The sequence below is a fragment of the Nocardioides ferulae genome (genome assembly GCF_003660455.1).
GTDB lineage: Bacteria > Actinomycetota > Actinomycetes > Propionibacteriales > Nocardioidaceae > Nocardioides > Nocardioides ferulae.
This window is the reverse complement of the sequence record NZ_QZVR01000002.1, coordinates 226,254-282,632: the sequence shown is the minus strand read 5'-3', so window position 1 is coordinate 282,632 and position 56,379 is coordinate 226,254. Positions and strand designations below refer to the sequence as shown.

The window sequence follows — 56,379 nt, the reverse complement described above, 5'->3', positions numbered from 1 at the left end:
CAAGCACATCAACAGCATCTTCACGAAGCTGGACCTGCCGCTGGACTCCGACGACCACCGGCGGGTGCGGGCCGTGCTGGCCTGGCTCAGGGTGTAGCGGAGGGCCCGGAGGGTTCCGGCGACTGCCGGTCGCGCAGGCACAGGTAGACCGCGCGCACGCCGACGGCACGCTCGAGCTCGCGCACCACGCTGCCGAAGAACTGCGCTCGGTAGGTCTCGTCGGTGACCGTCGACACGGTGAGGTAGAGCGCCGAGAACGCCGCGAGGAACAGCGAGACCTGGAACAGCGGCACCGACACCTGGGAGAGGTAGGGGAGCGAGCGGATGTCGTCCTCGGGGATGCCGGTCCAGCCCGACTGCAGCTCGGTGTCCATCACCAGCCCGCCGAAGACCAGGAAGAACACCAGCACGGAGAGCACCAGCAGCAGCACCTGGACGGCCTGGACGATCACCAGCACCAGCACCAGGTTCCAGCGCTCGAAGCCCCGCACCTCCGCGTAGGAGGCCGGGTCGGCGCCGGGGTCGTCGACCAGGTCGCGACACACCTGCTCCAGCGGGGTGCCGGCGCAGGCCCGCAGCAGGAAGTCGTCGTCGACCGCGTCGTCGGTGCGGTCGACCTCCTCGGGGAGCCGGACGAGCAGGAACGCGCCGGCCATCAGCCCGAAGAGCAGCGCGACCAGCCACAACGTGCCGGGGCTCAGGTCGGCGGCCATCTGCCAGGCCTCCCCGTTGATGAACAGGAACGTGACGAACAGCAGCAGCAGCGGCAGCGCCCGGGTCATCATCGGCAGCAGGGTGCGCAGGCTGCCGAAGGTGCGGGCCAGCGCCCAGTGCACGATCGGACGCGCGTTGAGCGTGGTGAGGGCGTACCAGAGGCCGGCGAGCACGGCGAGGGTCACCACCGTCGCCGGCGCCACCGTCGCCTGGTCGCCCGACCAGGCCAGCGCCCCACCGGCCGCAGCCGCCACGAGCACGACCACCAGGAGCAGCGGCACGGCCCGGCGCGGACGCAGCCCCTCGCGGGCCCCCCGCCTCTGCTCGGGCACGAAGTAGGAGAGTCCGTGGCGCAGGAACCACGCGTCGGTCGCGGCGACGACCGACGCGACACCCCGGTCGTCGGGGGTCAGGCTCACGTGGGCGTCTCGAGCAGGTCGCGGGCCCGGCGGACGTCGTCGTCCATCTGCTCGACCAGCTTCGGCACGGACTCGAACGCCACCATGCCGCGCAGCCGGTCGACGAACGAGACCTCCACCTCCACCCCGTAGAGGTCCAGGTCGTCCCGGTCGAGCACGTAGCTCTCGACGCGTCGCTCGCGGACGCCGTCGAAGGTGGGGTTGGTGCCGACGCTGATCGCCGCCGGGAACCTCTCGCCGGTGTCCAGCCGCCGCAGCCACCCGGCGTACACACCGTCGGGCGGGACGGCGGTCAGCCCCCCGGTGGGCACGTTCGCGGTCGGGTAGCCGAGCTCGCGACCCCGCTGGTCGCCGCGGACCACGACGCCCCGCACGGAGTAGGGGCGGCCGAGCGCCTCGGCGGCGCCGGCCACGTCACCGGCGGCCAGGCAGGTGCGGACGTAGGTGGAGGACCACACCTGGGGACCGCCGTCGAGGGCGATGCCGTCGACGGTGAAGTCGTCGCGCGCCCCCTCCTCGCGCAGCGTTGCGACGTCACCGGCCGCGCGATGCCCGAACCGGAAGTTGGCGCCGACGACGACGGCCGCCGCGCGGAGCGGATCGACCAGCACCCGCTCGACGAACTCCCGCGGCGTCCACCCGGCGACGTCCCGGTCGAAGGGCAGCGCGAGCACCGCGTCGGCACCGGCCTCGCCGAGCAGCTCGGCGCGCAGCTCGAGCCCGGTGAGCGTGGTCGGGGCGTGCTCGGGCCGCAGCACCGCCATCGGGTGCGGGTCGAACGTCACCGCGACCAGCAGGAGGCCGCGCTGGTCGGCGACCCGGCGGGCCCGCGCCAGCACCTGGCGGTGGCCGAGGTGGACGCCGTCGAAGTTGCCGACGACCACCGCGGTGCGGCCGAGGTCGGCGGGTACGTCGTCGAGCGAACGCCAGATCTGCACGCCGCACACCCTACTGAGCAACCTCACACGAACACGGCGACGGCCCGCGCCTGGCCACCACGCGGCTCGTAGAGAGCGAGGAACTCCCCGGTCGGGGCGAACAGGGCCGTGAGCCCGTCGAGGGGCACCCCGAGGGCCCGGCCGAACCGGACGTCGGCGGCCTGGGTGGGCTCCAGGTCGAGCGTGCGGAAGCCGGCGCGCGCGGCGTCGGCCAGCGGCAGCACCGCGCTGCCGTCGGCGAACGCGTCGGCGAGCTCGTCGAGCGTGTGGGCCACGTCGAGCCGGTAGGGACCGACGGCGGTACGGCGCAGCGCCGTGAGGTGGCCGCCGACGCTCAGGGCCGCTCCGGCGTCGCGGGCGATCGCCCGCACGTAGGTGCCGCTGGAGCAGCGCAGCGAGATGTCGACGTCGAGGTAGTGGTGGCCGTGCTCGACGACCCGACGGACCTCTCCGACGGTCAGCTCGTGCACGGTGACCGGCCGGGGCCTCAGCTCCACCTGCTCGCCGTCGCGCACCCGTTGGTAGGCCCGCTTGCCGTCGACCTTGATCGCCGACACGGCCGTCGGGACCTGCTCGATGTCGCCCACGAAGCCGGCCAGCACCTCACGCACTTGCTCCTCGTCGAGATCGGCGGTCGAGGAGGTGGCCTGCACCTCTCCCTCGGCGTCGTCGGTGGTGGTCGACGCACCGAGCCGGACGGTGGCCTCGTAGGCCTTCTCGGTGAGGGTGAGGTGGCCGAGGAGACGGGTGGCCCGCTCGACGCCCAGCACCAGCACCCCGGTGGCCATCGGGTCGAGGGTGCCGGCGTGGCCGACCTTGCGGGTGCCGGCCAGCCGCCGCACCCGGGAGACCACGTCGTGGGAGGTGATGCCGGCCGGCTTGTCGACGACGACCAGCCCGGAGGCCTCACTCACCGCTGTCGGTGGTGCTCTCGTCCGGCTCGTCCTCGCGCTCGGCGTCGCGTGGCTTCTTGTAGGGGTCGGGCTCGCCGGCGTAGGCCTCGACCCGACGGGCCGCGACCTGTTCGTCGAGCTCACGGGCCCGGGCCAGGACCTCGTCGAGGTGGCGAGCGCTCTCGGGCAGCGCGTCGGCCACGAAGGTGAGCGACGGCGCGTGCCGCATCGCGAGCTGCTTGGCGACCTCGGAGCGCAGCACGCCCTTGGCCGACTCGAGCGCCGCGGCGGTCGCGGCGAGCGCGGCCTCGTCGTCGCCGCTGGTGTCGAGGACCGTGTAGAAGACCGTCGCCTGCTGGGAGTCACCGGAGACGCGGACGTCGGTGACGGTGACGAAGCCCAGCCGGGGGTCCTTGATCCGTCGCTCGAGCATCTCGGCGACGATCACCTGGATCCGGTCGGCGATCTTGCGCACCCGGGGGTTGCTCATGGTTCCTACTCTCACACAGGCTGTCACACAGGCATGGACACCGCTCCCCGGCGCCAACGGCGCCGGGGAGCGGTGGTGGATCGATCAGGCGGGGTTCAGCCCCGGGGGATCTCCCGCATCTCGAAGGCCTCGACGATGTCGCCCTCCTTGATGTCCTGGAAGTTGCGCAGCACCAGACCGCACTCGAAGCCCTCGCGGACCTCGGAGGCGTCGTCCTTCTCGCGCTTCAGCGAGGCCAGGTCGAGGTTGTCGGCCATCACCTTGCCGTCGCGGATCACGCGCACCTTGGCGTTGCGTCGGATGAGGCCCGAGGTGACCATGCAACCGGCGATGTTGCCGATCTTGGACGAGCGGAAGATCGCGCGGATCTCCGCCTGGCCCAGCGTGGACTCCTCGAACTCGGGCTTGAGCATGCCCTTGAGGGCCGCCTCGATCTCCTCGATCGCCTGGTAGATGACCGAGTAGTAGCGGATCTCGACACCCTCCTTGTCGGCCATCTCGGTCGCCTTGCCCTGGGGCCGGACGTTGAAGCCGATGATGATCGCGTCGGAGGCCGCGGCCAGGTCGACGTTGGTCTCGGTGATCGCACCGACGCCGCGGTCGATGACGCGCAGGGTGACCTCGTCGCCGACGTCGATCTGCGACAGCGAGTCCTCGAGCGCCTCCACCGAGCCGGACACGTCGCCCTTGAGGATCAGGTTGAGCTCCTGGCTCTCGCCCTTCTCCATGGAGGCCATGAAGTCCTCGAGCGTGCGGCGCACGCGACGCTTGGCCTGCATGGCCGCCCGCTCGCGCGCCTCGCGCTTCTCGGCGATCTGGCGGGCCATCCGGTCGTCGTCGACGACCAGGAAGTTCTGGCCCGCGCCGGGCACCGCGCTCAGACCGAGGACCATCGCCGGACGCGCCGGGGTGGCCTCGGTGAGCTCGTTGCCGTGCTCGTCGAGCATCGCCCGCACCCGACCGTGGGCCGGACCGGCGACGATCGAGTCGCCGACCCGGAGCGTGCCGCGCTGGACCAGGACCGTGGCGACCGGACCGCGACCGCGGTCCAGGTGCGCCTCGACCACGAGACCCTGGGCGTCCTGGCCGGGGTTGGCCCGCAGGTCCAGGGACGCGTCGGCGGTCAGCACGACCGCCTCGAGCAGCTTGTCGAGGTTGAGCTGCGACTTGGCCGAGACGTCGACAAACATGGCGTCGCCGCCGTACTCCTCGGGGATCAGGCCGTACTCGGTGAGCTGGCCGCGCACCTTGGTCGGGTCGGCCTCGGGCTTGTCGATCTTGTTGACCGCGACCACGATCGGCACGCCGGCGGCCTTGGCGTGGTTGAGCGCCTCGACCGTCTGCGGCATCACGCCGTCGTCGGCCGCCACCACGAGGATCGCGATGTCGGTGGCCTGCGCACCACGGGCACGCATGGCGGTGAACGCCTCGTGACCGGGGGTGTCGATGAGGGTGATCCGCCGCTCGTCGCCGTCGACGTCGGTCATCACCTGGTAGGCGCCGATGTGCTGGGTGATGCCACCGGCCTCCTTCTCCACGACGTTGGCGTGGCGGAGCGCGTCGAGCAGCTTGGTCTTTCCGTGGTCGACGTGGCCCATGACCGTGACGACCGGCGGCCGGACGACCAGGTCGGACTCGTCGCCCTCGTCCTCGCCGAACTCGATGTCGAAGGACTCCAGCAGCTCGCGGTCCTCGTCCTCGGGCGAGACCACCTGCACGACGTAGTTGAGCTCCTCGCCGAGCAGCTCGAGTGTGGCGTCGTTGACCGACTCGGTCGCGGTGACCATCTCACCGAGGCCGAACAGCATCTGCACCAGCTTGGCCGGGTCGACGTTGATCCGCTCGGCGAAGTCGGTGAGCGAGGCACCACGGGGCAACCGGACGGTCTCGCCGTTGCCCTTGCGCACCCTCACATCGCCGACGGTCGGGGCCTCCATGGCCTCGAACTCCTGACGACGGGCCCGCTTGGACTTGCGGCCACGCCGCGAGGGGCCGCCGGGGCGGCCGAAGGCGCCCTGGGTCTGACCACGCTGGCCGGGGCGACCGCCACCGGGGCGACCGCCGCCGCTGGGCCCGAAGCCGCCGGGGCGGCCCGGAGCACCGGCACCGGCGCCACCCGGGCGACCCGGCGCACCGGGACGACCGGCACCGGGGCCGCCGCGACCGGGAGCGCCCGGACGACCGGGACCACCCGCGCGACCGGGGCCGAAGGCCGCAGGGGACTTCGGCATCATCGCCGGGTTGGGACGAGGCATGCCGGGGCGGCCCGGAGCGCCACCGGCCGGGGGGCGCGGCGGGCGCTGATCGCCGGCGCCGGCGCCGGCCGCCGGAGCCGCGGGGCCGCGGTCGGCGGAGGGAGCCGGACGGCGGCCCATGCCCTGGCTGGAGGAGAACGGGTTGTTGCCCGGGCGGGGGGTGCCGCCCGGCTTCCCGACCGGCCGAGGGGCCGGCGGGCGCGGAGCCGGGGACTTCGCGGCGGGGGCGCTGGGCGCCTCCGGGGCGGCCGGAGCCGACGCCGCCGGAGCCTCGGGCTCGGCGGGCGGCTCGGGGGCCTTCGCCGGACCGGGGCGCGGGCCGGGGCGGGCCGGTGCGCTGGGCGCAGCCGGTTCGGCGGCCGCCGGTGCGGGCTCCGGAGCCGACGGAGCGGCCGCCGGGGCAGGAGCCTCGGCCGCGGCCGCGGCGGCCGGCTTGGGAGCGGCCGGCTTGGCCTGGGGCTTGGGGGCCGCCGGGGCCGGAGCCTCGGCAGCAGGAGCGGACGACGAGGCAGCCTTCAGCTGCTCGCCGAACTGCTTCTTGAATCGCATCTCGACGGGGGGTTCGATCGTCGAGCTCGCCGACTTGACGAACTCCCCCATCTCCTTGAGCTTCTCGAGAACGAACTTGCTCTCGACGCCGTACTGCTTGGCGAGCTCGTGAACTCGGGTCTTGGCCACGCTTCTCCTTCTGGCCTCGACCCTGCTCCTCGAGCTCGGGGTGAGACCGTTAGTGGTTGTGCACGCTCATCGGGAAGTACTCATCGAGTGCTCATGAGCTGCTGCTCCAGCTTCTGTCGGTCGGTCACTGTCGGTCGGCGAGCGCTGCCACGTAGTCGGCCACCGGCGCGCTGGGGAGCCCGGCCGGGACCCGGAGGGCCCTGCCGAACGCCTTGCGGCGCACCGCGAACTCATAGCACTCGGGGCTGGGGTGCAGGTGTGCTCCCCGCCCGGGTGCGGTGCCGCGTGGATCGGGCATCACGACCGGGTGGTCGTGGATGTCCGAGCCGACGGTCACCCGTAGCAACTCGCTCTTCGGGGCCCGCTGACGACACCCCACGCACGTGCGGACAGGCTCCGGACGGGCATGAGGCAAGCGTTGCTGGACCACCGTTGAGCAAGTCTAGCCAATGCCCGCTGGTACGCCGAACCGGGGCTTTCGAGGCGCTCGTGCGGTCGCCGCGCGCGGCGCGCCCGTGGTCGCCGCCCTGCGCCCCTCACCGGGTCCACGCGCCGCCCTCGTGCCTCAGGCGTCGCTGCCCGGCTCATCATCGGAACGGATGTCGATGCGCCAGCCGGTGAGCCTGGCCGCCAGCCGCGCATTCTGGCCCTCCTTGCCGATGGCCAGCGAGAGCTGGAAGTCGGGCACCACGACCCGCGCCGACCGAGCCGCCGGGTCGACGACCTCGACCGAGGTGACCCGCGCCGGGGACAGGGCATGCGCGACCAGCTCGGCGGGGTCGTCGGACCAGTCGACGATGTCGATCTTCTCGCCGTGCAGCTCCGACATCACGTTGCGGACCCGCTGCCCCATCGGGCCGATGCAGGCTCCCTTGGGGTTGACCCCCGGCGCGGTGGACCGGACCGCGATCTTGGTGCGGTGGCCCGCCTCCCGCGCGATCGCGGCGATCTCGACGGTGCCGTCGGCGATCTCGGGGACCTCCAGCGCGAACAGCTTCTTGACCAGGTTGGGATGGGACCGGGAGAGCGTGATCTGGGGACCCCGCATGCCCTTGCGGACCGACACCACCAGGCACTTGATGCGGGTGCCGTGCTTGTAGTTCTCGCCGGGCACCCGCTCCCCCGCGGGGAGCAGCGCCTCGAGCTTGCCGAGGTCGACGAGCACGTCGTCGGGGTTGCGGCCCTGCTGGATGATGCCGGAGACGATGTCGCCCTCCCGGCCGGAGAACTCGCCGAAGCGGATGTCGTCCTCGGCGTCGCGCAGCCGCTGCAGCATGATCTGCTTGGCCGTCGTGGCGGCGATCCGGCCGAAGCCCTCCGGGGTGTCGTCGAACTCGCCGACGGCGTTGCCCTCGTCGTCGAGCTCGGTGGCCAGCACGGTGACGTGTCCGCTCTTGCGGTCCAGCTGCACCCGGGCACGCTCCCGGGCGCCCGGGGTCTTGTGGTAGGCGGTGAGCAGCGCCTGCTCGATGGCCTCCACCAGCACGTCGAAGGAGATCTCCTTCTCCCGCTCCAGCATCCGCAGGATGCTCAGGTCGATGTCCATCAGGCGTCACTCTCCCCGGCCTCGGGGCCGGACTTGCGGTTGAACTCGATCTGGACGAGCGCCTTGGCGACGTCGGCGAGGGCGACGGTGCGCCGGGAGCCCTCGACGTCGAGGACCGCGCTGTCGTCGTCGGAGCCGACGATCCGCCCGGTGACGGTGTCGCCGTCGGTCAGGGTGACCTTGACCAGGCGGTCGTGGTTGCGCCGCCAGTGGCGCGGCAGCGTCAGCGGCCGGTCGACGCCGCGGGAGGTCACCTCGAGCGTGTAGGGCTGCTCCCCCATGACGTCGCTGTCGTCGAGCACCCGGTTGATCTCGCGGGTGGCGTCGGCGACGTCGTCGAGGGTCACCCCGCCGTCCTTGTCGACGGCGATCCGCAGGATGCGGCGCTTGCCTGCGGGCGTGGTCTCGACCGCTTCGACGTCCAGACCCAGGGCGGCCAGTGGCTCGGCCAGCTCCTCGGCGATCTGGCGCCGGACGGTCTCCTGGTCGGCTCTGCTCACGAGTAGCGCCTCCGGTGTTCTGTTGTGGCCCCGCAGACGCGGCGGCCGGACCTCGTGGGCCGCGGGTGGCGGCTCGTCGACGAGGATAGCCGCTCGAGGCGGGGCCGAGTCACCCCGCCGTCGCGGCCACGGTCACCTGCCCGAGAGCTGCCCGGCGGTTCGCCGACGGCCGGCTCCCGGTCGGGAACGGATAGGGTCCGGGCGTGCCCGAGGAGCTCCAGGACCCGCAGGTCGCGCCGGTCAGGACGGCGACCCGTCGGGCCCTGCTCGGCGGGTCGGCCACCGTGGCCGCGGCGGGTGTGCTGGGCGGCTGCGACGCCGGCGACCTGACTCCCGGCGCCGACCCGGAGCCGGGCAGCGTCGAAGCCGAGGTGGACGCCGACACGCTGCTGGTGGAGGAGGTCCTCTCCGACGTGAGGTCGCTCGCGGGGTGGGCCGCGGCCGCCGCCCGCCGTCACCCACGGAGCCGGAGGCACTGGGCGCAGCTCGCCGCCATGCACGAGGCGCACGCGGCGGCGCTCACCCCCGACGAGGCCGACCCCGCCGCCCCGCCCGGGACCCCGGCGCCGGGCCGGGTCCCGGCCGCGGCCGCGGCCGCGCTCCGAGCGGGCCGGGCGCGCGAACAGGCCCACCAGGACCGCCTGGTGGCGGCCGCCGCGGCCGCTGGCAGCGGGCGACTGGCCCGGCTGTTCGCCTCGATGGCCGCCGCCACGGCGCAGCGGCTCGCGCTGTGGCCCGCCTCGTCACCCTCCTCCGGCGCCGGGGGGCGGTCGTGACCGCCCGGGCCGCGCTGCAGACCGCACTGGCCGCCGAGCACGCCGCGGTCTACGTGTACGGCGTGCTGGGCGCCCGGACCTCCCGGTCGGCGCAGCCCGAGCTGCACGCAGACCTCACGGCGGCGTACGTCGCCCACCGCGGCGAGCGGGACCGGCTGGTGCGGGCGATCCGCGACCTGGGTGCCGCGCCGGCGGCTGCCGAGCCCGCCTACCAGGTGCCGGAGCCGCTGGACGGCCCGGCGGTGGTGCGCGGCGTCGCCGCGCAGCTGGAGAGCGACTGCTCGTCCACCTGGGGGTGGGTGGTGGCCGGCACCGAGGACGCACTGCGCGCGGAGGCGGTGTCGGCGCTGATCAGAGCAGCGGTCCGCGAACTCGTCTTCCGGGGAACTCCCGAGATGTTCCCCGGAGCTGACGAGCACGCGGACCGCTGAGGCCCTGGACACGGAGCCCTGAGGGTTCCGCCCGATGTGGGGACCGGCGGTGACCCTCGAACACAACTGTGCAACGAACTGCGTACTTCTGCGAGCCGGAACGGCCCTCAGGTCTGTGCAATGCAGAAATCTGCAACGCCGGTCAGGCCCAGCCGCGGACCACCGGCAGCACCTCGGCCAGACGGTGCACCACGGCGTCCGGCTCGCCCTCGGTGTGGCCGCGCTGCTCGTCGGGGATCGTGCTCAGCGGGATGTGGATGGTCCGCATCCCGGCGTTGCTCGCTCCCCAGACGTCGTCGAAGAGCCGGTCCCCGACGTAGACGCACCGTCGCGGATCGGTGGCGCCGACCGCCTCCATCGCCGCGGCGAACGCCCGGGGAGACGGCTTGGTCCAGGGGATCTCGCTGGTGTAGACGTCGCCGTCGATCAGGTGACGGACCCCGTCGCGCTCGAAGAACCCCTCGTGCCAGGCACGCGGCCAGATCGTGTTCGACAGCACCCCGACCCGCACGCCGTCGGCCCGCAGCCGCTCGAGCAGCGGCCCGGCCTCGGGGTCGGTGAGCGTGTGGGGCTCCCAGAAGTCGTAGTAGGCGGTGAGCAGCCCCGGGTCGTGGTCGAGACCCGCCTGCTCGAACAGGTCGGCGACGGTCGCGCTGCGCTGATGGTCGCGGGACCAGCCCCAGACCGTCGCCCCCGCCTCGTGCAACCGGGTGCGCGACACCTCGACGTCGTGGTCGGCGTCGACGACCGCCTGGGCCAGCGCCAGCGACTCCGCGTGGAAGTCGACGTCGTGCCAGCGGGTGAGGGTGCCGCCCCAGTCGAAGATGACCGCCTCGATGCCCGTGCCGGCGCGGTCAGCCACGCAGCACGCCCATCAGGTGGTCCACCACCTCGTCGACCGCGACGTTGTCGCGCTGTCCACTGCGCCGGTCCTTGACCTCGACGACCCCGTCGGCGAGGCCCTTGCCGACCACGACGATCGTCGGCACGCCGATCAGCTCGGCGTCCTTGAACTTCACGCCCGGGCTCACCTTGCCGGTGCGGTCGTCGTAGAGGACCGTGACGCCCTTCTCGTCGAGCTCCCGGGCGATCCGCTCGGCGGCGGCGAAGACCGCCTCCTCCTTGCCGGCCGCCACCAGGTGGACGTCGGCGGGGGCGACCTCGCGAGGCCAGACCAGGCCGAGCTCGTCGTGGGTGTTCTCGGCGATGGCGGCCACCGCGCGGGAGGCGCCGATGCCGTAGGAGCCCATGGTGACCGTGACCAGCTTGCCGCTCTCGTCGAGCACCTGGAGGCCGAGCGCGTCGGCGAACTTGCGGCCGAGCGCGAAGATGTGGCCCATCTCGATGCCACGAGCGGTGTGCAGGGTCCCGTCACCGTTGGGACACGGGTCACCCTCACGGACCTCGGCCGCCTCGATGGTGCCGTCGGGAGTGAAGTCACGGCCCGCGACCAGATCGATCACGTGACTGCCGTCGACGTCGGCCCCGGTGACCCAACGCGTGCCCTCGACGACCCGCGGGTCGACGAGGTAGCGGATGCCGGACTCGTTCTTCTCCCCCAGCACGCCGGGGCCGATGTAGCCCTTGGCGAGGCTCGGGTGCTTCTTGAACTGGGCCTCGTCGAACGCCTCGATCTCGGCCGGGTAGACCTGCGCGTCCAGTCGCTTGAGGTCGACCTCGCGATCGCCCGGGACGCCGATGGCCAGCGGTTCGCGGGTGCCGTCCGGGTGGTGCAGCAGGACGAGGACGTTCTTGAGGGTGTCCGCCGCCGTCCACGGGCGATCGTCACGGGGAAACCGCTCGTTGAGGTGGTCGACCAACGTCTCGATCGTGGGCGTGTCGGGCGTCGCCTCCGCGTGGGCCGGTGGTGCGTCGTCGTACCCCACCGGCGTGGGCGCGGGCACTCGGACGGCCTCGACGTTCGCGGCGTAGTCGCAGGTGGAGCAGCGCACGTAGGTGTCCTCGCCGTTGTCGGCGCGGGCGAGGAACTCCTCGGACATCGAGCCACCCATCGCGCCGGACATCGCGGAGACGATGACGTACTCGAAGCCCAGCCGGTCGAAGATCCGGATGTAGGCGTCGCGGTGCTTGCCGTAGCTGGCCTCGAGACCGGCGTCGTCGACGTCGAAGGAGTAGGAGTCCTTCATCACGAACTCGCGGCCACGCAGCAGACCGGCGCGGGGCCGGGCCTCGTCGCGGTACTTGGTCTGGATCTGGTAGATCGAGAGCGGGAGGTCCTTGTAGGAGGAGTAGAGGTCCTTGACCACGAGGGTGAACATCTCCTCGTGGGTGGGCCCGAGCAGGTAGTCACCGCCCTTGCGGTCCTGGAGACGGAAGATGTTGTCGCCGTACTCGGTCCAGCGGCCGGTCGACTCGTAGGGCTCGCGGGGCAGCAGCGCGGGGAAGCTGAGCTCCTGGGCGCCGATCGAGTCCATCTCCTCGCGGATGATGCTCTCGATGCGGCGCAGCACCTTCAGGCCGAGCGGCAGCCAGGTGTAGATGCCGGGCGCGGCACGACGGATGTAGCCGGCCCGCACCAGCAGCCGGTGGCTGGGCACCTCGGCGTCGGCCGGGTCCTCTCGCAGGGTACGCACGAAGAGGCTCGACATCCGCAGGACCCGGGGCTGACTCATGCGGGTCAGGCTACTGGCCGACCTCCCGAGCCGACGAACCAGTTCCGCCGGATCCGGCAGGCCCGGGCGGCACCGCCGTCGCAACCTTTCTCCGCCGGATCGCATCGAACCAGGTGACGCCGGGACCTGCCCGGCCCGACGCACCAGGAGACACCGTGCGAGCTCGTCCCGTCCGCGCGGCCGCCGCCCCGCTGGCCGCTCTGACCCTCACGCTGGGGCTGCTCGGCCCGGCCGCCGCGGCGACCGCCGTCGAGATCCGCCCCGCCCAGCTCGAGCGCGGCGAGGACATCGCGGTCCCGCACGTCGAGGGCAGCACGATCGTCGACGGCGACCTCCGCATCGACGTCGGCACCCCGTACGTCGGCCTGCTCGGCACCTCCGGGGAGGACTACGTCGTGCTGGCCTCCGGCTCCGAGCAGTGGCGCGGCGCCCGGGCGCTGCGGGTGCGCCCGGACGGCACCACCACGGTGCTGGTCCGGCGTGCTCCGCTCGGCCGGGTGCACCTGTCCGAGGACGGCGCCACGCTGGCGCTCGCCCGCAGGGCCGGGGACGGCGGCAGCCGGCTCCAGGTGTTCGACACGACCAGCGGCGAACGGCGCGCCGAGCGCCGGGTGCGCGGCTACGCCGACGTCCTCGACACCGACGGCGGGCAGGTGCTGGTCAGCTCGTGGCGGCCTCGCAAGACCTACCTGTGGCGGACCGGGCCGGACCGGCTGCGCAGGGTGCTGGGCAAGGCCGCCTACGCCGGCGACCTCGGCCTGGACCGGGTGGCCTGGTTCGGCCGCGACCCCTACTCCGGCGGCTGCTCGATCGTCGCGCAGGTCACCGATCCCGAGCAGCGGGTGTGGCGCTCCTGCCGCGACGCGGTCGAGTCGTGGTCGCCGGACGGCACGCGCATGCTCACCATGCACAAGCTCACCGACGGCGTCGGCCCGTCGGAGGTGTCGCTGCGCGAGGCGGACGGAGCCCGGCTGGCCCGGTTCACCGTCGACGGCTGGTTCAGCAGCCTGGCCTGGGAGGACGGCGAGACCGTGCTGCTGGGAGCCAACGCCCACCGCCGCTTCGCGACCGTGCGCTGCGACGGCGAGACCTGCGAACGTGCCTCGGACCTCGAGCCGGCGCATCCCGCCAGGGTGGGCTGATCGCCTCAGCCCTCTCGGGCCGCGCGGAGGGCCACCCGGATCATCGGCAGCTGGAGCGGCAGCCGGCCGTAGGCGATCGCCTTGAACCGGGTGCTGCGGGTGCGGCTGGCATCGGCGGCCATCTTCACGTTGCCGGGATAGACGGCCAGCAGCAGCGCCGCGCTCGCCCAGCCGGCGGCCCGTCGGGTGCGCGGGGCGGCGAGCCCTGCGGCGCAGGCCAGCTCGGCCACGCCACTGCCGAGGATGACTTCCCGGTGTGCCGGGACCCAGGCCGGCATCAGCGGCTCGAAGACCTGGGGCCGGACCAGGTGGATGGTGCCGCTGGTGGTGAACAGGGCGGCCAGGGCGAGGACGCCGGCGCGTGGTTTCGTCACGGGGTCACGGTAGCCGGGTCAGAACATCACGGTGGAGAACCGGGCGGTCTCCTGGAACCCGACCCGGGCGTAGGCACGGCGGGCGGGCTCGTTCCACTCGTTGACGTAGAGCGAGACCACCGGGGCGATCTCCGCGCGGACCAGGTCGACCACCGCCGCCATGCCGGCGACCGCCAGCCCCTCGCCCCGGCGGTCCGGCGGCACCCACACGCCCTGGATCTGCGCGGCGTACGGCGTGGCACACGCGACCTCGGCCTTGAAGACCAGCCGGCCGGCGTCGAACCGGGCGAACGACCAGCCCCGGTTGAGCAGCTGCAGCACCCGGGCCCGGTAGAGGTCGGCACCGCCCCCCGCCTCGGGCGAGACCCCGACCTCCTCGGTGTACATCGCCACACACGCCGGGTAGAGCTGCGCCAGGTCGTGCCGGGTCGTCCTCCGGACGCGGGGGTCCGGCTCGACCGCCGGAGGCCCGGAGATCTGCAGGTGCGGCTGCTGCCAGCGGATCGCTCGGGGTCGCCCCCACGACGCGGCGACGCCGTTCCAGAACGTGCGGACCGCCTCGTGCGGGCCGACGATGGTCGAGACGGTGCGCCCCCGGGTCAGGGCGCGCTCGGCGAAGGCGCGCGCGTCGTCGACGCTCGCCTCGACCGGGACCAGGTTGGCGCCGACATGGCAGGCCGCGATCAGCTCGCCGTCGGCGAACCGGCCCCAGACCTCTCCCCCGAGCCAGCGCGGCTCGAGGTTGGTGGTGCGCGCCCGGTAGTCGCTGAACACGTTCACGACCGGATCCCGCCTGGCCAGGGCCAGGAAGGCGTCGAGGTCCGGCGCCCCGAGGGGCCGGATGCCGTGACGGGTCGTGAGCACGTGGGGACTCTAACCTCTGGGCCCACACCATGTTCCCCGGCGGACCACCGGGGCCCCGCCCGCGCTACGACACCGTGACGGCGGCCTCGGCGCCGTCGACCGGCTCCATGTCCTCGGCGAGGCGCATGGCCTCCTCGATCAGCGTCTCCACGATCTGCGACTCGGGGACGGTCTTGATGACCTCGCCCTTGACGAAGATCTGCCCCTTGCCGTTGCCGGAGGCGACACCGAGGTCGGCCTCCCGGGCCTCGCCGGGGCCGTTCACGACGCAGCCCATGACGGCCACCCGCAGCGGCACCTCGAGCCCGTCGAGCCCGGCGGTGACCTCCTCGGCCAGCTTGTAGACGTCGACCTGGGCCCGCCCGCAGGAGGGGCAGGAGACGATCTCGAGCTTGCGGGGGCGCAGGTTGAGCGACTGCAGGATCTGGATGCCGACCTTGACCTCCTCGACCGGCGGCGCGGACAGCGAGACTCGGATGGTGTCACCGATGCCGCGGCTGAGCAGCGCGCCGAACGCGGTGGCCGACTTGATCGTGCCCTGGAACGCCGGCCCCGCCTCGGTCACGCCGAGGTGCAGCGGCCAGTCGCCCTCGGCCGCGAGCAGCTCGTAGGCGCGCACCATCACGACCGGGTCGTTGTGCTTGACCGAGATCTTGAAGTCTCGGAAGCCGTGCTCCTCGAAAAGGCTCGCCTCCCACTTGGCCGACTCCACCAGAGCCTCGGGGGTCGCCTTGCCGTGCTTCTCCAGCAGCCGCGGGTCGAGCGAGCCGGCGTTGACGCCGATCCGGATCGAGGTGCCGTGGTCCTGGGCGGCGCGCGCGATCTCCTTGACCTGGTCGTCGAACTTGCGGATGTTGCCCGGGTTGACCCGGACCGCCGCACAGCCCGCCTCGATCGCGGCGAAGACGTACTTGGGCTGGAAGTGGATGTCGGCGATGACCGGGATCTGCGACTTCGAGGCGATCGCCGGCAGCGCCTCGGCGTCGTCCTGGCTGGGGCAGGCGACCCGCACGATGTCGCAGCCGGACGCGGTCAGCTCGGCGATCTGCTGCAGCGTCGCGTTGACGTCGGCGGTCAGCGTCGTGGTCATCGACTGCACCGAGACCGGGTGGTCGCTGCCGACCCCGACCTTGCCGACCTGGATCTGGCGGGTCTGGCGGCGCGGGGCGAGCACCGGCGGCGGGGCCGCGGGCATGCCGAGACTGATGGCGGTCATGCTCCCCAGGTTACTGGCCGGGACAGCGCAGACCCGACTCGGCGCGGGTGACCTGGCTCCCCCGGGCGGGCGGCTCACCCGTAGATGCTGACCGGCACCACGAGGTCGCCGACGATGAGCACGACGCCCATCACCATCATCGCGCTCGCCACGACGTAGGCCACCGGCAGCAGCTTGGCCGCGTCGACGTAGCCGGGGTCGGGACGGCCGCGCAGCCGGGCCAGGCCGCGGCGGACGGCCTCCCACGAGGCGCTGGCGATGTGACCGCCGTCCAGCGGCAGCAGCGGCAGGAAGTTGAACATGCCGATGAAGAAGTTGAACCCCGCGATCAGCGACAGCAGGAACACGGTCTTCTCCACGACCGGGAACGTCTCGTGGGAGACCGTCTCGCCGGCCAGCCGGCCGCCACCCACGATGCTGACCGGGCTGTCCTGGGCGCGCTCCTCGACCCCGACGATCGCCTTCGCCACACCCCAGACCTTGACCGGCAGCGTGCCGAGCGCCTTGACCGTCTCGACCGTCATGTCGCCCATCCGGTCGAGCGTGAACAACGGACCGCCGGTGGTGACCTCGACGTGCGTGGTCGGCGTGACCCCGAGGAAGCCCACCTCGCGCAGCGTCTCGCCGGTCTCGTCGACCGGCCGCGTCTCCACGGTGGTGCTGGTGGTGCCGGTCAGCTGCGCGCCGTCGCGCTCGTAGCCGATGACCGCCTCGCCGTCCTCGTTCTCCCGGATCAACGTGCGCAGCTGCTCCCAGTCGGTGATCGCGGTGCCGTTGAAGCTGAGGATCTCGTCGCCCGGGCGCAGCCCGGCCTGGTACGCCGGCGCGACCGGGTCGCCGGTCTGGCAGTCCGTGCGCTGCTCGGCATAGGGGATCACGCACTTGGACACCGAGTCGATGACCGGTCGCCCGGCGTCCGGCTCCTGGGAGCGCTCGCCGTAGAGGCCGAAGATGCCCCAGAAGATGAAGAACGCGATCGCGATGTTCACCGACGGGCCGCCGGCCATCACCACGATCTTCTTCCACGACGACAGCTTGTAGAAGAGGCGCTCGGAGTCGCCCGGGCCGACCAGCTCCCACTCCGCGGCGCGAGCGTCGGAGATCAGCTGGGTGAACATGCCGGTGTTGGACTTGCGGACCCGCACGACCTGGTTGCCGTGCTCGTCGACGGTGACCTCGTCGGCCAGCTGCTCCGCCCCGGGCGGCAGCATGCCGACGATCTTGACGTAGCCACCGAGCGGGATCGCCTTGACGCCGTACTCGGTCTCACCGACCTGCTTGCTCCACACGGTGGGGCCGAAGCCGATGAAGTACTGGGTGACCTTTCCGCCGAACTTCTTCGCGGGGATCATGTGGCCGAGCTCGTGGAGGCCGATCGAGAGCAGGATCGCGACGACGAAGATCACCACGCCGAGCAGGTAGAACAGGGCGGTCATGCGGTGGGGGTCCCTTGCTGCGGTTCGGTGGTGGTGACCAGGCGCGCAGCCTCTTCGCGCGCCCAGGCGTCGGCGGCCAGCACGTCGTCCACGGTGAGGCCCACCGCGGACTCGGCGCCGTCGCTGCTGTCCTTCGAGGGTACGTCGTGGCTGCGCAGGACCCGGGAAATTGTCGCAACGATCTCGGTGAAGCGCAGTCGGCCCGAGCGGAAGGCCTCCACGCAGACCTCGTTCGCCGCGTTGAACACCGCCGGTGCGGTGCCGCCACGCTCACCGGCCGCCCGCGCCAGGGCGACCGCCGGGAACGCCTCGTCGTCCAGGGGGTGGAACTCCCACGTCTCGGCCCGGGTCCAGTCGACGGCCGGGGCCGCATCGGGCACCCGGTCGGGCCAGGCCAGGCCGAGAGCGATCGGGATCAGCATCGTGGGCGGGCTGGCCTGCACCAGCGTGGAGCCGTCGACGAACTCGACCATCGAGTGCACGACGCTGGTCGGGTGCACCACGACCTCGATCGCCTCGAACGGCACCCCGAAGAGCAGGTGCGCCTCGATCACCTCCAGGCCCTTGTTGACCAGCGTGGCGGAGTTGATCGTGATCACCGGCCCCATGTCCCACGTCGGGTGCGCCATCGCCTGCTCGGGGGTGACCTCCTCGAGCTCGGCCCGGCTGCGCCCCCGGAACGGCCCGCCGCTCGCGGTCAGCACCAGTCGGCGTACCTCGTCGCGGCGTCCGCCGCGCAGGCACTGCGCGATCGCGCTGTGCTCGGAGTCGACCGGCACGATCTGCCCGGGGCGGGCACGCTCGAGGACGAGCGGGCCGCCCATCACCAGCGACTCCTTGTTGGCCAGCGCGAGGGTCGTGCCGGCGTCCAGGGCGGCCAGGGTGGGGCGCAGGCCGACCGCCCCGGTGATGCCGTTGAGCACCACGTCGCAGTCCATCGACGCGGCCGCGACCGATGCCTCCTCGCCGAGCCCGGAGAAGGCCGGGGCGAACTCGTCGACCTGCCGCTGGAACCGGTCGGGGCTCGAGCCGCCGGCGGTCAGGCCGACCACGCGGAACCGATCGGGGTTGGCGCGGACCAGGTCGAGGGCCTGGGTGCCGATCGAGCCGGTGGAGCCCAGGACGACGACGTCTCGGCGGCGGTCGGTGCGTTGCTCGCTCACCGCGGCATCCTCTCAGGAGCGGTGCCGGCCACCGCCCCCGCCGCCACGGGCGGCGGCCCGACGTTCGTGGAGCACCGCGTTCAGCTCGCCGCCGACCAGCAGCGCGATGCTGAGCAGGTAGACCCACATCAAGACGATGATCCCTCCCCCGAACGCGCCCAGGACCGGGTTGCGGTCGCCGACCAGGCGCAGGTAGAGGGCGAACCCGGCCGACGCCAGCAGCCACAGCGTCGACGTGGTGACCGCACCCGGCAGCTCGGCTCGCCAGGCTCCGCGCCGGTTCGGCGCCTGCCGGAACACCACCACCAGCCACAGCGTGACCAGCGCGAAGAGCACGGGCAGTCGCAACAGCCACCAGCCGGTGGTGAAGGCATCGCCCAGACCCACCGTGTCGGCCACCTGCTCACCCCGGCCGAGCAACGGGCCGACGACCACGACCGCGAGGGTGAGGACCACCACCACGACGGTGGCCAGGCCCAGCCCCAGGCCGAGCAGCCGCCGGCGCAGCCAGGTACGCCGCTCCGAGACGCCGTAGGCCTGGTTGAGGGCGTCGATCACCACCGACCAGGCGCCCGAGATCGTGAGCAGCGCGCCGAGGGTCGCGAACGTCAGCAGCCCGCCGTACTCCCCCGCCAGCACCGCCTCGACGCTCTCGACCACACCACCGGCACGCTGGGTGAGCACCAGCTCGAGGCTGCTGATGACCCGCTCCCGGATCCGGTCGGCGAGGTCGGCGCCCACCAGCGCGTCGAGGTAGCTGGCGAGCCCGGCCACGACCAGCAGGCCCGGGAAGACGCTGAGCACGGTGAAGAACGCGATCTCGGAGGCCAGCCCGAGGGCCCGGTCGCGCCGGATCTCCCGGACCAGGCACGCGACCGGCTCGGGCACGCGCGAGCGCAGCCGCTCGAGCCGGGCGCGGAGGGATCGCATGGGCGCCCGGTACCCAGGCCGCTCCTCGGTGAGCGGGAGTGAGTGACTCAGGGGTGCTCGGCAAGCCAGGCCTGCGCGAGCCGCTTCGGCGCCCGGTCGAGCCAGGCATCGGTGACCAGCTCGGCTAGCTCGTCGGCGGCGACGGTCTCCAGCCGGACCAGCACCGCGGGGTAGCCGTCGAGGTGCGGGATCGAGAAGAACACGTCCGGATCGCTGGCCAGGAGCGCGGCCTTCTCGGTCTCCCCCGCCACCCGGACACCGAGGATCTCGCCCTCCGGGATCTCGCGGCCGAGTCGCTCGAGGGCCGCGACGTCGCTCGTGCGCAGCGGCCGCTCCCAGACGAACCCCTTGCCCTGCACGGTCCACATCACCGCGCCCCAGGAGACCTTCTCGCCCGTGTCGGGCAGCGCCAGCGCCAGCCGGCGTACGTCGTCGAGGCCGGGCACGATTGCCTACTCGTCGTTGAGCGCGGCGTGCTGGTCGACGTTGCGCCCGGCGAACGGGTCGGGGAGGTCCTCGGGGTCGACCGTCGCGACCGTCTGCTCCACGCGCGGCCCGGTGGGCAGCGCCGTGAACCTGCCCTCGGCCAGCCCGGCCCGGGCGCTCTCGTCCTGCGGCGAGGTCGTCATCGAGGCAGCGTAGCGATCCTCGGCCGCTGGCGTCAGGTGGTCGCCGCGAAGGCCTCCGCGACCACGTCGAACGCCTCGTGCAGCAGCTCGTCGGTGATCGACAGCGGCGGCAGGAAGCGGAGCACGTTGCCCCAGGTGCCGCAGGTGAGCGTCACCACGCCGTGGCTGTGGCAGTAGGCCGAGACCGCCCCGGCCCGCACCGGGTCCGGGTCGGTCGTGCCCGGATGGCACAGCTCGACGGCCATCATCGCGCCGCGGCCGCGGACCGCGGCGACGACCGGGTGCTCCTCGGCGAGCCGTCGCAGCCGTCCCGCCATCACCTCGCCGACGGCGCGGGCGCGCGTCGTGAGGTCGTGGCGGCGCATCTCCTCGATCGCGCCGAGCGCGGCGGCACAGGCGAGTGGGTTGCCGCCGTAGGTGCCGCCGAGCCCGCCGACGTGCACCGCGTCCATCAGCTCGGCCCGGCCGGTGACCGCCGCGAGCGGGAGCCCGCCGGCGATGCCCTTGGCGGTGGTCACCAGGTCAGGCACGACCGCCTCGTGGTCGCAGGCGAACCAGTCGCCGGTGCGGCAGAAGCCGGACTGGATCTCGTCGGCCACCAGCAGCACGTCGCGCTCGGCACACCAGCGGGCCAGCGCCGGCAGGAAGCCGGGCGCGGGCACGACGAACCCGCCCTCGCCCTGGATCGGCTCGATCACCACACAGGCGAGGTTCGCCGCGCCGACCTGCTTGTCCAGGACGTCGACGGCCCGGGCCGCGGCCTCCTCGCCGGAGAGCCCGTCGCGCAGTGGATAGGACATCGGCGCCCGGTAGACCTCGGCGGCGAACGGCCCGAAGCCGCTCTTGTAGGGCATGCTCTTCGCGGTCATCGCCATGGTCAGGTTGGTGCGCCCGTGGTAGGCGTGGTCGAACACCCCGACTGCGTCCCGGCCGGTGGCGGCGCGGGCGATCTTCACCGCGTTCTCGACCGCCTCGGCGCCCGAGTTGAACAGCGCCGACTTCTTCGCGTGGTGGCCCGGGGTGAGCTCGGCGAGCTGCTCGCAGACGTCGACGTAGCCGTCGTACGGGGTGACCATGAAGCAGGTGTGGGTGAACGCCGCGGCCTGCTCGCGCACCCGCTCGACCACGGCCGGCGCGGCGTTGCCGACGGTGGTCACGGCGATGCCGGAACCCAGGTCGATCAGCGAGTTGCCGTCGACGTCGACCAGCACGCCGCCACCCGCGGCCGCCACGAAGACCGGCAGCGTCGTGCCGACGCCGTCGGCGACGTGGGTGCGTTTGCGCTCCAGCCGCGTGAGCGACTCGGGGCCGGGGATGTCGGTGACCAGCCGGCGGCGCTGCGGCAGGGTCGGTCCCCCGGGGCTGGTCGGTGAGGCGGTCATGCGTCGAGCTCCTTCATGCCCCAGGGGCTGCCGTAGGCGGTGAGCAGGTCGAGGAACGGCACGGCGTCGAACGCCTCGGGGCCGAGCACGCCGGTGCCGGACCAGACACCGGTGGCCAGGAGCTCGAGGGCGATGACCGGGTTGATCGCGGTCTGCCAGACCACACACTGGTGGCCGTACTCGCGCATCGTCCACTCGTTCTCGACGACGTGGTAGAGGTACGTCGAGCGGGGCGCGCCGTCCGTGCCGGTGCCGGTGACCCACAGGCCCGCGCAGGTCTTGCCGGTCATCCGCGGTCCGACGGTGGCGGGGTCCGGCAGCACGGCCGCGACCACGTCACGGGGGCTCACCTCCACCCCCTTCACCCGCACCTTCTCGGTGCGGTCGAGCCCGAGCGCGTGCAGCACCTTCAAGACGTTGATGAACTCCTCCCCGAGGCCGTACTTGAAGGTCGCCCGCTTGCAGTCGATCCACCGCGGCATGAGGAGCACCTCCTCGTGCTCCACGTTGACGCACTCGACCGGCCCGATCCCCTCCGGGAAGTCGAAGACCTCGGGCTCGGAGAACGGCGCGGTGGTGTGCCAGTCGCCGTCGGCCCAGATCACCGGCGGGTTGAGGCACTCCTCGATCGTGGTCCACATCGAGAACGACGGCGCGAAGATCTCGTTGCCCGCCTCGTCGGTGACCTTGAGGTTGGCGCCGTCGCGGGTGCCGAGCTCGTCGATCTCGGCGAACAGGTGGTCGGCGGCGTACCGCGCGAACACGTCGGACAGGCCGGGCTCGACGCCGATCCCGACCAGCGCGAGCCGGCCCGCGGCCGCCCACTCCTCCGCCCGGGCGAACTGCTCGTCGCCGAGCTTCACCCCGGTCCTCTCGTACGGCGCCTCGGGGTGCGGCTTCGACAGCGACATCGCCATGTCGAGGTAGTCGGCGCCGGCGGCGAAGGCGCCGTCGAAGACCGGCATGTCGAAGACGGGGTCGACGGCGTTCAGCACGTGGGTGATGCGGTGCTCGCGGCACAGCGCCGCCACGGCGTCGGCGGACGACGCGTCGACCTGCGCGGCGGCGTACCGCGGGTCGGTGGCCGCGGCCCGCTCGGCCTTCGCGAGGTCGTGGTCGGCGACCACGATCGCCTCGAAGAAGTCGCGGCGGGCGGCGATGGCGGCGAAGGCGGCGCCGACGCCGCCGGCGCCGACGAGCAGGATGCGCATGGGTCTCCGTTCTGTTGCCTACTCGGTCTGAGCGTTGCGAGATCGGTGCGCTGCCAAGGCGGCGCCACGAAGGCGGCCCTCAAGCGAAGCGGGCCGTCGAGGGCCGACAACGCAGCCAGGTGCCGCGTTTCACGGCGCCTACTCCCCGATGAACGACATGACGTGCTTGATGCGCGTGTAGTCCTCGAGGCCGTACATGGAGAGGTCCTTGCCGTAGCCGGAGTGCTTGAACCCGCCGTGGGGCATCTCGGAGATGAACGGGATGTGGGTGTTGATCCAGACGACTCCGAAGTCGAGGCCGCGCGACATCCGCATCGCGCGGGCGTGGTCCTTGGTCCAGACGCTCGAGGACAGGCCGTACTCGACGCCGTTGGCCCACCGCAGGGCCTCGGCCTCGTCGGTGAACTTCTGCACGGTCATCACGGGGCCGAAGATCTCGGTCTGGATCTGCTCGTCGTCCTGCCGCAGGCCGGAGACGACGGTGGGCTCGTAGAAGTAGCCGACGCTGCCGTGCCGCGCACCACCGGTCTGGAGGGTGGCGTGGTCGGGAAGCCGGTCGACCATGCCGCTGACCCGCTCGAGCTGGCTCTGGTTGTTGAGCGGGCCGTAGTAGGTCGCCTCGTCGGCCGGGTCCCCGGTCGGCATGCCCTTGGCGGCCTCGGTGAGCGCGGCGACGAACTCGTCGTGGATGCCGGCCCCGACGAGCACCCGGGTGGCCGCGGTGCAGTCCTGGCCGGCGTTGAACAGGCCGGCGCCGGCGATGCCCTCGGCCGCCTTCTCGATGTCGGCGTCGTCGAAGACGATCACCGGAGCCTTGCCACCGAGCTCGAGGTGCACCCGCTTGAGGTCGCCGGCCGCGGAGCCGGCCACCTCCATGCCGGCGCGCACCGACCCGGTGATCGCCACCATCTGCGGCGTCGGGTGGGCCACCAGGCGGCGGCCGGTGTCGCGGTCTCCGCACACGACGTTGAGGACGCCGGGGGGCAGGAACTCCTGGCACAGCTCGGCGAGCAGCGTCGAGCTGGCGGGCGTGGTGTCGCTGGGCTTGAGCACAACGGTGTTGCCGGCGGCCAGTGCCGGCGCGATCTTCCAGATCATCATCAGCAGCGGGTAGTTCCATGGTGTCACCTGGCCGACGACGCCGACCGGCTCGCGCCGGATCCACGAGGTGTGGTCGGCCAGGTACTCCCCCGCCGAGCGACCCTCGAGGACGCGCGCGGCGCCGGCGAAGAACCGGAAGTGGTCCCACGCGTAGGGCATCTCCTCCGACATGGTGACCCCCAGCGGCTTGCCCGTGTCGCGGCACTCGACGGCGTTGATCTCGTCGGCTCGGGCCTCGATGGCGTCGGCGATCCTCAGCAGCGCCCCGGCGCGCTCCTGCGGGGTGGTGCTGCCCCACGACTCGAAGGCGCGGGCCGCGGCGGCGTACGCGCGATCGACGTCCACGTCGTCGGAGACGGGGGCGGTCGCGTAGGTCTCGCCGGTGGTGGGGTCGACGACGTCGTAGGTCTCGCCCGAGGCGGCGTCGACGAGGTGGCCGTCGACGACGTTGCGGAAGGTGGTCTCTGGCATGGCCGGTCTGCCTCCGGGTGTGGTGGTCGGGTGGCGAGAGCCTAGTGGTGTCGACAGCGTTCTGACCACGGATCCGGACGTGGATAGCCGGACGTGTTTCGATTTCGCAACACAGAACCAGCCTTCACGACTGATTCACTTGCTTCGGGTGCGTCTGGCGGTCACCATGGACCCATGCACCCGGACTACGACCACCTGCAGCGCGCCGCCAAGGACCACCTGTGGATGCACTTCACCCGGCACGGGTCCTACGCCGAGGCGGACGTGCCCGTGATCGTGCGCGGTGAGGGCAGCTACATCTGGGACGCCAACGGCAAGCGCTACCTCGACGCGCTGGCCGGGCTGTTCGTGACCCAGGTCGGCCACGGCCGCACCGAGCTGGCCGAGACCGCGGCCGCCCAGGCCAAGCAGCTGGCCTTCCACCCGCTGTGGTCCTACGCCCACCCGACCGCGATCGAGCTGGCCGAGAAGATCGCCGGCTACGCGCCCGGGGACCTCAACCGGGTGTTCTTCACCAGCGGGGGCGGCGAGGCCGTCGAGACCGCGTGGAAGCTGGCCAAGAACTACTTCAAGCTGGTCGGCAAGCCGCTCAAGCACAAGGTGATCAGCCGTTCGATCGCCTACCACGGCACCACCCAGGGCGCGCTGTCGATCACCGGCCTGCCGGGGCTCAAGCAGCAGTTCGAGCCGCTGGTGCCCTCCACCTTCCGGGTGCCGAACACCAACTTCTACCGGGCGCCCGAGCGGACCGACGACCTCGAGGCGTTCGGCCGGTGGGCCGCCGACCAGATCGCCGTCGCCATCGAGAACGAGGGCCCCGACACGGTCGCGGCGGTCTTCCTCGAGCCGGTGCAGAACGCCGGCGGCTGCTTCCCGCCGCCGCCCGGCTACTTCCAGCGGGTGCGCGAGATCTGCGACGAGCACGACGTGCTGCTGGTCTCCGACGAGGTGATCTGCGCGTTCGGCCGGCTGGGGCACATGTTCGGCGCCGACCGCTACGACTACCAGCCCGACATGATCACCGTCGCGAAGGGGATCACCTCCGGCTACTCGCCGCTCGGCGCGATGATCGCTTCCGACCGGCTGATGGAGCCCTTCCGCACCGGCCGGGAGATGTTCGCGCACGGCTACACGTTCGGCGGTCACCCCGTCTCGACCGCGGTCGGCCTGCGCAACCTGCAGATCTTCGAGGACGAGAGGCTGCTGGAGCGGGTGCGCGAGAACGAGGGCACCTTCCGGGCCACGCTGGAGCGGCTCAAGGACCTGCCGATCGTCGGCGACGTGCGCGGCGACGGCTTCTTCTACGGGATCGAGCTGGTCAAGGACAAGACCACGAAGGAGTCCTTCACCGACGAGGAGTGCGAGCGGCTGCTCTACGGCTTCGTCTCCAAGCAGCTCTTCGCCGAGGGCCTCTACTGTCGCGCCGACGACCGTGGCGACCCGGTCGTGCAGCTGGCTCCGCCGTTGATCTGCGGCCCCGAGCACTTCGACGAGATGGAGCAGATCCTCCGCGTGGTCCTCGACAAGGCGGGGTCGTTGATCTGACGCTGACCCGCCACTCGTGGTGGGTGATCCGGCGCCGACCCGCCACTCGTGGTCGGCGACCCGACGCCGACCCGCCAGCCGTGGTGGGTGATCCGGCGCCGACCCGCCACCCGTGGTCGGCGACCCGACGCCGACCCGCCACCCGTGGTCGGCGACCCGACGCCGACCCGCCACCCGTGGTCGGCGGCCCGGCCCTGACCCGCCACCCGTGGCGGCTCGCTCAGCCCTCGCCCCACCAGTCCAGGACCCGGAGCGCCCGCAGCGTGGTCCACCGGCTGGGGCCCGGGCCCTCGAGAGAGAGCCACTGCCGACCCGGCCACGGCCGGTGTCGCGGCCAGGCGCCGTCGGTACGCCGCGCGGCACGGACCGCCTCGACGGCCTCGGCCGCCCGCTCGTCCGGGGCCACCTGCGCATCGGCCAGATGCTCGAGGCCGCGCAGCACGTCGTAGTGCCACTGCGGCGGGAACGGGAACCTCAGGTACGCCTGGTCGACGACCTCGCCGGTCCGGTGCGAGCGGAACATCCGGTGCCGCAGCAGGAACTCGCGGCCGGCCGCGAGCGCTGCGGCGACCTCCGCATCGTCCGGTGACCGGTGCTGCTCCTGGAGGCACTCGAGCACGCTGATCGTGGTGTGGAAGGAGCCGTGCCGGGCGCCGCGGACGGTCTCGCAGTTCCACCCGCCGTCGGGAAGCTGCTCGCCCACCAGCCAGTCGACGGCCGCCTGCGCCCGCGGGTCGGCGTACCCGAAGGTGTCGGTGAGGAGCACCACCATCGCGGTGATGCAGGTCTCCGGCGCCCGCACGGTCTTGGCCAGGTTCAACCCGCCGCCGTCGAAGAACCGGGCCGCGTCCCACAGCACTCGGCATCCGGCCAGCGCCCCGTCGTGCCCCGCCGGCAACCCCAGCCTGCGCAACAGCAGCAGCGTGTACGTCGTGGAGGTCCACTTCGGGCTGTAGATCGCGCCCGCCCAGCGGCCGTCGGAGTCCTGGCGGCTCAGCAGCTCGGCGCCCCACCCGCATGTCGCGACCTCGTGGCGCGCCTGCTCGATCTCGGACGGCGCTGCGCCGAGATGCGCGAGGGCCTGCCACCGGATGGCCGGGTCGCCCTCGAGCAGCCAGTCGAACAGCGCCTCCCGGGAGCAGGGTCGTCCGGCCACGCGACCACTCTGGCGCAGGAGTCCCCTGCTGGCTCCCGAACTCGGTCGGGCCGAGCTCGAAGTGGTCGAGATCACCACGAACGGCAGGTCAGCGTCTCCCCACCCACCACGAACGGCAGGTCAGCGCCACCCCACCCACCACGAACGGCAGGTCAGCGCCACCCCACCCACCACGAACGGCAGGTCAGGTGTGCTGCGGGAAGCCGAGGTCGATGCCGGGGCGGGGGGCGGCGGGGTCGGGCCAGCGCGAGGTGACGACCTTGCCGCGGGTGTAGAAGTGGACGCCGTCGAGGCCATGGGCGTGGGTGTCGCCGAACAGCGAGGCCTTCCAGCCGCCGAAGGAGTAGTAGGCCATCGGCACGGGGATCGGCACGTTGATGCCGACCATGCCCACCTCGACCTCGCGCTGGAACCGGCGCGCGGCACCGCCGTCATGGGTGAAGATCGCGGTGCCGTTGCCGTAGGGGTTGGCGTTGACCAGCGCCAGCGCGTCGTCGTACGACGCCACGCGCACCACCGAGAGCACCGGGCCGAAGATCTCCTCGTCGTAGACCGGCGTGCCCGGCTCGACCCGGTCGAAGAGCGTCGGCCCGAGCCAGAACCCGCCCGCCTCCCCGTCGGGCGCCACGTCCCGCCCGTCGACGACGAGCTCGGCGCCGGCCGCCACACCGGCCTGGACCAACCCGGCGACCCGGTCGCGGTGGGCCCCGGTCACCAGCGGCCCCATGTCGCAGCCGCGGCGCCCGTCACCCGTGCGCAGGCCGGCGATCCGCTCGGCGATCAGTGGCACCAACGAGTCGGCCACCGGGTCGACCGCCACCACGACCGACACCGCCATGCACCGCTCCCCCGCTGAGCCGAACCCGGCCGACACGGCGGCGTCCGCGGCCCCCTGCAGGTCTGCGTCGGGCAGCACGACCATGTGGTTCTTCGCGCCGCCCAGCGCCTGCACGCGCTTGCCGTGCCGGGTGCCGGTCTCGTAGACGTAGCGGGCGACCGGGGTGGACCCCACGAACGAGACCGCCTTGACGCCGGGGCTCGCCAGCAGCGCGTCGACCGCGACCTTGTCGCCCTGGACCACGTTGAACACGCCGGGCGGCAGTCCGGCCTCGGCCCACAACTGCGCCATCAGCAGGGACGCCGACGGGTCCTTCTCGCTCGGCTTGAGCACGACCGCGTTGCCGCAGGCGATGGCCACCGGCACGAACCACAGCGGCACCATCACCGGGAAGTTGAACGGAGAGATCACCGCGACCACGCCGAGCGGCTGGCGGATCGAGTAGACGTCGACGCCGGTCGAGACGCCGTCGCTGTAGCCGCCCTTGAGCAGGTGCGGCGCCCCGCAGGCGAACTCCACGACCTCGAGGCCGCGCTGCACCTCGCCGAGCGCGTCGTCGAGGACCTTGCCGTGCTCGGCGGTGATCGCGGCGGCCAGCTCGTCGCGCCGGCGGTGCACGGCCTCGCGGAACGCGAACAGCACGGAGGTACGCCGCGACAGCGACGCCGCGGCCCACTCGCGGCCGGCGGCCGCGGCGTCGGCGACCACGGCGTCGACCTGCTCGCGGGTGGCGAGCTCGACGCGGCCGGTGACCCGGCCGGTCGCGGGGTCGTGCACGTCGCCCCACCGATCCGACCCCCCGGACCACGGTTGGCCACCTCGCCAGTGACCGATCCGGTCAGGCTCGTCGGCAATGGTGGCGGCGGGGTTCATCGCGCTCTCCTCGGTCGGGGGTCGGGGGTGGGGGTCATCCGTGCTGTGGTGCGGCGACCCGGTCAGGAGTCGAACCCCATGCCCAGCCGGTCCAGCATCCGCAGCCAGGCGTTGCGTCGACCATCGTGCCGGTCGGCCCGGTCCAGGGACCAGCGGGTCAGCGCGACGCCCGCCGACCGGGCCGGCTCGGGCGGGAAGGGCAGCGGGCGCTGGCGCACCATCCGCAGCCGGGTGCGCTCGGTGTCGGCGCCGTCGAGGTGGTCGAGCATGACCTGGGCGCCGAACCTGCTGGCCGCGACGCCCAGCCCGGTGTAGCCGAGCGCGTAGGCGGCCCGCCCGTCGAGGGCTCGGCCGAAGAACGCGGAGAACCGGGTGCAGGTGTCGATCACGCCGCCCCAGCGGTGGGTGAACCGCAGCCCTTCGAGCTGCGGGAACGTCGTGAAGAAGTGCGCGGCGAGCAGCCGGTGGGTGGCGTCGCGCTGCTCGAGGGTGCGGTCGATGCGGCTGCCGTAGTGGTAGATGGCGTCGTAGCCGCCCCAGAGGATTCGGCCGTCCCGGGTGAGCCGGTAGTAGTGGAACTGGTTCGCGGCGTCACCGACACCCTCGCGGCCGGCCCAGCCGATCGCGGCGCGCTGCTCGGCGCTCAGCGGCTCGGTCATCAGCACGTAGTCGTAGACCGGCACCGTCATCAGCCGCAGCCGTCGCAGCAGCGGCGGGAACGCGTTGGTGGCGAGCGCGACGCGGCCGGCCGTGACCGTGCCCGGTCCGTCGGCGCCGTCGGTGGTCAGGCGCACCCCGCCGCCCGCCTTCGACAGACCGGTGACCCGAGTGCCCTCGTGCACGGTGACACCGGCGTCGCGGCAGGCCCGGCGCAGCCCCCAGGCGAGCCGAGCCGGCTCGACCAGCGCGGTGCCGTGCGGGTCGCTCAGCGCACCGAGGTACGTCGGGGAGTCGAGGCGGGCGCGGGTGGCCTCGGCGTCGAGCATCTCCACGTCGTGCCCGGCGGAGCGCATCTCGCCGGCGAGCTCGGTGAGCTCGGTGAGCTGGTGGGCGGCCGTGGCGACGGTGAGCTCGCCGGTCTGCTCCCAGCCGCAGTCGATGCCGAGGTCGGCGACGGTGCGCCCGATCTCGGTCAGGTTCTCGACGCCGAGGCGGTCGAGCCGGGCGAGCTCGTCGGGCCAGCGCTCCATGCCGTTGGAGAACCCGTGGGTGAGGCTGGCCGCGGCGAAGCCGCCGTTGCGGCCGCTGGCCTGGCTGCCGCAGACGTCGGCCTCGAGCAGCAGCACCGACCGGCCGGGGTGGCGCTGCCGGGCGAGCAGCGCGGTCCACAGACCGGTGTAGCCGCCGCCGACGACGACCAGGTCGGCCGCGGCGTGGCCGCTCAGCGGCGGCAGCGCCTCGGGTCGGGCGGGATCGTCGAGCCAGTAGACGGCCGGCGCGGCGTCCGCCAGGGCGGTTCGCGCCGCTGCGGCCCCGGGAGCCGCACCGGTGCGGGTCACCGGCCCGCGCGTCGCCGGGCGCGCAGCTCGCCGGCGAGCACGATCGCGATCGAGAGGACGAGCATCACGGTGCCGACGACGTTGACCTGCATCGGCACCCCGCGCTGGGCCACACCCCAGACGTACATGGGGAACGTGGTGGTGTTGCCGGCGTTGAGGTTGGTGATGATGAAGTCGTCGAACGACAGCGAGAAGGCCAGCAGCGCGGCGCCGAGGATGCCGGGGAAGACCAGCGGGAACGTGACCCGCCAGAAGGTCTGCGCGGGAGTGGCGTAGAGGTCCATCGCGGCCTGCTCGAGGGTGTCGTCCAGCCCGGCCAGCCGGGCGCGCACCGCGACGATCACGAACGAGAGGCAGAACATCACGTGGGCGACCAGGATCGTCCAGAAGCCGAGCTGGCCACCCAGACCCGAGGCGACGAACAGCGCCAGCAGCGAGGCGCCGAGCACGATCTCGGGAGCCGCCATCGGCAGGAAGACCAGCAGGTTGGCGGTCGAGCGGCCGACGAACCGGTGCCGCACCATCGCGAACGCGGCCAGGGTCCCGAGCAAGGTCGCCAGCACGGTGGCGAGGAGGCCGATCTCGACGCTGCGTACGACGGCGTCGCACATGCTCGGCTCGGCACAGGGGTTGAGCCAGTTGTCGATCGTGAACCCGTCGAAGCGGTAGATCAGGCGGCTGTCGGGGTCGTTGAAGCTCATCAGGACCACGACCGCGATCGGCACGAACGTGTAGACCAGCACGAGCAGCCCCAGCAGCAGCACCAGGTGCTCGCGCACCCAGCGTCCGGTCGTCCCGGCGGGCCGGCTCACAGCAGGTCCTCGGTGCCGGCGCGGCGGACGTAGACCAGCACCATCATCAAGATGCCGCCCATCATGATCACCGACAGCGCGCCGGCGGCCGGATAGTCGTTGGCATCGGTGAACAGGCTCTGCACGACACCGCCGACCATCCGCTGGTTGGGGCTGCCGAGGAGCTGGGCGTTGATGAAGTCGCCGGCGGCCGGGATGAACGTGAGCAGGGTGCCGGAGACGACGCCGGGCAGCGAGAGCGGCCAGGTGACCTTGAAGAAGCCCACGAACGGGTTGGCGTAGAGGTCGCCGGAGGCTTCGATCAGCCGTGGGTCGATCTTCTCGAGGCTGGCGTAGAGCGGCAGCACCATGAACGGCAGGAAGTTGTAGGTGAGGCCGGCGACCACGGCCACCGGGGTCGCCAGCAGCCGGCCGTCGTCACCGAGGAGGTGCAGGAACTGCAGCGTCTCGACGACGAAGCCGTCGTCGGCGAGGATCAGCTTCCACGACAGCGTGCGCACCAGGAAGCTGGTGAAGAACGGTGCGACCACCAGCACCAGCAGCAGGTTCTTCCAGCGCCCGGCCTTGAACGCGATCGCGTAGGCCAGCACGTAGCCCAGGACCAGGCAGAACAGGGTCGCGAGGCCGCCGTACCACAGCGAGCGCAGCAGCGGCTGCCAGTAGTCGCGCACCGCGTCGACGTAGTTGCCGAACTCCCAGGTCATCTCGTAGCCGCGGAAGTCCGAGCCGCTCGGGTCGAACAGGCTGGTGGCGACGAGCGAGTAGAACGGGACCACGAAGAACAGCAGCAGCCACAGCGTCGCCGGCAGCAGGAGCAGGTAGCCGGTCAGTCCCCCACGCCGGCGCGAGCCTCCCTGCTCCGGGGGCTCGGCCTCGGCGGTCGGCAGCGCGTCCACCAGCGGCGGCGGCTGCGCCGTGCTGGTCACTCCTCGCCCTCCTCGGCGCCGGCGTGGGCGTCCTGGCTGATGTCGAGCAGGAAGGCGTACTCCGGCCGCCAGCTGAGCTCCACCGGCTCCCCGTGCCGGAAGATCCGGTGCCGCCCGGTGTTCTGGGAGAAGACCTGGAGCTCCTGGCCCCAGGGCATCCGGACGAGGTACTGCGTGCTGACCCCGACGAAGCTGACGTCGCTGATCACCCCACCGGGGATCGTGTTGCCCGGCGCGTCGAGCTCCTCGCCGGGTTCGCCGATCAGCACCTTCTCGGGCCGGATGCCCACCCACCCGCGGTCGCCGTCGGTGTGCGCCCGGGCTGCCGGCACCGAGACCGTGATGCCCTGCATGTCGACGGACACGACGTCGGCGTCGCGACGCAGCACGCGCCCCTCGATCAGGTTGGACTGGCCGAGGAAGTTCGCCACGAAGGTGGAGCGCGGGTTCTCGTAGAGCTCGGCGGGCGCACCCATCTGCTCGATCACCCCGGCGTTCATGACCGCGACGGTGTCGGCCATGGTCATGGCCTCCTCCTGGTCGTGGGTGACGTGCACGAACGTGAGGCCGACCTCGACCTGGATCCGCTTGATCTCGATCTGCATCGCGCGACGCAGCTTGAGGTCGAGGGCACCGAGCGGCTCGTCGAGCAGCAGCACCTCGGGCTCGTTGATCAGGGCCCGGGCGAGTGCGACCCGCTGCTGCTGGCCGCCCGAGAGCTGAGCGGGCTTCTTCTTCGCCTGGCTCTCGAGCTCGACGAGCTCGAGCATCCGGTGCACGGCGTCGGCGACGTCCTTGCGCTTGCGGCGGCGCAGACCGAACGCGACGTTCTCGAAGATGTCGAGGTGCGGGAAGAGCGCGTAGTTCTGGAACACCGTGTTCACCGGGCGCCGGTAGGGCTTGGCATAGGTGATGTCGTGGCCGGCCAGCTCGATCGCGCCCGACGTGGGCGTCTCCAGGCCCGCGACCATGCGCAGCGTCGTGGTCTTGCCACACCCCGAGGGGCCCAGCAGCGCGAAGAAGGAGCCGCGCGGCACGTCGAGGTCGAGCGTCTCCACGGCGGTGAACCCACCGAAGCGCTTGGTGACCTGCCGCAGCCGCAGCCCGTCGTACGCCGTCTCCTCGCCCGCGGCGGGCACGGCGCCGCCGCCTGGGCTCTGCTCAGCCACCTGTGACATCGGACCAGTCCCTCTCGTACTCGGTGGTCTGCCGGTCGTCGAGCGGCATGAAGTCGAAGGTGTCGGCCAGGAAGTCGGCGTCGGGGAAGATGAGCTGGTTGTCGACCAGCGAGGGGTCGATCTTCTCCATCTCCTCCCGGGCGCCCTCGACCGGACAGATGTAGTTCACCCACGCCGCGAGCTTCGCCGCCACCTCGGGCTCGTAGTAGTAGTCGATCCACTTCTCGGCGTTCGCCTGGTGGGTGGCGAGGTTCGGCACCAGCATGTTGTCGCTCCACAGCGACAGGCCCTCCTCGGGCGCGACGAAGCGGATGTCGGGGTTGTCGAACTGGGCCTGGATCACGTCGCCGGACCAGGCCTCGCAGGCCACGATGTTGCCGGCGGCGAGGTCCTGGATGTACTCGTTGCCGGTGAAGGCGCGGATCTGCCCCGAGGCCACCACCTCGCGGAGCCGTTCGATCGCGGCGCTCCACTGCTCGGGGGTGAAGTCGTCGGGGTCGGCGCCGACGACCCGCAGCAGGAACGCCATCGTGTCGCGCATCTCCGAGAGCAGCGTGACGCGGCCCTTGAGGTCGGACCTGGTCAGCAGCTCCTCGAAGCTCTTGATCTCGCCGGTCTTGGCGGCGTTGTAGGCGATGCCGGTGAGGCCGGACTGCCAGGGCGCGTGGTAGCTCAGGTCGGGGTCCCACTGCCGGCCCCGGAGTGGCTCGATCAGGTTGGCGTGCAGGTTGGGCACCCGGTCGGCGTGCAGCGGCTGGATCCAGCCCAGGCCGACCATCCGGGCGGCCATCCAGTCGGTGAGCATCATCAGGTCGCGGTCGATCGGGTCGCACGAGCCCAACTGGTTGCGGACCTTGGCGTAGAACTCGGCGTTGTCGTTGACGTCGTCGGTGTAGTCGACGGTGATGCCGGTGCGCTGCTGGAAGACCTGGAGGGTCGAGGTCTCCTTCTTGCGCGGGTCGATGTAGGCCGGCCAGTTCGAGATCACCAACGAACGGTCACCGGCCGACTCGTCGTCGGCCCGGCAGGCGGTGGGGTCCTGCTGGGCGCCCGCGACGTCGAAGAACGGCAGGTCGAGCGCGGCGATGCTGAGACCGCCGACGGCGAGACCGCCCGCGGTCTTGAGCAGCCGCCGGCGTGACACCCGGCCGCCCCGCTGGACTGGTGGCATCCACGACCTCCCTCCGAACCCTACGAGCAGTGCGACGGATCGTTGCACGCATGGGCGGTCTCGACAAGCGATCCCGTCGAGACGAAACATGTTCGCAACGAAATCCCTTGCGCCCACGCCTGGGCCACGTTGACCGGCCTGGTCCAGCCTGGGAGCATGCGGGCCATGAGCCGCAAGTCCAACGGGGGGTCGATGCACCTCGACGAGGTCTCGAAGGCGATCATCGCCCAGCTGCAGCAGGACGGCCGCCGCTCCTACGCGGCGATCGGCAAGGTGGTCGGCCTCTCCGAGGCGGCGGTCCGGCAACGGGTGCAGCGGCTGATCGAGGGCGGCGTGATGCAGGTGGTCGCGGTGACCGACCCCATGGAGATGGGCTTCGCGCGCCAGGCGATGGTGGGGGTGCGGGTGGCCGGCGCCCTCGATCCGGTCGCCGACGCGGTCGCCGAGCTCGACGAGGTCGACTACGTCGTGATCACGGCCGGCTCCTACGACCTGCTGGTCGAGGTGGTCGCGGAGAGCGACGAGCACCTGCTCGAGGTCATCTCCGAGCGCATCCGGGCGGTGCCGGGCGTGGTGAGCACCGAGACGTTCATGTACCTGCGGCTGCGCAAGCAGACCTACGCCTGGGGTGTGCGCTGAGCCGCTCCCCCGCCCCCGCCGGCTCCGCCCCGGCCGGGTACGCCGGCCTGTCACTGTGGCACGCCACCGCGGACGACTTCTGGACGCCGCGGCCCGCCCTCGACGGTGACCTCGAGGCCGACGTGGCCATCGTCGGCGCGGGCCTGACCGGCCTGTGGACCGCCTACTACCTGGCCCGGGCGCGGCCCGAGCTGCGGGTGGTGGTGCTGGAGGCCGAGGTGGCCGGCTTCGGCGCCTCGGGGCGCAACGGCGGCTGGTGCTCCGCACTGTTCCCCGCCTCCCTCGACTCGCTGGCGACGACGGCCGCCCGCGCCGGCGCTCCCGATCCGCGGGGCGCCGCGCTGGCCCAGCACACGGCGATGCGCGAGACCGTGCACGAGGTCGGCCGGGTCGCCGCCGAGGAGGGCATCGACGCCCAGCTCGCCCGCGGCGGCACGATCACCCTCGCCCGGAGCGCAGCCCAGCTGGCGCGCGCCCGGCAGGAGGTGGCGCACGCCCGCGCCTGGGGCCGCGACGAGGACGACCTGCGGCTGCTCGACGCCGAGGCCGCGACCGCGATGCTCGCCGCGACGGCGACCCGGGGAGCCACCTACACCCCCGACTGCGCGGCCCTGCACCCCGCCCGGCTGGTGCGCGGCCTGGCCCGCGCCGTCGAGCGACACGGGGTGCGGGTCGTCGAACGGACCCGGGTCACCGCGATCGCACCGACCCGGGTCGCCACCGAGCGCGGCACCGTGCGGGCCGGCACCGTGATCCGCGCGACCGAGGGCTACACGCCCCGCCTACCGGGTCTGGCCCGGGCGGTGGTCCCGGTCTACTCGCTGGTGATCGCGACCGAGCCGCTGCCGCCCGAGGTCTGGGCGCGGATCGGACTGAACCGGCGCGAGACCTTCGCCGACCACCGCCACCTGATCGTCTACGGCCAACGCACCGCCGACGACCGCCTCGTCTTCGGCGGCCGCGGAGCGCCGTACCACTTCGGCTCCCGCGTCCGTCCCGGCTTCGACCGAGACGAACGAGTGTTCGCCCGCCTCTACGCCACGCTGCTCAACCTGTTCCCGGTGCTCGTCGGCACCCGGGTGAGCCACGCGTGGGGAGGGCCGCTGGGCATCCCCCGCGACTGGTGCGCCTCGGTCGGGCTCGACCCGGCCACCGGGCTGGGCTGGGCCGGCGGCTATGTCGGTGACGGGCTGTCCACCACGAACCTGGCCGGCCGCACCCTGCGCGACCTGGTGCTCGGCGAGGACACCCCGCTCACCCGGCTGCCGTGGGTCGGGCACCGCTCCCCCGCCTGGGAGCCCGAGCCGCTGCGCTGGCTGGGCATCAACACCGGGCTGCGGGCGATGGGCCTCGCCGACGCCGAGGAGTCGCTGACCGGCCGCCCGAGCCTGCTCGCCCGGGCGGTCGCCCCGCTGCTGGGGTGAGCCTGGCCCCGCCGGTCAGTCCAGGCCGTTGGCCGCCGTCCGCGCCGGCCGCTCGCCGGTGCGCAGCCACGCGGTGAAGAAGCCATCGAGGTCCTCGCCGCTGACCTGCTCGGCCAGCGTCTCGAACTCCTCGCTGCTGCCGTTGCCGCCGCCCTGCTCAGCGACCCAGGTGCGCACGATCGTCCAGAAGTCGTCCTCACCGACCCGGTTGCGCAGCGCCTGCACCGTCATCGCGCCGCGGTAGTAGACCGCGCCGGAGAACAGCTCGTGCATGCCCGCGCCCGGGTCGGCGATGTGCTGGCGCCAGAAGCCGGCGTCAGCGGGCGTCGAGCGGTACGCCGACCGCAGCCACCCGTCCGCCGTCTCGCCGCCGTGGGTCTCGGTCCAGTACTTCTCGAAGAACGTCGCGAAGCCCTCGTTGAGCCAGATGTCGCGCCAGTTCTCGACCGCGACGTCGTCGCCGAACCACTGGTGCGCGGCCTCGTGGATGACCGTCGGCAGATCGGCCCACTGGCTGTAGGTGGGCCGGGTCTGGTTCTCCAGCGCGAAGCCCGCCGGCAGCACGGTGTAGACCCCGCCGGTGGTCGAGAACGGGTAGTCGCCGACGTGCTCCTCCAGCCACGCCACGACGTCGTCGTGGCGCTTCATCATCCGCAGCATCCGCGCGCGGTTGTCGGCCCGCTCGGACACCGCGACGACCCAGGGGCGACCCGCGGCGTCGGTGCCGCGGTCGACCACGAACGAGCCGGCGGCGAAGAACGCCAGGTAGGGGGCCATCGGCTCGGTGGCCCGCCAGTGCGTCGTCGCCAGTCCGTCCCGCACCGTGCGACCGACCCGCTCGCCGTTGGCGACCACCTGCTTGCCCTTCGGCACGGTCACGTGGATGTCGAGGGCGGCCTTGTCACGCGGGTGGTCGTTCGCGGGGAACCACCACGGCGCCATGTGCGGCTGGTTCATCGTGACCACCTCGCGACGGTCGGCCAGCCAGTTGGCCTCGCCGTTGTAGCGCAGCTCGCCGGGCCGCCCGGCGTACCGCACGCGGACGACGTACTCCTGGCCGGCGGTCACGGCGGCGTCGATCACGAGCTCGTGACCGCCGCCTGCCTTCTCGAACGGCACCTCCGCCCCGTCGACGCTCACCTTCTGCACCGGCAGCAGCAGGTCGAGGTTGAACCCGGACAGGGTCTGGGTTGCCGTCAACGTCACGTCGGTCCAGCCGGAGAGCCGGCCGCGGGCGAAGTCGTAGCGGTCGTGGACGTCGTAGTGGGAGACGTCGATGCCGCCGTTGCCGTCATGGGGGTAGTAGGAGTCGCCGATGCCGGCCGCGCCGTGCGGCGCGTCCTCCCGTGCCATCGCCACGGCGGCGGGGGCGAGCCCGACGAGCAGGGCGGAGGCGGCCAGGCCGGCGGTGAGACGGCGGCGGGCGGAGGAGGTCGCGGCGGTGGAATCGATCAGCACAGCGAGAACCTAACGGGCCACGACCGGGGCGCGCGGCCGAACGCACGCATGCGCGGTATGGCGCACCCCTCCCCGCCCACGGAAAACCGGTTGCCGGCAGACCGCGGTAGGAGCCAGAGTCGGTGGTGAGTGCCCGGCGTCGCGCCGGTGCCCCGTTCGAGAGGAGCCGTGACATGTCGATCGCTGCCTTCGGCCTGCCCGAGTCCGGCCACTCTCTCTCGAACCACTGGAGCACCCACCGCGATGACCCGCGACCCTCGTCCGTCCCTGACCCCTTCCTCCCTGCCTGACCCGGACCAGCCCCCGCCCGGGCCCGTCGACCAGTCGGCCCACGCCGTCCCGTCCGACTTCGCGGACAGCGACCTCGACCCCGCGTTCGTCTTCGACTTCCGCGCCTACGACGACCCGGGCGACGGCCAGCGCTGGTCGACCTGGTTGAGCGTCGAGCCGTTGTGCCGTGGCCCCGAGCCCCGTCCGGAGTGGGTGGTGACCTCACAGGGCGCCGTGGACACCGACCTGGGCGTGCTGAAGACCGGCAAGGAGGCCGACGCCCACCTGGTGGAGCGGGCCGTCCCCGGCTCCGACGCCGTCGGCGAGAGCGTCGTCATGGTGGCCAAGCGCTACCGGGGCGAGGAGCACCGCACCTTCCACCGCTCCAGCTCCTACACGGAGGGCCGGCGCACCCGCAACAGTCGCGATGCCCGGGCGATGGCCAAGAAGACCGCGCACGGCCGAGCGGTGGCCGCAGGCCAATGGGCCTGGGCCGAGTGGCAGGCTCTGCTCCGCTGCCACGAGCTGGGCCTGCCGGTGCCCTATCCGGTCCAGATCGACGGCACGGAGCTGCTGATGGAGTGGATCACCGTCGAGCGCGACGGCGTGCTCGAGACCGCTCCACGGCTGGCGCAGGTGCGTCCGGACCGAGCGCTGCTGGGCTCCTACTTCGACCAGGTGCGGGAGGTCCTCACCGAGCTGGCCCGGCACGGTCTGGTGCACGGCGACCTGTCGGCCTACAACATCCTGGCCGCCGACGACCGGCTCGTGGTCATCGACCTGCCCCAGATCGTGGACCTGGTCGGCAACCCGGCGGGGCCGGACTTCCTGCTGCGCGACTGCGCGAACGTCTGCGCCTGGTTCCGCGGTCGAGGCCTGGACGTCGACGAGCACGAGCTCTTCGGGGAGCTGCTGGCCCAGGCGTACTGACGGGCCGACCATCCCGAGTCCTCCTGGCCGAGCGAGCGCCGCGAGCTGCACGCTTTCCCGGCGGGTAGGTTCGGCGGGTGAGGCGAACACGAGGGCGTGTGGTGCACGTGGAGTCGCTGGCCGACTTCGACCGACGGATCGGGTCCGGCGCCCGCACCCTGGCCGGGTGGCGGGTGCGGGGGCTGGACCTGTCCGGGCGCGGCGAGGTGCTCGACCGCTGTCACGTGGCCGGTGCCTCGTTCCTCGGTTGCACGCTCTCCGCCGGCCAGGGCAGCCGGCTGATGGCGGCCGGAGCGCTGGTGCTGCCGGCGATCCCCGACGTGCCGGTCGACGTCTACCGCAGCCGCCTCTACACCGCCGAGGAGCTCTACGCGGCGAGCGGAGGGGGCACCAGGTACGCCGGGTCGCTCGACGGGCGCGCCTACGCCTGGTCCCAGCACGCGTTCGACCCGGCCGAGGCGATGGCCCAGTCGCTGCACGACCACGCGATCGACCAGGCTCTCGAGGCGTGGCTTCCCGGTCGGCGGGTGGCCGGCGTGATGGGCGGTCACGCGCTGCACCGGGGCTCGGCGGGCTACGCCGCGGCCGCCCGGCTCGGTCGTGAGCTGGGCCGAGCCGGCCTGGTCGTGGCGACGGGCGGCGGCCCCGGGGCGATGGAGGCCGCCAACCTGGGCGCCCGGCTCGCCGGCGTCGCCGACGGTGACCTCGCCACCGCCCTCGACGCGCTCGCCGCCGTGCCGTCCTACCGGCCCGACATCGACGCCTGGGCGCGGGTCGCGTTCGAGGTGTGCCAACAGCATGGAGCGACGGGCGAGACCCTGGGCATCCCCACCTGGCACTACGGGCACGAACCGCCCAACGTGTTCGCGACCCAGGTGGCGAAGTACTTCCGCAACGCGGTCCGCGAGGCGATCCTGGTGCAGATCTGCGACGCCGGGATCGCGTTCCTGCCCGGCGCCGGCGGCACCGTGCAGGAGATCTTCCAGGACGGCTGCGAGAACTACTACGCAGACGAGAGCTCGGTCGCCCCGATGGTGCTGGTCGGCGAGCGCTACTGGACCGAGGAGGTCCCGGCGTGGCCGCTGCTGCGCTCGCTGGCGCAGGGCAGGCTGATGCAGCAGCGGGTGCACCTGGTCGACAGCGTGCAGGACGCCGCCGCCCTCCTCGCCGCCGATCACCAGGCGTAGTCCTCGTCCGGGTCGTCGGGGTCGTCGGGGTCGTCCGGCTCGTCGGGGTCGTCCGGCTCGTCCGGGTCGTCCGGATCGTCTGGGTCGTCGGGGTCGTCGGGCTCCGGCGGCGGCCGGTCGCGGCGCTGCTCGTCGCGCTGTTGGGCGCGACGGTCCTGCTCCTCGAGCCGTTCGATGCGCTCGCGCTGCTCGGCGTCGAGCCGCTCCCGGCGCAGCCGCTCACGCTCGGCCAGCGCGTCGCGGATCTTCTCGGCCAGCCGTTCGTCGGTGGTGCGCGACTCCTCGGTGACCTCGGGCGCCTCCTCCAGCACCCGCTCGGTGCAGCGGCCGCCCGCCAGCGCGGAGCGGGCATCGCGCCAGGCGTCCTCCGCGGCGTTCGAGCCGGGGCTGCGTGCCTGGTCGCCGAGGCGTTCGCGGGTGAGCGCGATGTTCAGCCGGACCAGGCACTCGTGGTCCGCGGGCACCTCCCGGAGCGCGTCCTGGTAGTCCTCCAGCGCCGAGTCGAGCTCGTCGAGCCGGAAGTGCGCGTTGCCCTCGTTGAACGGCGCGATCCAGGGCTCGACCGCCCCGAGCCACCGGTTGGCGGCGAAGTCACCGCGCGCCTGCCGGTAGTCCCCGTCACGGTAGGCCGAGAGCCCGGCGTCGTTGCGGGCCAAGGTCACCAGCAACCCCGTGGCCACCACCAGGGCGGCCACCGTGGGCAGCAGTCCGGCCAGGAGCAGCCGGTTGCGGCGACGCTGCCGTGGCGACGCCGCCCACCGGCCGTTCATCGTCGCCTCCGCAGCCGCCGGGCCTCGTGGAGGTCCAGCCAGGAGCGCCGCAGCTCGACCAGTAGCAGCGCCAGCAGCGGCAGGCCCAGCACCCAGACGAGCTGCCGGGAGCCGGCCCCGGTGACGCGGATGAGTCGGGCCGGCGGCGTCGCCGCCTCGACCAGGGCGTCGATGTCGAGGCGCTCGCGCGGCACGTAGGTCACCCCCAGCTGGTCGGCCACCGTGCGCAGGTTCTCCTGGTCGCGACGCGACACCGCGGGCGCACCGGTGGTCACGTCGGGGACCAGCACGGATCCGTCCTCGGTGAGCGGCATGGTGGCGCCGGCGTCGGTGCCGTAGCCGACCACCGCGCCACCGTCCACGAGATCGTCCAGCGTGGTGAACGACTGTTGCTCGCCCGACCGGGTGTTCTCCCCGTCGCTGGCGAAGACCACCACGGTATGCCGGTCGGGGTGCTGCCTGCGAGCCCGCTGCAGCACTCGCGACATCAGCTCCAGCGGCCGGTCCACCCGCGACCCCACGCCCTCGGCCGGGTCCTCGCGCCGGAGGGACCGCAGCGTCTGGGCGAAGGCCCGGTCGTCGGTGGTGAACGGGAGCGCGAGCCGCGCCTGCGACCCCCAGGTCAGCACCGCGAGCCGTTCGTCGCCGAACCGCTCGCCGAGCCGGGCCAGGTCCTCGCGCAGCTGGTCGAGCCGTGACTCCCCGCCGCCGGCATCGGGGGCCGACATGCTCACGGTGCGGTCGACGACGAGCAGCAACTGCTGCTCGCGGCGCTCCTCGTACGCCGGCGCGGCACCGGCATAGCCCGGTCCCAGCAGCGCCACCGCGACCACCACGACGACGGCCGCTCGGGCGCCCCAGACGCGCCCGCCGCCGGGCCGGGGATCGCGCCGCCAGGCCAGTGCGAGCAGCGCCAGCCCGGCCACGGCACCCACGAGCACCGCGAGCGCGGGCAGCAACGGCTGCCAGGTCAACCCCGCGGCGCCGGTCATGGTCGCCTCCCCACGGCGGACACGAGCACGAACGCCAGCAGTCCCGCCGCGGCCAACGCCAGCGCGCCACCCGGCTCGTCGAGCATGACCTCGCGCGGCGGCTCCGCGAGACGCCGCCGCTCCAGTCGGTCGACCCTGGCCACCACCCCCGCCACCGCGGACTCGCTGTCGAGGAACGACAGCGTCCCGCCGGTGCGCTCGACGGCCCGGCGCAGCTCGCGCTCGGCCGCCGGGTCGCGTCGCAACGCCGGCACCCCCAGCCCGTGCACCACCACGTCGCGGTCGACGGCCTGGGTCGCGGCCTCGGCGACGGTGTGCACGGGGCGGCCGAACGGACGGTTGTCCGACGCCACCAGGATCACTCGCCCGCGGTCCTCGTCGAGCCGGTCGAAGCCGGTCACACAGGCCGCCAGCCCGTCGCCGAGCTGGGAGGAGCGCACCGTGTCGGTGGCCGTGACGTAGCGCAGCTCGTTGTCGGCGAAGGCGCGCTCCGCCTCGGCCAGCTGCTCGGCCACGAAGTCGCGGTCGTCGGTGAGCGGGAACTTGACCACGGTGGCGCCGTTGAACAGCGTGAGGCCCACCCTGTCGCCCGGGAGCGACTCGACCACGCTCTGCAGGGCGCGCACCACCTCGGCGTTGTAGCGGCTCATCGACCCCGAGGCGTCCAGACAGAGCACGATGTCCCGGTTGGGCGGCTGCTGCTCGACGGTGCGCAACACGGTCGGGCGCGCCACGAGCAACAGGCAGCCGGCCACCGCGAAGAGGAGTGCCAGCGTCTGCAGCGCGGTGCGCAGCAGACGCCGGCGCACCAGCACCCGGAACCTGGGCAGCTCGCGGAGCCGGGAGGTGTGGGCGACCAGCACCTCGCCGGGGAGCGGCTCGGGCTCCGGCCGGCGGCTCCACCACACGAGCGCGCCGACGACCAGCGCGCCGCAGAGCACCGCCAACCCCACCTGGCGCAGCACCAGGTCGGCCGTTCCACCGGTCAGGTCCACGACGCCGAGACCACCTCTCGGGCGAGGGCGAGCGCCTCGTCGAACGCCGCGGCGGCCGCGGCGGGGTCGTCCGGGGCGAACTCAGGCGGATAGATCACCTCGAGCGCGGCCACCACCACCGGCAGGTCGAGGGCGCGCAGGTCGGCGAGGGTGAGCGTCGTCGCCGGGACCCGCGAGGTCTGCTCCACGAACGACCGGGCCACCTCGCTCAGGCCGCGGAAGGCCGCGCGGAGGTCGAGGCTGCCGTCGTGGGCCGCCGCCGCCACCGCCTCGAGCCGGGCCAGGTGCTCGGCCCGGACCGTGGCCAGATCCGGTTCGGAGCGTGCCGGCGTCGCGCGGACCCGGAGCGGGCGCCCCCACCACAGCACCACGGCGTACCACAGCACGACCAGGGCGATCAGCGCCCAGGCCGCGACCGTCCAGATCCCGGCGTAGTCGACGGGGGCGGCGATGTCGCCACCGGCCGCCTCAACGCCGGCCGGCACGCCGCTGCCTCTCCAGGAGCCGCAGCACGGCCGTGACGGCCGAGGCGTGGTCGTGCACGTGCTGGTGGACCACGCCGAGTGCGTCGAGGCGCTGCTGCCGGCGCGCCCGGTGGTCCTGGACCGCCTGGGCGTGCTGGGCAGCGAGCACCCGGTCGCGGCGCAGCCAGGCGGGAACGGGCTGTCCGGTGTCGATGTCGCGCAGTCGGCGCTCGCCGGGCACCGCCGTCGGATCGAGGTCGCCGATCGTCACCAGCATCACCTCGTGCTGCACCCGGAGCCGGCGCAGGGCGAGCTCGGCCGGCTCGTCGAGCTCGGTCTCGTCGCACACCACCAGCAGCACGGTCCGGCGCCGGACCGTGCGCACCACGTGCCCCAGCAGGGCGGCCAGGTCCGTCGGCCCCGCGCCCGGGGTGATCGCGTCGTACGCCGCCGCGAGGCACCGCTCCAGGTGTGCCTCGCCGGCGAGGGGGCGCAGGGCCCCCCGCGACTCCGCGTTCCCGTGCACCAACGCCACCAGGTCGCCGTGCCGGACCGCGAGATGGCCGACCAAACCGGCCACCAGCACGGCGAGGTCGCGCTTGGCGACCTCCAGGTCGTTCATCGCGGCCATGCTGCGACCGGTGCCGACCACCAGTTGCACGGTGAGCTTGCGGGCTGCGTGGTAGCGGCGCACCAACGGGGTACGAGCGCGCGCGGTCGCCTTCCAGTCGAGGTCCTTGACGTCGTCGCCGCGGACGTACTCGCGCAGGTCGTTGAAGTCGGTGCTGCGTCCGGGGTGGAGGGAGATCCACTCCCCCTCCAGCCGGCCGCGCACCCGCCGGTGGGCGTGCACCCGCAGCGCGGCGCGGACCGAGGGCACGTGTCGGGCCATCGCGTCAGCGTGCCGTCACGGCGTCGGGACGGCCGCGAAGACCGCGTCGATCACCGTCTCGGGCCGGATGCCGTCGGCGAGCGCCTCGAAGCTCAGGTGCACCCGGTGCCGCAGGACGCTGTGCCGCAGGGCCCGGACGTCCTCGGGGATCACATGGTCACGGCCGTCGAGCACCGCGAGGGCCCGGGCGACGTGGAAGAACGAGATGGTCCCGCGCGGGCTGGCCCCGACGTCGACGTAGCCGCCGAGCTCGGGCCCGAGCACCCGGCCGGTGTGCCGGGTCGCGTCGACGAGGTCGACGATGTAGCGCTTGACCGCGGCGTCGACGTACACGCGAGCGACGATGTCGTGCAGCTCGGCGACGTCGGGCAGGTCGATCGCCGCGGGCGTCGCCCGGGCCTCACGACCCAGGGTGCCGTCGGCGATCCGGTCGAGCACCCGCACCTCCTCGTCGGGGGTGGGGTACTCGACGACCTCCTTGAGCAGGAACCGGTCCATCTGCGCGTGCGGCAGCAGGTAGGTGCCCTCCTCGTCGATCGGGTTCTGGGTCGCCAGGACCACGAACGGCGTCGGGAGCGGGTGGATCTCGCCGGCGATCGAGGTCTGCCGCTCCTGCATCGCCTCCAGCATCGCCGACTGCGTCTTGGCGCTGGCCCGGTTGATCTCGTCGAACAGCACGAAGTTCGCGTGCACCGGCCCGAGCTGGGTCTCGAACTCGTGGCTGCGGGGGTCGTAGACCTGGGTGCCGATGATGTCGCTGGGCAACAGGTCGGGCGTGCACTGCACGCGCGCGAAGTCGGCGTGGACGGCGCGGGCCAGCGTGGAGGCCGCCAGCGTCTTGGCGAGACCCGGAACGCTCTCGAGCAGCACGTGGCCCTCGGCCAGCAACGAGACCAGCAGCACCGTGCGCAGCCGCTCCTGTCCGACCACCCGATCGGAGAAGGCGCGCGAGACGCGCCCGAGCAGGTCGCCGGCCCGGGCCAGCTCGTCGGGGGTGATGGCCGGTCCCGTGGCGCCACCGTGGCGCCGTGTCGTCTCCGCCGTCATCGCCCCCACGCCATCCTCGACCCGTTCCGTCGATCCGAACCCTATGCGGTCCCACCCAGGGTGCGCGCACCCCGCCGGGCCGGGCTCAGCCCTCGGTCGCCGCCAGCTGGCCGCAGGCGCCGTCGATCTCACGGCCGCGGGTGTCGCGCACGGTGGTCGGGATCCCCTTCGCCTCGAGCCGGCGCACGAACTCGCGCTCGTCGCGCGGGTCGGAGGCGGTCCACTTCGAGCCGGGCGTGGGATTGAGCGGGATCAGGTTGACGTGCACCCACCCCCAGTCGCCGTAGGAGAGCAGGACGTCGGCCAGCAGGTCGGCGCGCTCGGCCTGGTCGTTGATGCCGCGCATCATGGCGTACTCGATGGAGACGCGGCGCTTGGTGGTCCGGGCGTAGTTCCAGGCCGCCTCGACCGTCTCGGCGACCGAGAACCGGGTGTTGATCGGCACCAGCTCGTTGCGCAGCTCGTCGTCCGGGGCGTGCAGGCTCAACGCCAGCGTCACCGGGATGCCCTCCTCGGCGAGCTGGTTGATCCGCGGCACCAGCCCCACCGTCGAGACCGTCACGCCTCGCGCCGACATGCCGAGCCCGCTCGGTGCCGGGTCGGTCAGCCGGCGGACCGCGCCGATCACCGCCTTGAAGTTGGCCAGCGGCTCTCCCATGCCCATGAAGACGACGTTGGAGACCCGTCCTGGTCCGCCGGGCACCTCGCCGCGGTCCAGCGACCTGGCACTCGCCACCACCTGCTCGACGATCTCGGCAGTCGACATGTTGCGCTGCAGGCCACCCTGGCCGGTCGCGCAGAACGGGCAGGCCATGCCGCAGCCGGCCTGGCTCGAGACGCAGACCGTGGCCCGGTCCGGGTAGCGCATCAGCACCGACTCCACCAGCGCGCCGTCGAAGAGCTTCCACAGTGTCTTGCGGGTGGTGCCGCGGTCGGCCTCCATGGTGCGCAGCGGCGTCATCAGCGGCGGCAGCAGCGCCGCCACCAGCTCCGCGCGCTGGGCCGCGGGCAGATCGGTCATCTCCTCGGGGTCGTCGACCAGGCGGGAGAAGTAGTGGGTCGACAGCTGCTTGGCCCGGAACCCGGGCTGGCCCAGCCCGGAGACGTGCTCGGCCCGCTCGTCGAGGGTGAGGTCGGCCAGGTGCCGAGGCGGCTTGCGCCGGCCGCGCGGCTCCTCCATGACGAGCGGCAGCGCGGCGGCGCCCGGGGCTGGCGTCGGCGCCGGAGCGGCGGACGCGTCGGAGCCGGCCGAGTCGGCGGCCGTGGGTGCGGGGACCGGGCGGGAGGGGGAAGGCAGGTCGGACATAGGTCTCGATCATCCCTCGGGGGTGGTCAGCTGCGGTAATTCACCAGGTACCAGAGCACGGCGGCGGCGACCCCGCCCACCACGAGAGCGGTCGCCACGACGCCGAGCGCCATGTAGCGCCCGAAGGTGCGGGTGCGCGGCACGACCACCAAGGTGACCGGCACCGCCAGCGTCACCAGCACGAACGGGAACAGCGACTCGGCGGTGTCGGTGTCGAACAGCGCGCCCAGCACAGCGGCGTACGTGCCGGGCACCAGCAGGATGAACAGCAGCCCGGTGAAGAAGCCGCTCAGCGGCGTGAACGTCGGGTGGTCGCGGTGCCACCAGTCGGGCGGCTGAGCCGCGGCCTCACTGGACGAGGTGGGGTCGCCGGCGGTCTCCTCGGGGGAGGCTGCGTCCGGGGCAGGTCCGACCGCGGGGGCCGGCGCCTCGGCGGGCTGCTCCAGCGAGTCCCCGCCTCGCGTGCTGTCCATGGGGCCAGCATGGCACCGGCCGATGCGCTCGGTGCAAAGACGGCGGGGTGTGTCGCGGGCTGCGGGCGGAGCCGGCTCAGAAGACCAGGTAGTGCAGCAGCAGCCAGATCGGCGCGGCAGTGGCGAGCAACGAGTCGAGGCGGTCCATCAGGCCGCCGTGGCCCGGGATCACGTGGCTCATGTCCTTGATGCCGAGGTCGCGCTTGATCACCGACTCGCACAGGTCGCCCAGCGTCGCCATCACCGCCGCGACCAGGCCCAACAGGATGCCGACCCACCAGTCGCCGTCCAGAAGCCAGGTGACCAGGCCCCAGCCCGCGGCCGCGGTGAACAGCACCGACCCCGCGAAGCCCTCCCACGACTTCTTCGGCGAGATGACCGGCGCCATCGGGTGCCGGCCGAACAGCACCCCGGCGGCGTAGCCACCGGTGTCGGAGGCGATCGTCACCAGGATGAACGTGAGGATCGCCTTCACCCCGGCGTCGTCGAGCCCACCCCGGTCGAGCGCCCCGCCCTCGGCGAGCAGGAGCGCCACGAACGAGCCCAGGAACGGGACGTAGACCAGCGCGAAAACCGACGCGGTGGCGTTCTTGACGTAGCCGTCGATGCCTCGTCGCAGCAGCCACAGCATCACCGCCAGGGCCGTGACCGCCGTGGCGGTCACCAGGGCCGGCGCGCCCCAGAAGTAGGCGACCACGACCATGACCACGCCACCGAGCATCAGCGGCTGCTCGGGCAGGTCGATCTCCTTGGCGCGGAAGCCGCGCCCGAGCTCCCAGATCGCGACCACGACCGCGGCCGCGACGATCAGCATGAACGCGGTCTTCCAGAAGACCAGTGACGCCGCGATCGCTGCGAGCAGGACGATGGCCGACGCGAAGGCCGCCTTGAGGTCGCGGCCGGCGCGCCCGTGGTCCTTCTGCGGCGCCGCCGCGGGGGTGGTGTCGGTCATGGAGAGTGTCTGTCCCGGCCCTCAGACCTCGAGCAGCTCGCTCTCCTTGTGCTTGAGCATCTCGTCGATGGCGTCGGTGTGCTTTTTGGTCATGCCGTCGAGTCGCTTCTCGGCACCGGTGACGTCGTCCTTGCCGACCTCGCCGTCCTTCTCGAGCTTCTCGAGGTGCTGCTTGGCGGTGCGGCGCAGGTTGCGCACCGCCACCCGGCCCTCCTCGGCCTTGTGGCGGGCGACCTTGATGTACTCCTTGCGCCGCTCCTCGGTGAGCTCGGGGAACACGCACCGGATCAGCTTGCCGTCGTCGGCGGGGTTGACCCCCAGGTCGGAGTCGCGGATCGCCCTCTCGATGTTCTTCATCGCACCCTGGTCGAAGGGCGAGATCAAGATGACCCGGGCCTCGGGTGCGGTGAACGAGGCCAGCTGCTGGATCGGGGTGGGGGTGCCGTAGTAGTCGACCATGATCTTGCTGAACATGTTCGGGTGCGCGCGGCCCGCGCGGATCGCCGCGAACTCCTCGCGGGTCGCCTCGACCGACTTGTCCATCTTGGTGTCGGCCTCGTTGAGGATGTCGTTGATCACGCCGGGCTCCTGTGCTCTCGTCTCGTCGTGCCGGTGCCAGTGGACCGGCGGTCTGTCGGGTCAGCGACGGGTCTGTCGTCCGCCGTCCGGCTCAGCCGGCGCTGACCAGCGTGCCAATCTTCTCACCCTGGACGACCCGCAGGATGTTGCCCTCCGGCTCCATCCCGAACACCACCATGGGCAGCTTGTTCTCCCCGCACAGGGCGAACGCGGTCTGGTCCATGATCTTCAGGCCGCGCGCGATCGCCTCGTCGTAGCTGAGCTCGTCGAACTTGGTCGCGGTCGGGTCGAGGTTCGGGTCGGCGGTGTAGACGCCGTCGACCCCGCTCTTGGCGACCAGCACCACGTCGCAGCGGCTCTCCAGGGCCCGCTGCACGGCCACCGTGTCGGTGGAGAAGAACGGCATGCCCATGCCAGCGCCGAAGATGACCACGCGCCCCTTCTCCATGTGCCGGATCGCCCGCCGGGGGATGTAGGGCTCGGCCACCTGCCCCATGGTGATCGCGGTCTGCACGCGGGTCTCGATGCCCTCCTTCTCCAGGAAGTCCTGGAGAGCCAGGCAGTTCATCACGATGCCGAGCATGCCCATGTAGTCGGCACGGACCCGGTCCATGCCGCGCTGCTGGAGCTCGGCCCCCCGGAAGAAGTTGCCGCCCCCGGTGACCACGGCGACCTGCACGCCTGCCCGGACCACCGCCGCCACCTCGCGCGCGACCTTCTGGACGACGTCGGGGTCGACGCCGACGCGGCCGCCTCCGAACACCTCACCGGAGAGCTTGAGCAGGACCCGCTGGTATCCGGTCACGGACGGCCTTTCGTGGAAGGTGTGGAGGGGCTGGTGAGCTGCGCCGCGCTGCCCCGACGTGAGGAGGCCGGTCCGATGATCAGTGTCTGAGTCATCGGACCGGCCTCCTCCCAACGTCTGGTGCGCAACCTAACCGATCAGGCTCCGACCTCGAAACGAGCGAAGCGCTGGACGGTGGTGCCGGCCTCGTCGAGAACCGCCTTGACGGTCTTCTTGCTCTCGGTCACCGACGGCTGCTCGAGGAGCACGACGTCCTTGAAGAACCCGTTCAGCCGGCCCTCGGTGATCTTGGCGATCGCCTGCTCGGGCTTGCCCTCCTCACGCGAGGTGGCCTCGGCGATCTCGCGCTCCTTGGCGACCACGTCGGCCGGCACCTCCTCGCGGGTGAGGAAGCGGGGACGCATGGCCGCGATCTGCATCGCGGCTCCCCGGGCGCCCTGCTCCTCGCCGGAGTACTCGACGAGCACGCCCACGGCCGGCGGCAGGTCCGCGGCACGCTTGTGCATGTAGGCGACGACGGGGCCGTCGAAGTAGGCGACCCGGCCGAGCTCGATCTTCTCGCCGATGGTGATCGCGAGGTTCTCGACGACCTCCCCGACGGTCTTGTCACCGAGGGCGACCGCCTTGAGGGCGTCGGTGTCGCCGGCCTTGGCCTCGTTGGCCGCGTCCGCGATCTGCTGTGCGGCGGCGACGAAGTCGTCGCCCTTCGCCACGAAGTCGGTCTCGCACTTCAGCTCGACCAGCGCGCCGCCGGAGGTGGCGACCAGGCCCGCGGAGGCCTCGCGCTCGGCGCCGCGCTCGGCCATCTTCTTGCCCAGCTTGATGCGGATCAGCTCGGCGGCCTTCTCGAAGTCGCCCTCGGCCTCGGTGAGCGCCTTCTTGCAGTCCATCATGCCGGCGCCGGTGAGCTCGCGGAGCTTCTTGACGTCGGCGGCGGAGATGTTCGCCATGGTGTTCTTCCCTGTCGGTCCGGTTCGGTCAGTGGGAGCCGCTCCCAGTGGTGCCCCGACCCACGGGTCGGGCACCTGGAGAGGACTCAGGCCTGGGCGGTCTCGTCGGCCGGGGCCTCGGCAGCGGCCTCGGCGGCCGGAGCCTCGGCGGCGGCGTCCGCAGCCGGGGTCTCGGCAGCGGCCTCCGCGGCCGGAGCCTCGGCGGCCGGGGTCTCGGCGGCCTCGGCGGCGGCGCCGGTGGCCTCGGACGCCGGCGCGTCGCCGGCCTCGCCGCCGGTGGCGGCGACCGCAGCCTGCTCGGCGTCACCGGCCAGCAGCTCGCGCTCCCACTCGGCCAGGGGCTCCTGGGTGGTGCCCTCGGCGCCGGCCTTGGCACCGGAGCGGGCGATCAGGCCCTCGGCGACGGCGTCGGCGACCACGCGGGTGAGCAGGCCGACGGCACGGATGGCGTCGTCGTTGCCGGGGATCGGGAAGTCGACCACGTCGGGGTCGCAGTTGGAGTCGAGGATGCCGACGATCGGGATCCGCAGCTTGCGGGCCTCCTCGACGGCGAGGTGCTCCTTGTTGGTGTCGACGATCCACACCGCGGAGGGGGTGCGCGACATCTCGCGGATGCCGCCGAGCGACTTGTTCAGCTTGTCGCGCTCGCGACGCATCTGCAGCAGCTCCTTCTTGGTGCGGCTGCTGCCGGCCACGTCGTCGAAGTCGATCTCGTCGAGCTCCTTGAGGCGGTTGATCCGCTGGTGCACGGTCTGGAAGTTCGTGAGCATGCCGCCCAGCCAGCGCTGGTTGACGTAGGGCATGCCGACGCGGGTCGCCTGCTCGGCGATCGCCTCCTGCGCCTGCTTCTTGGTGCCGACGAACATGATCGTCCCGCCCTTGGCCACCGTCTCCTTGATGAAGGCGTAGGAGCGGTCGATGTAGGCCAGCGACTGCTGCAGGTCGATGATGTAGATGCCGTTGCGCTCGGTCATGATGAAGCGCTTCATCTTCGGGTTCCAGCGTCGGGTCTGGTGTCCGAAGTGGACGCCGCTCTCGAGGAGCTGGCGCATGGTCACGACTGCCATGGGGGTTCTTCTCCTGGTGGGGGCACGCACGCGAAGATGCGGGCCGGGGTTCTCAGTTGTCGCGGCCGGCGGGTGCCGGTCGCCCTGACGCCCACGCGCGACCCGACCCGAGCCGAGGAGGCCGGGACTGAAGGTCGTCGCCCACGGGTGATCGGAACCTGAGAAGCCGGCCCCGTCGCGGTCTGTGTGCGTGCGAAGTCAATCCATGCGGATTGCGTCCGCCAGCCTAGTCGACGCCGGCTCGCACGGCGAATCCGAGCGTCGTCCACAGGAGAGCCCCGGAGAGCGCAGTCCACAGGCCCCACCCGGCCCGTTCGTGGCGCTGGCCGAGGGCGATGCAGCCTGGCGAGATGACCGCCCCCCATCTTCGCACCGGCGCCTCGACTCCCGACCCGCCCCGTCGGCAGCGGCTGGGTCGGGTCCAGGCGCATGCGCTCCTGCTCGTCGTCATCCTCGGGTTGGCACCGGTGAGCGCGGCAGCGGAATCGGCGCCGCCAGAGCCCGCGCTCCCGCCGGCCACGTCGGAGACCGACCCGGTCGGCGAGTGGCCGTTGCGTCCCGAGCCCGCCGTGGAGCGCGGCTTCGACCCGCCCGACGAGCCGTGGGGTGCCGGGCACCGCGGCGTCGACCTCGCCGGGCGGCCCGGGCAGCGGGTGCACAGCGCGCTGCCCGGCAAGGTGACCTTCGCCGGGCAGCTCGCCGGCCGCGGGGTGGTCGTGGTCGGGCATGGTGCGACTCGCACGACCTACGAGCCCGTCGCCGCCTCGGTCGCGGTCGGCGACCGGCTCGACGCCGGCACGCCGATCGGAGCGCTGCAACTGTCCGGCTCCCACTGCTTCCCCCGCGCCTGCCTGCATTGGGGCTGGCTCGAGGGCGAGACCTACCTCGACCCGCTCCGGCTCGTGGGCGGGGGGCCGGTGCGGCTGCTGCCACTCTGGAGGGACGCTCCGGTCGTGGTCTCGGCACTCCCCCGCTCCCCGTACGCCCACTGGAGGCCTCTGCATGCCCTGGTGCGCGCGTGGTGACGAGTCCGCTGACCCGCCGCTCGTGGTGGGTGGTCACGCGAGCCCGCTGGTGGTCACCGTCGCAAGCCGGTTCGCCGGTGGCCTGGGGTCGCGGGTTGATGGGAGGGGTGGTCATCTCGCGGTTGCCTGTGGTCGCGCTTCAGACCAACCGTCTGTTGGCCACCGCGGGCGGGGACCTCACCCGTGGTCTGGGGGGCCGCGGGTTGGTGGGAGGGGCGGGCCCCTGACGGCTGCCTGTGGCTGGGCTTCAGACCAACCCTCTGTTGGTCACCGTGGGTGGGCACGTCGCCGTGGTCTGGGGGTGCCCCGACCCGTCAGCCATTCCCTCCCCCGCTTCGCTCCTCCGGGAATGCCGGACGGGTCGGCGAGGTCGCGGCCCGATGAACCACGCGACCTGATGGCGCGGGGTGTTCTCCACCGCCCTGAGGGCCGAGCGCTTCGCCGGTCACGGCCGGTTGGGTCATGCGGCGGAGCCGCACACTCCCTCCCACCCGAGGTCGGTGAGCCCGGCGCCGGGCGCGGGGTGGGGCGGCGGAGCCGGAGGGGGCCCCCGGACGGCCGTGGATGGGCCTGGCCCCCGCTCCGTGAGGAACGAGCGGAGCGGGTGGTTGGCCGGCCGGGGCCCCCTCCGGTGCAGCCGACCCGCCCCACCCACAACCACACCCAGGCTCACCAACACCACGAAGCCCCGCGCAGCGGAAAGCCACACCAACCCGGTCAGGCCCGCGGGTGCGCCTGCCGGTACGCCCGCCGCAGCCGGTCGGTGCTGACGTGGGTGTAGAGCTGCGTGGTGGCCAGGGAGGCGTGACCCAGCAGTTCCTGCACCGACCGGAGGTCGGCGCCGCCCTCGAGCAGGTGGGTGGCCGCGGTGTGACGCAGCCCGTGGGGGCCGATGTCGGGCGCCCCAGGCACCTCCGCGATGCGCCGGTGCACGACGGTCCGCACCGCACGCTGGTCGATGCGTCGCCCCCGGGCGCCCAGGAACAGGGCTCCCCCGGCCCCGTCCGCGAGCAGGGCCGGGCGCCCCTCGCGCAGCCAGACTTCCAGTGCCCGCGCCGCGGGTCGACCGAACGGCACGGACCGCTCCTTGCGGCCCTTGCCGAGCACCCGGACCACGCCGCGGTCCCGGTCGACGTCGTCGACGTCGAGGCCGACCAGTTCGCCGACTCGGATCCCGGTGGCGTAGAGGAGCTCGATCATCGCGATGTCGCGGACGCCGACCGGGCTGCCGTCGTCGGCCGCCTGCACGGCGGCCTGCACCAGGCCGGAGGCCTCGTCGACGCGCAGCACCGGCGGCAGGGTGCGGTGGGTCTTGGCGGAGGCGAGGGTGGCGCCCACATCTGTGGCGGCGCGACCGCTGCGCTGAAGCCACGAGGTGAACACCCGGGCCGCGGTGGCTCGGCGCGACATGGTGCTGCGGGAGCGGCCCAGGGTCTGCTGCTTGGCCAGCCAGCTGCGCAGCGTGCGCAGGTCGAGCTGGGCGGGGTCGGTCTGCCCCAGCCGACGGGCGTGCTCGAGCAGGCCCGCCACGTCGGTGAGGTAGGCCCGCACGGTGTGCGGGCTGAGGTCGCGCTCGACTGCGAGGTGGCGCTCGTAGTCGGCCAGGGCACGGGTCATCCGCTCTGGAAGCAGGTCGAACTCCGCCGGGTCGGGCGGGTCCTCGGCGACGCTCACCCGACGAGCATAGGTTCGCTGTCGGGGGTCACCGGTGAGCCTGGTCGGCGAGCCGCCAGCCGACCGGGTCGAGTCGGACGAATCCCCAGTGCTGGAGCCGGAGCAGGGCACCGTGCACCTCCCGGATCCCGACGCCGGCCGCGCGGGCGATGGAGTCGGTGCTGGCCCCTCGACTGACCGGCACCGCGTCGAGCACCTGCTGCTGCCGGGTGGTCAGCCGGTCCCGGGGACGTTCGGGGCCACGCGGATCGGTGAGCAGGTGGGCGCCTGCCGATCCGAGGCTCTCCAGCACCTCCTCGCCGCTCGTGACCAGGCCGGCGGCACCGCTGCGGATCAACTGGTGCACTCCCTGTGACGGGGCGCTGGTGACCGGGCCCGGGACACCGAGGAGCGTGCGGTTGAGCCGGGTCGCCCAGTTGGCGGTGTTCAACGCACCGCTGCGCAGCGCCGCCTCCACGACGACGGTGGCGCGCGTGAGCGCAGCGATCAGCCGGTTGCGGGCCAGGAACCGGACCCGCATGGGTGCCCAGCCCACCGGGGCCTCGGAGACCACGGCGCCGGCGTTGCGGATGTGGTCGAGCAGCACCTTGTGACCCGACGGATAGGGCCGATCGACGCCACAGGCCAGCACGGCGACCGTGCGGCCGCCGGCGGCGAGAGCGCCACGGTGACCGGCCTGGTCGATGCCGTAGGCGGCGCCCGAGACCACCGGGACCCCGGCCCGGGCGCCGGCCGCGGCCAGCTCGGCGGCCACCGCGCCACCGTAGGAGGTGGCGGTGCGGGAGCCGACGATGGCCAGCGACCCGGCCAGCTCGTCGAGCCGCATCTCACCCTTCACCCACAACCCCAGGGGGACGCCGCCGCGCTCCTGGACCGGCTGCGCCCAGGCGAGGTCCTCCAGGCCGGCCGGCCACTCGGCGTCGCCGGGGATCACGAACCGGATCCCGAGGCGTGCGGCCCGCTCGAGCTCGCGAACCGGGTCGACCGGACCGGCCCGGCTCTCGAGGTCGGTCAACAGCGTGTGGTCGGTGTCGTCGGCGCGCAGCACCTCGAGCAGCCTGGTGGCGCCGAGCTCGGCGGCCAAGCCGGTGGTGCGCACGTCGCCGGGCTCGACGACACGGCTGAGCACCACCCTGGCGAGCCGTTCGTCCTCGGGGGCGCTCATCCGGTCCGCCGATCGAGGGTCGCCAGGAGGAGTGGGTCGCCGCGGCGCAGCCGGATCGCGACGTCGACCTCGTCTCGTCCGGGCCGCTCGACTCCACGCAGGTCGGCGACCGACCAGGCGAGCCGGTGCACCCGGACGGCGCCACGGCTGCTCAGCCGCCCGCCGTACACCTCGTCGTCGAGGAGCCGCCGCGCCTGGTCGCTGAGTGGCCACTCCTCGCGCAGCGCCTGCCCGGGTGCGTGGGCGTTGAGCCGCCAACTGCGTCCGGTGTAGCGCTCGTGCTGGCGGGCACGGGCCTCGGCGACGCGCTCTCGAACCCGCGCGGACGACTCCGGCTGCTGCAGCGGATCGTCGCGCTCGTGCGGACGCAGTGGGGCGACGTGTCGAAGGATGTCGATCCGGTCGGCGACCGGGCCGGTGACCCGTCGCTGGTAGTCGCGTCGCTTGGTCTCCGGACAGGTGCAGGAGTTCTCCCGAGCGCTGGCGTGGTAGTTGCCGCAGGGGCAGGGGTTGCTCGCGAAGACCACCATGCCGCGAGCGGGCAGGGTGACCAGCTCGTCGCGGCGTGCGATCGTGACCTCGCCCGTCTCGAGCGGCTGCCGCAGCGCCTCGATCACGTCGGTGCGGAAGAGCGGGAACTCGTCCAAGAACAGCACCCCGCAGTGCGCCCGGCTCAACTCGCCGGGCCGCACCTGGCCGCTGCCGCCGCCGAGCAGGCTGGCCTTGCTGGCGTCGTGGTGTGGCGCCGCGTAGGGAGGGCGGAGGATCATCTCGTCGCCGGGCTCCAAGGCTCCGGCCAGGGAGTGGATGGCGGTGAGCTCGAGGGACTCCTCGGGCGTCAGATCGGGCAGCACGGTGGGGATCCGCTCGGCGATGCTCGTCTTGCCGGCACCCTTCGGTCCGGACAGCATGAGGTGGTGGCCGCCGGCGGCCGCAACCTCGATCGCGTAGCGGGTGTCGGCCAGACCGAACAGGTCGCGCATGTCGACCTCGTCATGCCGCTCCGAACCGCGCCACGCGAGCAGTCGGCTGCCGGACATCGGCGCCACCGGCGGCGCCTCGGGGACGTTCTCCCGGCGCAGCTGGGCGACGACCTGCTCGAGGGAGCGGAGCCCGAACACCGTC

General features: G+C 72.7%; 55 protein-coding genes (2 of these 55 running past the window's edge). 10 read left to right on the top strand and 45 right to left on the bottom strand.

Annotated features, from left to right (window positions below; translation table 11 throughout):
* Nucleotides 1–97, top strand: the end of a protein-coding gene (locus tag D6B71_RS04400; RefSeq protein WP_121252392.1) for a LuxR C-terminal-related transcriptional regulator. It extends 545 nt beyond the left edge of the window; only the last 97 of its 642 coding nucleotides appear in the window; its start codon lies off the left edge, out of view; its stop codon occupies nt 95–97.
* Here D6B71_RS04400 and D6B71_RS04395 read toward each other — a convergent pair.
* The 8 genes from D6B71_RS04395 to rimP form a co-directional block, all read right to left on the bottom strand.
* Nucleotides 87–1,133, bottom strand: coding sequence for a hypothetical protein (locus D6B71_RS04395; RefSeq protein ID WP_240641071.1), 1,047 nt, complete (start codon nt 1,131–1,133; stop codon nt 87–89). The genes D6B71_RS04400 and D6B71_RS04395 overlap by 11 nt on opposite strands.
* On the bottom strand, nt 1,130–2,071 hold the full coding sequence (locus tag D6B71_RS04390) for a bifunctional riboflavin kinase/FAD synthetase (protein WP_121252390.1): 942 nt from the start codon (nt 2,069–2,071) through the stop codon (nt 1,130–1,132). The genes D6B71_RS04395 and D6B71_RS04390 overlap by 4 nt, the downstream gene beginning before the upstream one ends.
* A gap of 23 nt (nt 2,072–2,094) precedes the next feature.
* Nucleotides 2,095–2,985 carry a tRNA pseudouridine(55) synthase TruB gene (gene truB, locus D6B71_RS04385; RefSeq protein WP_121252388.1) on the bottom strand — a complete coding sequence of 297 codons (891 nt, stop codon included), beginning with the start codon at nt 2,983–2,985 and terminating at the stop codon, nt 2,095–2,097.
* Entirely contained in the window at nt 2,978–3,454 is a 477-nt protein-coding gene (gene rbfA / locus D6B71_RS04380; protein WP_121252386.1) for a 30S ribosome-binding factor RbfA, read from the bottom strand. Before rbfA ends, truB begins: the two co-directional genes overlap by 8 nt.
* A gap of 95 nt (nt 3,455–3,549) precedes the next feature.
* Nucleotides 3,550–6,387 carry a translation initiation factor IF-2 gene (gene infB, locus D6B71_RS04375; RefSeq protein ID WP_121252384.1) on the bottom strand — a complete coding sequence of 946 codons (2,838 nt, stop codon included), beginning with the start codon at nt 6,385–6,387 and terminating at the stop codon, nt 3,550–3,552.
* A gap of 124 nt (nt 6,388–6,511) precedes the next feature.
* Nucleotides 6,512–6,766, bottom strand: coding sequence for a YlxR family protein (locus D6B71_RS04370; RefSeq protein ID WP_276310985.1), 255 nt, complete (start codon nt 6,764–6,766; stop codon nt 6,512–6,514).
* A 186-nt stretch (nt 6,767–6,952) separates the two neighbouring features.
* On the bottom strand, nt 6,953–7,933 hold the full coding sequence (gene nusA / locus D6B71_RS04365; RefSeq protein WP_121252383.1) for a transcription termination factor NusA: 981 nt from the start codon (nt 7,931–7,933) through the stop codon (nt 6,953–6,955).
* Complete coding sequence (gene rimP / locus D6B71_RS04360) at nt 7,933–8,433, bottom strand: ribosome maturation factor RimP (protein WP_121252381.1); 501 nt, start codon at nt 8,431–8,433, stop codon at nt 7,933–7,935. Before rimP ends, nusA begins: the two co-directional genes overlap by 1 nt.
* Nucleotides 8,434–8,636: 203 nt before the next feature.
* Between rimP and D6B71_RS22625 the strand changes: the two genes are divergently transcribed.
* Complete coding sequence (locus tag D6B71_RS22625; protein ID WP_164519537.1) at nt 8,637–9,209, top strand: hypothetical protein; 573 nt, start codon at nt 8,637–8,639, stop codon at nt 9,207–9,209.
* Nucleotides 9,206–9,640: a ferritin-like domain-containing protein gene (locus tag D6B71_RS04350; protein WP_121252948.1), complete on the top strand. Its 435-nt coding sequence runs from the start codon at nt 9,206–9,208 to the stop codon at nt 9,638–9,640. The genes D6B71_RS22625 and D6B71_RS04350 overlap by 4 nt, the downstream gene beginning before the upstream one ends.
* Before the next feature lie 142 nt (nt 9,641–9,782).
* On the opposite strand, the gene D6B71_RS04345 is transcribed toward D6B71_RS04350, so the two are convergent.
* Complete coding sequence (locus D6B71_RS04345; protein WP_164519536.1) at nt 9,783–10,502, bottom strand: HAD family hydrolase; 720 nt, start codon at nt 10,500–10,502, stop codon at nt 9,783–9,785.
* A complete protein-coding gene (locus tag D6B71_RS04340) occupies nt 10,495–12,273 on the bottom strand; it encodes a proline--tRNA ligase (RefSeq protein WP_240641069.1) in 1,779 nt (592 codons plus the stop codon). Before D6B71_RS04340 ends, D6B71_RS04345 begins: the two co-directional genes overlap by 8 nt.
* Before the next feature lie 155 nt (nt 12,274–12,428).
* Between D6B71_RS04340 and D6B71_RS04335 the strand changes: the two genes are divergently transcribed.
* Complete coding sequence (locus tag D6B71_RS04335; protein WP_121252375.1) at nt 12,429–13,415, top strand: hypothetical protein; 987 nt, start codon at nt 12,429–12,431, stop codon at nt 13,413–13,415.
* Between the two features lie 5 nt (nt 13,416–13,420).
* On the opposite strand, the gene D6B71_RS04330 is transcribed toward D6B71_RS04335, so the two are convergent.
* From D6B71_RS04330 to D6B71_RS04285, 11 genes are all read right to left on the bottom strand, one after another.
* Nucleotides 13,421–13,789 (bottom strand): DoxX family protein, encoded by a 369-nt coding sequence (locus D6B71_RS04330; protein ID WP_121252373.1) that lies wholly within the window; start codon nt 13,787–13,789, stop codon nt 13,421–13,423.
* Nucleotides 13,790–13,807: 18 nt separating this feature from the next.
* The gene (locus D6B71_RS04325; RefSeq protein WP_121252371.1) at nt 13,808–14,653 is read right to left on the bottom strand and encodes a GNAT family N-acetyltransferase; all 846 of its coding nucleotides are present in this window, start codon (nt 14,651–14,653) and stop codon (nt 13,808–13,810) included.
* A 64-nt stretch (nt 14,654–14,717) separates the two neighbouring features.
* Entirely contained in the window at nt 14,718–15,869 is a 1,152-nt protein-coding gene (gene ispG, locus D6B71_RS04320) for a flavodoxin-dependent (E)-4-hydroxy-3-methylbut-2-enyl-diphosphate synthase (RefSeq protein ID WP_121252369.1), read from the bottom strand.
* A gap of 74 nt (nt 15,870–15,943) precedes the next feature.
* Nucleotides 15,944–17,305: a M50 family metallopeptidase gene (locus D6B71_RS04315; protein ID WP_121252367.1), complete on the bottom strand. Its 1,362-nt coding sequence runs from the start codon at nt 17,303–17,305 to the stop codon at nt 15,944–15,946.
* A complete protein-coding gene (locus D6B71_RS04310; protein WP_121252365.1) occupies nt 17,302–18,468 on the bottom strand; it encodes a 1-deoxy-D-xylulose-5-phosphate reductoisomerase in 1,167 nt (388 codons plus the stop codon). The genes D6B71_RS04315 and D6B71_RS04310 overlap by 4 nt, the downstream gene beginning before the upstream one ends.
* 12 nt (nt 18,469–18,480) lie before the next feature.
* Nucleotides 18,481–19,398, bottom strand: coding sequence for a YihY/virulence factor BrkB family protein (locus tag D6B71_RS04305; protein ID WP_121252363.1), 918 nt, complete (start codon nt 19,396–19,398; stop codon nt 18,481–18,483).
* 47 nt (nt 19,399–19,445) lie between these two features.
* Entirely contained in the window at nt 19,446–19,844 is a 399-nt protein-coding gene (locus tag D6B71_RS04300; protein WP_121252361.1) for an MmcQ/YjbR family DNA-binding protein, read from the bottom strand.
* 6 nt (nt 19,845–19,850) lie between these two features.
* Entirely contained in the window at nt 19,851–20,027 is a 177-nt protein-coding gene (locus tag D6B71_RS22620) for a hypothetical protein (RefSeq protein ID WP_164519535.1), read from the bottom strand.
* 32 nt (nt 20,028–20,059) lie between these two features.
* Nucleotides 20,060–21,409, bottom strand: a complete 1,350-nt coding sequence (gene gabT / locus D6B71_RS04295) for a 4-aminobutyrate--2-oxoglutarate transaminase (RefSeq protein ID WP_121252359.1) — start codon at nt 21,407–21,409, stop codon at nt 20,060–20,062.
* Nucleotides 21,406–22,620: a saccharopine dehydrogenase family protein gene (locus D6B71_RS04290; RefSeq protein WP_121252357.1), complete on the bottom strand. Its 1,215-nt coding sequence runs from the start codon at nt 22,618–22,620 to the stop codon at nt 21,406–21,408. Before D6B71_RS04290 ends, gabT begins: the two co-directional genes overlap by 4 nt.
* A 138-nt stretch (nt 22,621–22,758) precedes the next feature.
* Nucleotides 22,759–24,192: a gamma-aminobutyraldehyde dehydrogenase gene (locus tag D6B71_RS04285; RefSeq protein WP_121252355.1), complete on the bottom strand. Its 1,434-nt coding sequence runs from the start codon at nt 24,190–24,192 to the stop codon at nt 22,759–22,761.
* A 174-nt stretch (nt 24,193–24,366) separates the two neighbouring features.
* Between D6B71_RS04285 and D6B71_RS04280 the strand changes: the two genes are divergently transcribed.
* A complete protein-coding gene (locus tag D6B71_RS04280; protein WP_121252353.1) occupies nt 24,367–25,737 on the top strand; it encodes an aspartate aminotransferase family protein in 1,371 nt (456 codons plus the stop codon).
* Nucleotides 25,738–25,957: 220 nt separating this feature from the next.
* Here the strand turns inward: D6B71_RS04280 and D6B71_RS04275 are convergent, their stop codons facing one another.
* The 7 genes from D6B71_RS04275 to D6B71_RS04245 all read right to left on the bottom strand — a co-directional run bounded on the left by D6B71_RS04275 (nt 25,958) and on the right by D6B71_RS04245 (nt 34,190).
* A complete protein-coding gene (locus tag D6B71_RS04275; protein WP_206051554.1) occupies nt 25,958–26,893 on the bottom strand; it encodes a hypothetical protein in 936 nt (311 codons plus the stop codon).
* 184 nt (nt 26,894–27,077) lie between these two features.
* Nucleotides 27,078–28,604, bottom strand: coding sequence for a CoA-acylating methylmalonate-semialdehyde dehydrogenase (locus D6B71_RS04270; protein WP_121252351.1), 1,527 nt, complete (start codon nt 28,602–28,604; stop codon nt 27,078–27,080).
* A 62-nt stretch (nt 28,605–28,666) separates the two neighbouring features.
* A complete protein-coding gene (locus D6B71_RS04265) occupies nt 28,667–30,103 on the bottom strand; it encodes an NAD(P)/FAD-dependent oxidoreductase (RefSeq protein ID WP_121252349.1) in 1,437 nt (478 codons plus the stop codon).
* Nucleotides 30,100–30,915 (bottom strand): ABC transporter permease, encoded by an 816-nt coding sequence (locus D6B71_RS04260; RefSeq protein ID WP_240641068.1) that lies wholly within the window; start codon nt 30,913–30,915, stop codon nt 30,100–30,102. Before D6B71_RS04260 ends, D6B71_RS04265 begins: the two co-directional genes overlap by 4 nt.
* Nucleotides 30,912–31,841 (bottom strand): ABC transporter permease, encoded by a 930-nt coding sequence (locus D6B71_RS04255; protein WP_121252347.1) that lies wholly within the window; start codon nt 31,839–31,841, stop codon nt 30,912–30,914. Before D6B71_RS04255 ends, D6B71_RS04260 begins: the two co-directional genes overlap by 4 nt.
* Nucleotides 31,838–33,010, bottom strand: coding sequence for an ABC transporter ATP-binding protein (locus tag D6B71_RS04250; RefSeq protein WP_240641067.1), 1,173 nt, complete (start codon nt 33,008–33,010; stop codon nt 31,838–31,840). The genes D6B71_RS04255 and D6B71_RS04250 overlap by 4 nt, the downstream gene beginning before the upstream one ends.
* Entirely contained in the window at nt 33,003–34,190 is a 1,188-nt protein-coding gene (locus D6B71_RS04245; protein ID WP_121252343.1) for a polyamine ABC transporter substrate-binding protein, read from the bottom strand. The genes D6B71_RS04250 and D6B71_RS04245 overlap by 8 nt, the downstream gene beginning before the upstream one ends.
* 165 nt (nt 34,191–34,355) lie before the next feature.
* On the opposite strand from D6B71_RS04245, the gene D6B71_RS23350 reads away from it, so the two are divergent.
* The gene (locus D6B71_RS23350) at nt 34,356–34,829 is read left to right on the top strand and encodes an Lrp/AsnC family transcriptional regulator (RefSeq protein ID WP_240641066.1); all 474 of its coding nucleotides are present in this window, start codon (nt 34,356–34,358) and stop codon (nt 34,827–34,829) included.
* Between the two features lie 122 nt (nt 34,830–34,951).
* Nucleotides 34,952–36,253 carry an NAD(P)/FAD-dependent oxidoreductase gene (locus tag D6B71_RS23345; protein WP_240641065.1) on the top strand — a complete coding sequence of 434 codons (1,302 nt, stop codon included), beginning with the start codon at nt 34,952–34,954 and terminating at the stop codon, nt 36,251–36,253.
* A 15-nt stretch (nt 36,254–36,268) separates the two neighbouring features.
* On the opposite strand, the gene D6B71_RS04230 is transcribed toward D6B71_RS23345, so the two are convergent.
* A complete protein-coding gene (locus D6B71_RS04230) occupies nt 36,269–37,711 on the bottom strand; it encodes a M1 family metallopeptidase (protein WP_121252339.1) in 1,443 nt (480 codons plus the stop codon).
* A 243-nt stretch (nt 37,712–37,954) separates the two neighbouring features.
* On the opposite strand from D6B71_RS04230, the gene D6B71_RS04225 reads away from it, so the two are divergent.
* Both D6B71_RS04225 and D6B71_RS04220 read left to right on the top strand, forming a co-directional pair.
* Complete coding sequence (locus D6B71_RS04225) at nt 37,955–38,911, top strand: serine protein kinase RIO (RefSeq protein ID WP_121252337.1); 957 nt, start codon at nt 37,955–37,957, stop codon at nt 38,909–38,911.
* Nucleotides 38,912–38,988: 77 nt separating this feature from the next.
* Entirely contained in the window at nt 38,989–40,098 is a 1,110-nt protein-coding gene (locus D6B71_RS04220; protein ID WP_121252335.1) for an LOG family protein, read from the top strand.
* Here D6B71_RS04220 and D6B71_RS04215 read toward each other — a convergent pair.
* The 13 genes from D6B71_RS04215 to rpsB form a co-directional block, all read right to left on the bottom strand.
* Nucleotides 40,086–40,868, bottom strand: coding sequence for a hypothetical protein (locus D6B71_RS04215; RefSeq protein WP_121252333.1), 783 nt, complete (start codon nt 40,866–40,868; stop codon nt 40,086–40,088). The genes D6B71_RS04220 and D6B71_RS04215 overlap by 13 nt on opposite strands.
* Entirely contained in the window at nt 40,865–41,860 is a 996-nt protein-coding gene (locus D6B71_RS04210) for a vWA domain-containing protein (RefSeq protein ID WP_121252331.1), read from the bottom strand. Before D6B71_RS04210 ends, D6B71_RS04215 begins: the two co-directional genes overlap by 4 nt.
* Nucleotides 41,857–42,855: a vWA domain-containing protein gene (locus tag D6B71_RS04205; protein ID WP_121252329.1), complete on the bottom strand. Its 999-nt coding sequence runs from the start codon at nt 42,853–42,855 to the stop codon at nt 41,857–41,859. Before D6B71_RS04205 ends, D6B71_RS04210 begins: the two co-directional genes overlap by 4 nt.
* Nucleotides 42,846–43,340, bottom strand: a complete 495-nt coding sequence (locus D6B71_RS04200) for a hypothetical protein (RefSeq protein WP_121252327.1) — start codon at nt 43,338–43,340, stop codon at nt 42,846–42,848. The genes D6B71_RS04205 and D6B71_RS04200 overlap by 10 nt, the downstream gene beginning before the upstream one ends.
* Nucleotides 43,324–44,211 (bottom strand): DUF58 domain-containing protein, encoded by an 888-nt coding sequence (locus D6B71_RS04195; protein WP_121252326.1) that lies wholly within the window; start codon nt 44,209–44,211, stop codon nt 43,324–43,326. Before D6B71_RS04195 ends, D6B71_RS04200 begins: the two co-directional genes overlap by 17 nt.
* 15 nt (nt 44,212–44,226) lie before the next feature.
* Nucleotides 44,227–45,258 carry an AAA family ATPase gene (locus D6B71_RS04190; RefSeq protein WP_121252324.1) on the bottom strand — a complete coding sequence of 344 codons (1,032 nt, stop codon included), beginning with the start codon at nt 45,256–45,258 and terminating at the stop codon, nt 44,227–44,229.
* A gap of 85 nt (nt 45,259–45,343) precedes the next feature.
* A complete protein-coding gene (gene rlmN, locus D6B71_RS04185; protein ID WP_420846291.1) occupies nt 45,344–46,564 on the bottom strand; it encodes a dual-specificity RNA methyltransferase RlmN in 1,221 nt (406 codons plus the stop codon).
* Between the two features lie 26 nt (nt 46,565–46,590).
* Entirely contained in the window at nt 46,591–47,037 is a 447-nt protein-coding gene (locus tag D6B71_RS04180) for a hypothetical protein (RefSeq protein ID WP_206051553.1), read from the bottom strand.
* A gap of 76 nt (nt 47,038–47,113) precedes the next feature.
* Entirely contained in the window at nt 47,114–47,989 is an 876-nt protein-coding gene (locus tag D6B71_RS04175; RefSeq protein ID WP_121252322.1) for a phosphatidate cytidylyltransferase, read from the bottom strand.
* A gap of 21 nt (nt 47,990–48,010) precedes the next feature.
* Nucleotides 48,011–48,565, bottom strand: coding sequence for a ribosome recycling factor (gene frr, locus D6B71_RS04170; protein WP_206051581.1), 555 nt, complete (start codon nt 48,563–48,565; stop codon nt 48,011–48,013).
* A gap of 94 nt (nt 48,566–48,659) precedes the next feature.
* Nucleotides 48,660–49,373, bottom strand: coding sequence for a UMP kinase (gene pyrH / locus D6B71_RS04165; RefSeq protein WP_121252318.1), 714 nt, complete (start codon nt 49,371–49,373; stop codon nt 48,660–48,662).
* A gap of 137 nt (nt 49,374–49,510) precedes the next feature.
* Nucleotides 49,511–50,323 (bottom strand): translation elongation factor Ts, encoded by an 813-nt coding sequence (gene tsf, locus D6B71_RS04160; RefSeq protein WP_121252316.1) that lies wholly within the window; start codon nt 50,321–50,323, stop codon nt 49,511–49,513.
* Between the two features lie 86 nt (nt 50,324–50,409).
* Entirely contained in the window at nt 50,410–51,390 is a 981-nt protein-coding gene (rpsB, locus tag D6B71_RS04155; RefSeq protein ID WP_121252314.1) for a 30S ribosomal protein S2, read from the bottom strand.
* 350 nt (nt 51,391–51,740) lie between these two features.
* On the opposite strand from rpsB, the gene D6B71_RS04150 reads away from it, so the two are divergent.
* Entirely contained in the window at nt 51,741–52,415 is a 675-nt protein-coding gene (locus tag D6B71_RS04150) for a M23 family metallopeptidase (protein WP_121252936.1), read from the top strand.
* Between the two features lie 717 nt (nt 52,416–53,132).
* Here D6B71_RS04150 and D6B71_RS04145 read toward each other — a convergent pair.
* From D6B71_RS04145 to D6B71_RS04135, 3 genes are all read right to left on the bottom strand, one after another.
* A complete protein-coding gene (locus tag D6B71_RS04145) occupies nt 53,133–54,032 on the bottom strand; it encodes a tyrosine recombinase XerC (protein ID WP_121252934.1) in 900 nt (299 codons plus the stop codon).
* Between the two features lie 85 nt (nt 54,033–54,117).
* Nucleotides 54,118–55,254 (bottom strand): DNA-processing protein DprA, encoded by a 1,137-nt coding sequence (gene dprA, locus D6B71_RS04140; protein ID WP_121252312.1) that lies wholly within the window; start codon nt 55,252–55,254, stop codon nt 54,118–54,120.
* A protein-coding gene (locus D6B71_RS04135; protein ID WP_121252310.1) for a YifB family Mg chelatase-like AAA ATPase crosses the window boundary here: on the bottom strand, nt 55,251–56,379 show its 3' portion. Its footprint extends 461 nt past the window's final position; the window shows 1,129 of its 1,590 coding nt (coding positions 462–1,590); the start codon falls outside the window, past its right edge; its stop codon occupies nt 55,251–55,253. The genes dprA and D6B71_RS04135 overlap by 4 nt, the downstream gene beginning before the upstream one ends.

What these genes read in the sequence shown, in the direction of transcription:
- rbfA (WP_121252386.1), bottom strand. Translation starts at nt 3,454, where the DNA reads ATGAGCAACCCCCGGGTGCGCAAGATCGCCGACCGGATCCAGGTGATC.
- nusA (WP_121252383.1), bottom strand. Translation starts at nt 7,933, where the DNA reads ATGGACATCGACCTGAGCATCCTGCGGATGCTGGAGCGGGAGAAGGAG.
- D6B71_RS04340 (WP_240641069.1), bottom strand. Translation starts at nt 12,273, where the DNA reads ATGAGTCAGCCCCGGGTCCTGCGGATGTCGAGCCTCTTCGTGCGTACC.
- ispG (WP_121252369.1), bottom strand. Translation starts at nt 15,869, where the DNA reads ATGACCGCCATCAGTCTCGGCATGCCCGCGGCCCCGCCGCCGGTGCTC.
- D6B71_RS04315 (WP_121252367.1), bottom strand. Translation starts at nt 17,305, where the DNA reads ATGACCGCCCTGTTCTACCTGCTCGGCGTGGTGATCTTCGTCGTCGCG.
- D6B71_RS04305 (WP_121252363.1), bottom strand. Translation starts at nt 19,398, where the DNA reads ATGCGATCCCTCCGCGCCCGGCTCGAGCGGCTGCGCTCGCGCGTGCCC.
- D6B71_RS22620 (WP_164519535.1), bottom strand. Translation starts at nt 20,027, where the DNA reads ATGACGACCTCGCCGCAGGACGAGAGCGCCCGGGCCGGGCTGGCCGAG.
- gabT (WP_121252359.1), bottom strand. Translation starts at nt 21,409, where the DNA reads ATGACCGCCTCACCGACCAGCCCCGGGGGACCGACCCTGCCGCAGCGC.
- D6B71_RS04290 (WP_121252357.1), bottom strand. Translation starts at nt 22,620, where the DNA reads ATGCGCATCCTGCTCGTCGGCGCCGGCGGCGTCGGCGCCGCCTTCGCC.
- D6B71_RS04285 (WP_121252355.1), bottom strand. Translation starts at nt 24,192, where the DNA reads ATGCCAGAGACCACCTTCCGCAACGTCGTCGACGGCCACCTCGTCGAC.
- D6B71_RS04280 (WP_121252353.1), top strand. Translation starts at nt 24,367, where the DNA reads ATGCACCCGGACTACGACCACCTGCAGCGCGCCGCCAAGGACCACCTG.
- D6B71_RS04270 (WP_121252351.1), bottom strand. Translation starts at nt 28,604, where the DNA reads ATGAACCCCGCCGCCACCATTGCCGACGAGCCTGACCGGATCGGTCAC.
- D6B71_RS04245 (WP_121252343.1), bottom strand. Translation starts at nt 34,190, where the DNA reads ATGCCACCAGTCCAGCGGGGCGGCCGGGTGTCACGCCGGCGGCTGCTC.
- D6B71_RS23350 (WP_240641066.1), top strand. Translation starts at nt 34,356, where the DNA reads ATGAGCCGCAAGTCCAACGGGGGGTCGATGCACCTCGACGAGGTCTCG.
- D6B71_RS04225 (WP_121252337.1), top strand. Translation starts at nt 37,955, where the DNA reads ATGACCCGCGACCCTCGTCCGTCCCTGACCCCTTCCTCCCTGCCTGAC.
- D6B71_RS04215 (WP_121252333.1), bottom strand. Translation starts at nt 40,868, where the DNA reads ATGAACGGCCGGTGGGCGGCGTCGCCACGGCAGCGTCGCCGCAACCGG.
- D6B71_RS04210 (WP_121252331.1), bottom strand. Translation starts at nt 41,860, where the DNA reads ATGACCGGCGCCGCGGGGTTGACCTGGCAGCCGTTGCTGCCCGCGCTC.
- D6B71_RS04195 (WP_121252326.1), bottom strand. Translation starts at nt 44,211, where the DNA reads ATGGCCCGACACGTGCCCTCGGTCCGCGCCGCGCTGCGGGTGCACGCC.
- D6B71_RS04190 (WP_121252324.1), bottom strand. Translation starts at nt 45,258, where the DNA reads ATGACGGCGGAGACGACACGGCGCCACGGTGGCGCCACGGGACCGGCC.
- rlmN (WP_420846291.1), bottom strand. Translation starts at nt 46,564, where the DNA reads ATGTCCGACCTGCCTTCCCCCTCCCGCCCGGTCCCCGCACCCACGGCC.
- D6B71_RS04180 (WP_206051553.1), bottom strand. Translation starts at nt 47,037, where the DNA reads ATGGACAGCACGCGAGGCGGGGACTCGCTGGAGCAGCCCGCCGAGGCG.
- D6B71_RS04175 (WP_121252322.1), bottom strand. Translation starts at nt 47,989, where the DNA reads ATGACCGACACCACCCCCGCGGCGGCGCCGCAGAAGGACCACGGGCGC.
- tsf (WP_121252316.1), bottom strand. Translation starts at nt 50,323, where the DNA reads ATGGCGAACATCTCCGCCGCCGACGTCAAGAAGCTCCGCGAGCTCACC.
- rpsB (WP_121252314.1), bottom strand. Translation starts at nt 51,390, where the DNA reads ATGGCAGTCGTGACCATGCGCCAGCTCCTCGAGAGCGGCGTCCACTTC.
- D6B71_RS04150 (WP_121252936.1), top strand. Translation starts at nt 51,741, where the DNA reads ATGACCGCCCCCCATCTTCGCACCGGCGCCTCGACTCCCGACCCGCCC.
- D6B71_RS04145 (WP_121252934.1), bottom strand. Translation starts at nt 54,032, where the DNA reads ATGACCCGTGCCCTGGCCGACTACGAGCGCCACCTCGCAGTCGAGCGC.
- dprA (WP_121252312.1), bottom strand. Translation starts at nt 55,254, where the DNA reads ATGAGCGCCCCCGAGGACGAACGGCTCGCCAGGGTGGTGCTCAGCCGT.